General features: G+C 68.2%; 48 protein-coding genes and 1 riboswitch (1 of these 49 running past the window's edge). Of the genes, 27 read left to right on the top strand and 21 right to left on the bottom strand.

Annotation, left to right across the window (positions count from 1 at the left end):
* From AB0M14_RS37635 to AB0M14_RS37610, 6 genes are all read right to left on the bottom strand, one after another.
* Nucleotides 1–712 carry the 5' portion of a DsbA family oxidoreductase gene (locus tag AB0M14_RS37635; RefSeq protein WP_365004991.1) on the bottom strand. Its footprint begins 8 nt before the window's first position, so only the first 712 of its 720 coding nucleotides appear in the window; it begins with the start codon at nt 710–712; the stop codon falls past the left edge of the window.
* A 93-nt stretch (nt 713–805) separates the two neighbouring features.
* The gene (locus AB0M14_RS37630; RefSeq protein ID WP_365004988.1) at nt 806–2,089 is read right to left on the bottom strand and encodes a DUF2786 domain-containing protein; all 1,284 of its coding nucleotides are present in this window, start codon (nt 2,087–2,089) and stop codon (nt 806–808) included.
* Between the two features lie 94 nt (nt 2,090–2,183).
* On the bottom strand, nt 2,184–3,206 hold the full coding sequence (locus AB0M14_RS37625) for an ABC transporter substrate-binding protein (protein ID WP_365004985.1): 1,023 nt from the start codon (nt 3,204–3,206) through the stop codon (nt 2,184–2,186).
* Nucleotides 3,207–3,229: 23 nt separating this feature from the next.
* Nucleotides 3,230–4,042, bottom strand: coding sequence for an ABC transporter ATP-binding protein (locus AB0M14_RS37620; RefSeq protein ID WP_365004982.1), 813 nt, complete (start codon nt 4,040–4,042; stop codon nt 3,230–3,232).
* 128 nt (nt 4,043–4,170) lie between these two features.
* Nucleotides 4,171–4,437, bottom strand: coding sequence for a hypothetical protein (locus AB0M14_RS37615; RefSeq protein WP_365004979.1), 267 nt, complete (start codon nt 4,435–4,437; stop codon nt 4,171–4,173).
* A gap of 31 nt (nt 4,438–4,468) precedes the next feature.
* A complete protein-coding gene (locus AB0M14_RS37610) occupies nt 4,469–5,500 on the bottom strand; it encodes an iron ABC transporter permease (RefSeq protein WP_365004976.1) in 1,032 nt (343 codons plus the stop codon).
* A gap of 156 nt (nt 5,501–5,656) precedes the next feature.
* Nucleotides 5,657–5,724: riboswitch (cobalamin riboswitch) on the bottom strand.
* Between the two features lie 177 nt (nt 5,725–5,901).
* Here AB0M14_RS37610 and AB0M14_RS37605 point away from each other — a divergent pair.
* On the top strand, nt 5,902–7,068 hold the full coding sequence (locus AB0M14_RS37605; RefSeq protein ID WP_365004973.1) for an alpha/beta hydrolase: 1,167 nt from the start codon (nt 5,902–5,904) through the stop codon (nt 7,066–7,068).
* Nucleotides 7,069–7,077: 9 nt separating this feature from the next.
* Here the strand turns inward: AB0M14_RS37605 and AB0M14_RS37600 are convergent, their stop codons facing one another.
* From AB0M14_RS37600 to AB0M14_RS37580, 5 genes are read right to left on the bottom strand one after another with little or no spacing between them, the layout of a single operon-like run.
* Entirely contained in the window at nt 7,078–16,926 is a 9,849-nt protein-coding gene (locus AB0M14_RS37600) for a hypothetical protein (RefSeq protein WP_365004970.1), read from the bottom strand.
* A 6-nt stretch (nt 16,927–16,932) separates the two neighbouring features.
* Nucleotides 16,933–17,487 carry a YbaB/EbfC family nucleoid-associated protein gene (locus AB0M14_RS37595; RefSeq protein ID WP_365004967.1) on the bottom strand — a complete coding sequence of 185 codons (555 nt, stop codon included), beginning with the start codon at nt 17,485–17,487 and terminating at the stop codon, nt 16,933–16,935.
* A gap of 8 nt (nt 17,488–17,495) precedes the next feature.
* The gene (locus tag AB0M14_RS37590; protein WP_365004965.1) at nt 17,496–17,825 is read right to left on the bottom strand and encodes a hypothetical protein; all 330 of its coding nucleotides are present in this window, start codon (nt 17,823–17,825) and stop codon (nt 17,496–17,498) included.
* 22 nt (nt 17,826–17,847) lie between these two features.
* On the bottom strand, nt 17,848–18,642 hold the full coding sequence (locus tag AB0M14_RS37585; protein WP_365004962.1) for an ESX secretion-associated protein EspG: 795 nt from the start codon (nt 18,640–18,642) through the stop codon (nt 17,848–17,850).
* On the bottom strand, nt 18,639–20,555 hold the full coding sequence (locus AB0M14_RS37580) for a hypothetical protein (RefSeq protein ID WP_365004959.1): 1,917 nt from the start codon (nt 20,553–20,555) through the stop codon (nt 18,639–18,641). Before AB0M14_RS37580 ends, AB0M14_RS37585 begins: the two co-directional genes overlap by 4 nt.
* 333 nt (nt 20,556–20,888) lie before the next feature.
* On the opposite strand from AB0M14_RS37580, the gene AB0M14_RS37575 reads away from it, so the two are divergent.
* Together AB0M14_RS37575 and AB0M14_RS37570 are read left to right on the top strand one after the other, a co-directional pair.
* Nucleotides 20,889–21,263: an RDD family protein gene (locus AB0M14_RS37575; RefSeq protein ID WP_365004956.1), complete on the top strand. Its 375-nt coding sequence runs from the start codon at nt 20,889–20,891 to the stop codon at nt 21,261–21,263.
* Entirely contained in the window at nt 21,256–21,873 is a 618-nt protein-coding gene (locus AB0M14_RS37570; protein ID WP_365004953.1) for a suppressor of fused domain protein, read from the top strand. Before AB0M14_RS37575 ends, AB0M14_RS37570 begins: the two co-directional genes overlap by 8 nt.
* Before the next feature lie 52 nt (nt 21,874–21,925).
* Here AB0M14_RS37570 and AB0M14_RS37565 read toward each other — a convergent pair whose 3' ends face one another.
* Together AB0M14_RS37565 and AB0M14_RS37560 are read right to left on the bottom strand one after the other, a co-directional pair.
* Complete coding sequence (locus tag AB0M14_RS37565; protein WP_365004951.1) at nt 21,926–22,582, bottom strand: hypothetical protein; 657 nt, start codon at nt 22,580–22,582, stop codon at nt 21,926–21,928.
* Between the two features lie 129 nt (nt 22,583–22,711).
* Nucleotides 22,712–23,686, bottom strand: coding sequence for a helix-turn-helix domain-containing protein (locus AB0M14_RS37560; RefSeq protein WP_365004948.1), 975 nt, complete (start codon nt 23,684–23,686; stop codon nt 22,712–22,714).
* Between the two features lie 103 nt (nt 23,687–23,789).
* Between AB0M14_RS37560 and AB0M14_RS37555 the strand changes: the two genes are divergently transcribed.
* From AB0M14_RS37555 to AB0M14_RS37545, 3 genes are all read left to right on the top strand, one after another.
* A complete protein-coding gene (locus AB0M14_RS37555; RefSeq protein ID WP_365004945.1) occupies nt 23,790–23,939 on the top strand; it encodes a hypothetical protein in 150 nt (49 codons plus the stop codon).
* A 120-nt stretch (nt 23,940–24,059) separates the two neighbouring features.
* Nucleotides 24,060–24,719 carry a response regulator transcription factor gene (locus AB0M14_RS37550; protein ID WP_365004943.1) on the top strand — a complete coding sequence of 220 codons (660 nt, stop codon included), beginning with the start codon at nt 24,060–24,062 and terminating at the stop codon, nt 24,717–24,719.
* A gap of 14 nt (nt 24,720–24,733) precedes the next feature.
* Nucleotides 24,734–26,149 carry a HAMP domain-containing sensor histidine kinase gene (locus tag AB0M14_RS37545; RefSeq protein WP_365004940.1) on the top strand — a complete coding sequence of 472 codons (1,416 nt, stop codon included), beginning with the start codon at nt 24,734–24,736 and terminating at the stop codon, nt 26,147–26,149.
* Here AB0M14_RS37545 and AB0M14_RS37540 read toward each other — a convergent pair.
* Nucleotides 26,140–27,048, bottom strand: coding sequence for a TAXI family TRAP transporter solute-binding subunit (locus AB0M14_RS37540; protein WP_365004937.1), 909 nt, complete (start codon nt 27,046–27,048; stop codon nt 26,140–26,142). The two genes, AB0M14_RS37545 and AB0M14_RS37540, sit on opposite strands and share 10 nt — an antisense overlap.
* Nucleotides 27,049–27,115: 67 nt before the next feature.
* Nucleotides 27,116–27,700 (bottom strand): TetR/AcrR family transcriptional regulator C-terminal domain-containing protein, encoded by a 585-nt coding sequence (locus AB0M14_RS37535; protein ID WP_365004934.1) that lies wholly within the window; start codon nt 27,698–27,700, stop codon nt 27,116–27,118.
* A 108-nt stretch (nt 27,701–27,808) separates the two neighbouring features.
* Here AB0M14_RS37535 and bioB point away from each other — a divergent pair, with 108 nt between their 5' ends.
* From bioB to AB0M14_RS37495, 8 genes are all read left to right on the top strand, one after another.
* Nucleotides 27,809–28,822: a biotin synthase BioB gene (gene bioB, locus AB0M14_RS37530; protein ID WP_365004931.1), complete on the top strand. Its 1,014-nt coding sequence runs from the start codon at nt 27,809–27,811 to the stop codon at nt 28,820–28,822.
* A gap of 57 nt (nt 28,823–28,879) precedes the next feature.
* A complete protein-coding gene (locus AB0M14_RS37525) occupies nt 28,880–29,089 on the top strand; it encodes a hypothetical protein (RefSeq protein ID WP_194820473.1) in 210 nt (69 codons plus the stop codon).
* Nucleotides 29,089–29,832 (top strand): DUF2567 domain-containing protein, encoded by a 744-nt coding sequence (locus AB0M14_RS37520; protein WP_365004928.1) that lies wholly within the window; start codon nt 29,089–29,091, stop codon nt 29,830–29,832. Before AB0M14_RS37525 ends, AB0M14_RS37520 begins: the two co-directional genes overlap by 1 nt.
* A gap of 93 nt (nt 29,833–29,925) precedes the next feature.
* On the top strand, nt 29,926–30,459 hold the full coding sequence (locus AB0M14_RS37515) for a DUF1353 domain-containing protein (RefSeq protein WP_365004925.1): 534 nt from the start codon (nt 29,926–29,928) through the stop codon (nt 30,457–30,459).
* A gap of 86 nt (nt 30,460–30,545) precedes the next feature.
* The gene (locus AB0M14_RS37510; RefSeq protein WP_365004923.1) at nt 30,546–30,719 is read left to right on the top strand and encodes a hypothetical protein; all 174 of its coding nucleotides are present in this window, start codon (nt 30,546–30,548) and stop codon (nt 30,717–30,719) included.
* A gap of 166 nt (nt 30,720–30,885) precedes the next feature.
* On the top strand, nt 30,886–31,101 hold the full coding sequence (locus tag AB0M14_RS37505; RefSeq protein ID WP_365004921.1) for a hypothetical protein: 216 nt from the start codon (nt 30,886–30,888) through the stop codon (nt 31,099–31,101).
* A gap of 36 nt (nt 31,102–31,137) precedes the next feature.
* Nucleotides 31,138–35,154, top strand: coding sequence for an AAA family ATPase (locus AB0M14_RS37500; protein WP_365004918.1), 4,017 nt, complete (start codon nt 31,138–31,140; stop codon nt 35,152–35,154).
* A 42-nt stretch (nt 35,155–35,196) separates the two neighbouring features.
* Nucleotides 35,197–39,126, top strand: coding sequence for an AAA family ATPase (locus AB0M14_RS37495; protein WP_365004916.1), 3,930 nt, complete (start codon nt 35,197–35,199; stop codon nt 39,124–39,126).
* Between the two features lie 72 nt (nt 39,127–39,198).
* On the opposite strand, the gene AB0M14_RS37490 is transcribed toward AB0M14_RS37495, so the two are convergent.
* Nucleotides 39,199–39,945 (bottom strand): NUDIX domain-containing protein, encoded by a 747-nt coding sequence (locus AB0M14_RS37490; protein ID WP_365004913.1) that lies wholly within the window; start codon nt 39,943–39,945, stop codon nt 39,199–39,201.
* 76 nt (nt 39,946–40,021) lie between these two features.
* On the opposite strand from AB0M14_RS37490, the gene nadA reads away from it, so the two are divergent.
* The 3 genes from nadA (at nt 40,022) to nadC (ending at nt 43,832) form a co-directional block, all read left to right on the top strand.
* Nucleotides 40,022–41,065: a quinolinate synthase NadA gene (nadA, locus tag AB0M14_RS37485; protein ID WP_365004911.1), complete on the top strand. Its 1,044-nt coding sequence runs from the start codon at nt 40,022–40,024 to the stop codon at nt 41,063–41,065.
* 243 nt (nt 41,066–41,308) lie between these two features.
* Nucleotides 41,309–42,949 carry an L-aspartate oxidase gene (locus AB0M14_RS37480; protein ID WP_365004908.1) on the top strand — a complete coding sequence of 547 codons (1,641 nt, stop codon included), beginning with the start codon at nt 41,309–41,311 and terminating at the stop codon, nt 42,947–42,949.
* A gap of 22 nt (nt 42,950–42,971) precedes the next feature.
* Nucleotides 42,972–43,832, top strand: a complete 861-nt coding sequence (gene nadC, locus AB0M14_RS37475; RefSeq protein ID WP_365004905.1) for a carboxylating nicotinate-nucleotide diphosphorylase — start codon at nt 42,972–42,974, stop codon at nt 43,830–43,832.
* A gap of 25 nt (nt 43,833–43,857) precedes the next feature.
* Here nadC and AB0M14_RS37470 read toward each other — a convergent pair whose 3' ends face one another.
* From AB0M14_RS37470 to AB0M14_RS37455, 4 genes are read right to left on the bottom strand one after another with little or no spacing between them, the layout of a single operon-like run.
* The gene (locus tag AB0M14_RS37470) at nt 43,858–44,169 is read right to left on the bottom strand and encodes a hypothetical protein (RefSeq protein ID WP_365004903.1); all 312 of its coding nucleotides are present in this window, start codon (nt 44,167–44,169) and stop codon (nt 43,858–43,860) included.
* Nucleotides 44,166–44,396 (bottom strand): hypothetical protein, encoded by a 231-nt coding sequence (locus AB0M14_RS37465; protein WP_365004901.1) that lies wholly within the window; start codon nt 44,394–44,396, stop codon nt 44,166–44,168. The genes AB0M14_RS37470 and AB0M14_RS37465 overlap by 4 nt, the downstream gene beginning before the upstream one ends.
* 50 nt (nt 44,397–44,446) lie before the next feature.
* Nucleotides 44,447–45,625: a winged helix DNA-binding domain-containing protein gene (locus AB0M14_RS37460; RefSeq protein WP_365004898.1), complete on the bottom strand. Its 1,179-nt coding sequence runs from the start codon at nt 45,623–45,625 to the stop codon at nt 44,447–44,449.
* Between the two features lie 17 nt (nt 45,626–45,642).
* The gene (locus AB0M14_RS37455; protein ID WP_365004896.1) at nt 45,643–46,137 is read right to left on the bottom strand and encodes a tellurite resistance TerB family protein; all 495 of its coding nucleotides are present in this window, start codon (nt 46,135–46,137) and stop codon (nt 45,643–45,645) included.
* A gap of 132 nt (nt 46,138–46,269) precedes the next feature.
* On the opposite strand from AB0M14_RS37455, the gene AB0M14_RS37450 reads away from it, so the two are divergent.
* The 5 genes from AB0M14_RS37450 (at nt 46,270) to AB0M14_RS37430 (ending at nt 52,356) form a co-directional block, all read left to right on the top strand.
* On the top strand, nt 46,270–47,247 hold the full coding sequence (locus AB0M14_RS37450; RefSeq protein ID WP_365004893.1) for a prolyl oligopeptidase family serine peptidase: 978 nt from the start codon (nt 46,270–46,272) through the stop codon (nt 47,245–47,247).
* 75 nt (nt 47,248–47,322) lie between these two features.
* Nucleotides 47,323–48,183 (top strand): arylamine N-acetyltransferase, encoded by an 861-nt coding sequence (locus AB0M14_RS37445; protein ID WP_365004891.1) that lies wholly within the window; start codon nt 47,323–47,325, stop codon nt 48,181–48,183.
* Nucleotides 48,184–48,238: 55 nt separating this feature from the next.
* Complete coding sequence (locus tag AB0M14_RS37440) at nt 48,239–49,984, top strand: penicillin-binding transpeptidase domain-containing protein (protein ID WP_365004889.1); 1,746 nt, start codon at nt 48,239–48,241, stop codon at nt 49,982–49,984.
* Nucleotides 49,985–50,155: 171 nt separating this feature from the next.
* A complete protein-coding gene (locus AB0M14_RS37435) occupies nt 50,156–51,703 on the top strand; it encodes a protein kinase (protein ID WP_365004886.1) in 1,548 nt (515 codons plus the stop codon).
* A gap of 53 nt (nt 51,704–51,756) precedes the next feature.
* Nucleotides 51,757–52,356 (top strand): maleylpyruvate isomerase family mycothiol-dependent enzyme, encoded by a 600-nt coding sequence (locus tag AB0M14_RS37430; protein ID WP_365004883.1) that lies wholly within the window; start codon nt 51,757–51,759, stop codon nt 52,354–52,356.
* Here AB0M14_RS37430 and AB0M14_RS37425 read toward each other — a convergent pair whose 3' ends face one another.
* Nucleotides 52,357–52,938, bottom strand: a complete 582-nt coding sequence (locus AB0M14_RS37425) for a TerD family protein (RefSeq protein ID WP_365004880.1) — start codon at nt 52,936–52,938, stop codon at nt 52,357–52,359. It abuts the gene before it with no gap.
* 115 nt (nt 52,939–53,053) lie between these two features.
* Between AB0M14_RS37425 and AB0M14_RS37420 the strand changes: the two genes are divergently transcribed.
* From AB0M14_RS37420 to hisH, 5 genes are all read left to right on the top strand, one after another.
* Nucleotides 53,054–53,479 (top strand): hypothetical protein, encoded by a 426-nt coding sequence (locus AB0M14_RS37420; RefSeq protein WP_365004877.1) that lies wholly within the window; start codon nt 53,054–53,056, stop codon nt 53,477–53,479.
* A 133-nt stretch (nt 53,480–53,612) separates the two neighbouring features.
* Complete coding sequence (gene hisD, locus AB0M14_RS37415) at nt 53,613–54,950, top strand: histidinol dehydrogenase (RefSeq protein ID WP_365004874.1); 1,338 nt, start codon at nt 53,613–53,615, stop codon at nt 54,948–54,950.
* A complete protein-coding gene (locus tag AB0M14_RS37410) occupies nt 54,947–56,092 on the top strand; it encodes a histidinol-phosphate transaminase (protein ID WP_365004872.1) in 1,146 nt (381 codons plus the stop codon). The genes hisD and AB0M14_RS37410 overlap by 4 nt, the downstream gene beginning before the upstream one ends.
* Nucleotides 56,089–56,721, top strand: a complete 633-nt coding sequence (hisB, locus tag AB0M14_RS37405) for an imidazoleglycerol-phosphate dehydratase HisB (protein WP_365004869.1) — start codon at nt 56,089–56,091, stop codon at nt 56,719–56,721. The genes AB0M14_RS37410 and hisB overlap by 4 nt, the downstream gene beginning before the upstream one ends.
* Nucleotides 56,718–57,353, top strand: a complete 636-nt coding sequence (gene hisH, locus AB0M14_RS37400) for an imidazole glycerol phosphate synthase subunit HisH (protein WP_365004867.1) — start codon at nt 56,718–56,720, stop codon at nt 57,351–57,353. The genes hisB and hisH overlap by 4 nt, the downstream gene beginning before the upstream one ends.
* The last annotated feature ends 318 nt before the right edge of the window (nt 57,354–57,671 follow it).

Raw genomic sequence — 57,671 nt, 5'->3', positions numbered from 1 at the left:
GCGGGACGGCGCACCCTTCGGGTCCGCAGGCGTCGTCGGTGCCGCCGAGCACCTCGATCTCAGGGGCGTGGTCGGTCCACGCTCGCTCGAGCGCCTGGGTGAATACCTCCGGCGGCTGGGCGCCGGAGACCCCGTATTTGCGGTCGATGACGAAGAACGGCACGCCGCGCGCACCCAGCCGGGCGGCCTCGGCTTCGTCGGCGCGCACCGCGTCGGCGTATGCCTCCGGATCGGCCAGCACGGCTCGGACCTGGGCCTCGTCGAATCCGGCGCCGATCGCCACCTGCACCAGACGCTCGGTGTCGCCGAACAGCGGCCGCTCGTCGGCGAAGTTGGCTTCGTACAGCGCGTCCAGCAGCGCTTCCTGCCGGCCCTGGGCGAGGGCGAAGTGCAGCAGCCGATGCATATCGAAGCTGCTACCGAAGTCGCGCCCCTCGATCCGATAGTCCAGCCCCATTGCCTCGGCCTGTACTCCGATGCCGCGTTCGTTGGCTGCGGCCTGCGCCTCGCTGATGCCGTACTTCGCGGCGATGTGCGGGATCACCGCATCGCTGTGTCCGGGATCCAGGGTGGGATCCAATTCGAAGGACCGGTGCAGCACCTCGACGGCGTCCCGGTGCGGGAAACCCGCGAGCGCCTCCTCGAACCGCCGTTTGCCCAGGTAGCAGAAGGGACAGTTGATATCGGTCCAGATCTCGACCTGTACGGCCATGACACCTCGTTCCGTTCCCGCGCGAGCGGGATCTCCGCCGCGAGTACTACCGATTGGAAACAGCGTGACCTGCGCGAATGTTCCCAGAGCTGGTCAGCGTGGCTGGAGCCGGGCGCGATCGGCGGCGGCGCGTCCGGCATCCCAGCCCGCGGCGCTGGCGATGGTCGTGCGTTTCGGCGCGACCGCGGGGAACAAGGTGTCGAAGGCTTTGTCGACTCTGGCCTGCTGGGAGGCCAGCACCGGAAGCAGCCGCTCCGGGTCGGTGGATTCGGCGATCGTGGCCTTGTTCGCCGCGGCGAGCCGCTCGCCGACGCGGGTGGCGTAGGCGAGCAGGAACGACTTGCGGAAGGAACGGCTGCGGGAGTGCGCGTCGCGGACATCCGGGTCGCCGCTGGCGATCATGGCGCGGGTGGCTTGGACGAGCAGCGAGGTGACCAGCATTTCGACCGCGTCCAGGTCGGGTTCGTCGCCGACGACGGTGGTGAAGCCCCAGTCCGAGAAGATGGCGCGGCAGCGATTCGCTTCGGTGACGACTTCCACCAGCAGCGCCTTGGCGTCCAGGTAGGGGGTGTCGAGCCAGATGCGGCGGGCGCCGGGCAGGTCGGCGGCGATGCCTTGGGCCTCGATCAGGACGCGATCTATGGCGTACTTGGTCATCAGCTCCTGGGCTTTCGCCGACAGCGCCTCGGCCTCCTCAGGAAACGAGGTGGACTCGGCTTTGGCCAGCAGGCCGCGCACTCTGGTGAGCGCTTTGCCGTCGGCGCGGTGCACGACGCCCGTAGCGGAACGGGGCACGGTGCCGGGGAGCGGCCGAATGATCTCCAACTTCGGCAGCTGGATCAGCAGGGCCAGGGCGTGGATGACCGTGGTCAGCGCTTCGGCGGGGGTGAGCAGTTGTTTCCCGGCCCACTGGCTCAGATGCGGTCGCTCCGCGGACCACCACACGCGCACTCCGATCGCCTCGATCTGCGCATGCCAGGTGTCGTCGACCGCGGCGGCGGGGTAGGGCTCGAGATAGGTGGCCAGCACGTCGACGAGGAAGCTGACCGCGAATTCGTCGACCCGGCGACGGGCAGCCTGATAGACGTCGGCGGGGAGCCAGCCGTTCGCGAATACCCGGGTGACGACATGCTGGCCGGCCAGGTGCGCACCATGTTCCAGCTCCGGGGTGAGCGGATCTTGCGCAAGCTCCATGGCGAACTGCCCGGCGACGAGCGTGTCGCCCTTGGCGGTCTCCAGAGCGGCGGCCATGAGCGCATTGGCCACCTGCTCCGGGGTCCGCGGACCGGTACCGCCGTGCGTGACCCAGAAATCGGAGCCGCCCATCCGCGCCCGCTGCTTGGCCGCCCGATGCGCACGATTCGGCTTCTTACCCATGGGCGGCCCCCCTTCATCGTCGGTTGGTGCGGTATCTGCACGGTACGGCCCCGCACCGACAGCTCCGGAAGCCGCCTGCCGGGGCCGACAATGATCAGCGGATGGCGTCGTCGGCTCTCGGGGTGACGGTGGAGGCAGGGACCAGGTTCCAGCGCTCCAGTTGCTTGCGGATCTGCTCGGCGGCGTCGATGTTGAGCGGGCCGCTGGTCCACAGGGCGTAGGGCAGGTTCAGGAAGCGGCTTTCGGTGACGGCGCGGAGCTGGTTGATGCCGGGCTTGCCGCGCAGCAGCTCGACCTTCTGGGCGAAGGTCTGCTCGGGGTAGTCGACGAACATGATGGCGTCAGGGTCGGCGGCCGCCAGGCGCTCCCAGGAGACCTTGGTCCAGGTGTCGTCGACGTCGTCGAGGATGTTGCGGCCGCCCGCGGCCTCCAGGATCGCTTGCGGCGCACCGAATTTGCCGCTGGAGAAGATGGTGTCGCTGGCGCTGTCGAAGAGGAAGATGTTGGGCTTGCGCGCGGGTTGCGGCGCGGATTTCAGGGCGGCGAGGCGCTGGTCCAGGTCGGTCGTGAGTTCGGTGGCGCGGTCGGCGCGGCCGGTGATGGCCCCGAGGTTGGTGAGGTCGGTGCGCAGCGCGGTCCACGGTTCGACGATGCCGCGGGTGCCTTCGCCGGGCTGGCGGCAGCTCTCGGTGAGGACATAGGCGGCGACGCCGTCTTTCTGCAGCGAGGCGGGGGTGAGGTTCTTGGCTTCGTCGTAGCCGTAGTTCCAGCCCGCCACCATCACGTCCGGGCGCTGCGCGAGCACGGTCTCCCGCGAGGGGTATTGCGGGGCAACCGATTTCAAGCCGTCGACCGCCGCGCCGTAGTGCCGGCGCAAGGTGTCGGCGTCCCGCTGGACGCTGGAGACGGCGACCACCTGGTCCTGCGCACCGAGGGCGAGCGCCATGGAGACCAGGTTGCCGTCGTTGACGAACATCCGCTCCGCCTTCGCCGGAAACTGCACGTCGGCGTCGCAGTTGCGGATGGTCAGCGTGCCGGCTGCGGGGGCTTGGTTCCCGCAGGCTGCCAGGGTGGTGGCCAGTGCGGCCGCGGCCAGCACTCGGACGATGTTCCTCATCGGTATTGCCTTTCGCGAGCGCGTCATACGGACGCGGTGGGGGTGAATAGAAGATGTGATTCGCCGGTGTCCGGGTGCTGGACCCGGATGGCGTGCACGCCGAAAACGGCTTCGAGGACGTCCGGGCGCAGGGCATTTGCTGGCGCCTCGAGCGGGTGCGTGGTGCCGTTGTGCAACACCAAGATTCGATCGCAGTAGCGGTCGGCCAGCGACAGTTCGTGCAGGGCCATGATGACGGTGCGGTTCAGAGTCCGTGTCAGCGCTAGCAATTCGAGCTGATGGGTGATGTCGAGATGGTTGGTCGGTTCATCGAGCAGTAGGACCGGAGTGTCCTGCACCAGTGCGCGGGCGAGCAGCACCCGCTGCCGCTCACCGCCGGAGAGATGCTGCACCGGCCGATCCGCGAATCCGGCCAGATCGACTGTGGCCAAGGCTTCTTCGATGATTTTCTGCTCGCGCGGCGATCCCGCGCCCCACGGCGGGAGATACGGCGTGCGGCCCAGCGCGACGACTTCTCCGGCCCGCAGGTCCGCAGGCGGGCGCTCGTCCTGAGCGACGAGGGCCACGATCCGGGCCCGGCGGCGCGGTGAAAGATCATGCAGCACAGTGCCGTCCACGATGACCTGTCCGTGCCCGGGGCGCTGTACCCCAGCGAGCACGCGCAACAAGGTGGACTTGCCACTCCCGTTCGGGCCCACGATGCCGACGACCTCGCCCGGTTCGACGTCGAAGGTCGCCTCGGAGATGACGCGTCGTTTGCCCGCAGTGCACGCCAGTCCGTGAGCCGCTACGGCAGCACCGCTCGCCGCGTTCGAGGAATGTTCCGAATCAGTCACGCTCGGCCCGCTCTGGGCGATGCTGGGCAAAGCGACGACACACATTCGCCTGGCCCTGCGCAGGCCGACCCGGGGCCGACAGGAATTCGCCTGGTCGCGCGCAGACCGGGCATGGCAGGGGCCCGGACTTACGTGTTTGCGTGCAGGCAGACCGGGGCGGCGGCACGCATTCGGCTGGTTGTGCGCAGGCCGACCGGGGTGGTGGCACGGATTTGCCTGGTTGCGCGCAGGCCGGGCAGGGCGGCGGCACGCATTCGGCTGGTTGTGCGCAGGCCGACCGGGGTGGTGGCACGGATTTGCCTGGTCGCGCGCAGGCCGGGCAGGGCGGTGGCACGGATTCGCCTGGTCGCGGGCGGAACGGGGCAGCGCGGCGCGGCCGTGCCGGGTGCGAGCACACTGATCCCGGCCGTAAACGGAAGCCGCGGTTCATGATTCTCCGAAGTGGTAGCGGCGGCGGCCCAGCAGGAGCAGGAAGGCCGGTGCGCCGATGAGGCCGGTCAGGACGCCGACGGGGATCTCGGTCGGGCGGCCGAGTGCGCGGGTGGCGGCGTCGGCGACGACCAGGAACAGCGCCCCGCACAGCGCGCTTGCGGGCAGCAGGTTGCGGTGGCGTGGGCCGACGACGAGACGTGCGGCATGCGGAATGACCAGTCCGACGAAGCCGATGCCGCCGGAGACCGCGACGAGCACGCCCACCAGAATCGCGAGCAGTACGAACAGGGCGATTCGCAGTTGCTTGACCGGGACGCCGATGGCGGCGGCGGTGTCGGCGCCGAAGGCGAGCGCGTCGAGCCAGCCACTGACGACATAGAGCGCCAGGGCGGCGAGCGCGACGACGGCCACGGGCAGTCCGAGTTTGGTCCAGTCCGCGCCGGCGAGGCTGCCGAGCAGCCAGAACAGGACCGACTGGGCGGCGGCAGGATCCTTGCTGCGAAAGACCAGGTAGCTGCTGAAGGCGGCGAACGCCGACCCGAGCACCGTTCCGGTCAGCACCAGGCGCAGTGGCGTCAACCCGCCCTGCGCCACCGCGATGACGAAAACCATTGCCGCCGCGGCGAACGCGCCGACCAGCGCACCGGCCGACAGCGCCCAGATACCGGCGCCGGCGAACAACCCGGAGGTGATGACGGCGGCAGCGCCCACGCCCGCTCCGGAGGACACTCCGAGCAGGTAGGGGTCGGCCAGCGGGTTGCGGACCAGGGTCTGCATGGCCGCCCCGGCCAGGGCCAAGCCCGCGCCCACGATCGCGGCGAGGACGGTGCGGGGTACTCGGAGCTGCCAGACGATGGTGTCCAGGCTGAGGTCCTCGGCGGTGCCGCCGAACAACCGGTGCTTCAGGACGTCGATGACGGCTGAAACCGGCAAGGTCTCGGCGCCGAAGCCGGTCGCGAGAACCATCGCGCACAACAGCAGCGCCGCGAGGACCGGCAGCGCGACCGCGGTTCGAACACGAACCATCAGCTATGCGTCCGGTCGTCGGTTCGTGCAACCGGCGCGGGAGCGTGCGTTGTCCGCACACGGACCACGCCGGACCACCGCCCCGCTCGGGATCGCGGCGCAGTACTTATCTCATTAGGCAAGTCGCGGCCTTTCCAGACTTCGCCCGGCGAGGGAGGTCTGACTCTCGCCCAGGTAGGGCGAATCACAGTGGCGCGACCGTTCCGGATTCACACCGGATTCCCGCACCCGCCGGGAATGACGGGGTGAACCATACCGGCCCGTTCGGTTCGCCTGCCGCACCGGCCTCTGCGGCGTTGCGACCAGGCGTGAACCGAGGTCCTTCGCGAAGGTCAGGTTTATCCCGGAGGAGACCGGATAGTCCGATGGCGGACCATCCATTTCCCAGACACAGTGGAGTGATGTCGCTGTTGGACGATCGGCACCCGTCCACCGTCACCGATTACGACGATGCGCGACGCCGGGCCCGTTGGCGGGAAACTCGCCTCGGCCACGAGTGGACGACGTTGCGCCGCGCCAGGGTGACGCTGGTCAGGCTCGCAGTGGTACTGGTGGCGGTACTGGTCGCTTTCGCCCAGTACTGGACCCACGACGTCGCACCGGAGCGGGCCCGGCTCGCCCGCACCGAGCCCGCGATTCTGCCGGTCGCCACCCCCGGCGAACAGCAGAACTGGGACACCGTCGTAGTAGACCTGGTCGGACTCGGCAATCTGAACGCGAGCAACACCGCCGCCGCGCTGCCGTCGCTGAGCCGGCTCGGGGTGGTGTGGGCGATCAAATACGACAACCGCGGTATCGACACGAAGGTCATCGCGGACCTGATCGTCCGCGCCGCGCTCATGTCCGGCCTGAAGAACGTGATGCTGGTGGGCCACAGCATGGGCGGGGTGATCGCGCTCGAGGTCGCCCGCCACATCCACACGGGCAGCGACCGCCGCCTGGTCGGCGTGCTGTTGGACTGCACGCCGATGGATTTGAACGCGGTCCGGGAGGAGAGCCGCGGCCGCGGCGAGGACATGGTGCGCTGGATGGGCTGGCTACCCGGCGCGCGCGAGAGCCGCATCCTCCGGCTGATCGTCGAAATGTACGCCCGCCGCGGCGAATTCGTCGACCGCGGCCTCGACGGAGCCCCCGGCATCCGGACACCGGAACTCCGCGACGTGATCGAACGCGTCCTGCACGACAAGATCTTCTCCGCCGACGCCGCCAGCAACGGCCTGATCGAGGCCCAATTCCTGGCGATCGTCGCCGGCGGCACCACCAACGACCTGCACGCCCTGTCCCGCCCCATCCCCGGCAAACCCCGTCCCGCCATCGTCTTCCTGCGCCCGCGCGACCCCGAACGCGACCGCGTCGTCGACGTCGCCTACTCCCACCAGCTCCTGATCGAACTGGCCGGCGGCGTCGACGGCAGCCTCCTGGTCGCCTACCCGCGAAACACCGGCCACGCCAACCCGATTCAACGCCCGCGCGAATACAACCAGGTGATCACCGACCAGGTGCTGCCATTCGTGCAGCGCTACCAGCAGCAGATGCGCGCGGCCACCGGCTCCGCCGCACCGGGCTGAGCACTCGGCTCAGCGGTGGGGCCTGTAATGCGGATTCGGCCGCCAGAACCGTGGCAGTTCCGTGGCGACAGCATCGAAACCGCGTCCGAACAGTGTGAATCGAAGCCGTTGCCACTGGTCCTCGGACATCTCGAAGCAGCCTGCGATGAATCTCCGATCGATGCCCGCCGGGAACGAGACCAGGAACGGGGCCGCCCCGATATCGACCGGATCGACGAACCCGCCCGGCGCATCGGTGACATAAACGCGCCGCAGGTCCCCGTCCCGCCCATAGTCCGCCGCGACGTCGATCCGCCGCGTGGTCGACACCCATGTCCACGGCGACGGGAATGTCTCGCCTGACGTGCTCGGATGGAACCCGAGATCGAAAACCTCTGCCGGAGAACGGGAATCGCCTCGCAGCAACAAGCCTGCCGAGGTTCGCCAGCCAGCGGCCGCCGAATGCTGCTCGATCCGGTGCAAGTCGGATCGGAGGTAGGCGACCTCGTCCTCCGCGATGTCCCGCCCGCTGCCCGGTGCGGCCGCGACGACCTCGCGGTCATCGGACAACGCATTCGCGACCGGCGCGACTGTCCCGGTATCCGACTGCTCACGCACCAGGCGCTCGGCGATTTCCTGCCCAGTCGGTGCGCTGCCCTCGGCGCCGAGTGTGAACGGCACATCGGGGTTGTGCCCCGACCGCAACTCCAGGAGGTGCTGGACGGCGCGATACCGAATGCTCGCGGCAGCCGGTGACGCACCCTGATCGCGAAGCGCCTCGATGACCTCGCGGTCCTCCGCACCGAGTTCGTCGAGACGACGGTCCAGCTGTTCCGGAGCGTCCGTGCGCAGATTCGTGACGACATCGGCCGTCGAGATCTGCTCCTGGAAGGTGGGATTCGCCGACAGCGCGTCGAGCAATCTCCGCAGTGCGCGCGATTTCTGGACCTTGAAGGCTGAGTATCCGACGCCGAGTTGGGCCGCGCCATCGTCGGTGGAGATGTCTGGATCTGCCAGCACCAGTCGAGCGACCGACCGCTCGCCATTGGTCAGACTGGTCCACTCATAGGCGAATCGGTCCGAATCCGACTCTCGTACGCGCGCGATCGCTGCCCAGAGTTCGGCGATGGGAGTCTCAGCCCGGCCGAGACTGAATGCGTCGGCCAGCGCGACGATTCCACGAATGGCGCCGCGTCGCTCGTTGCCCGCCGGCATGGCGGCCACCGTCGTCTGGATTTCGTCGGGCGGTCCGTGCAGTAGATCGGTCAGGATCTCCCGTTGGGTGGGCGTCAACGCTCTGATGCCCGGTGTGAGCAGTTGCGGGTCGATGCGCGCGACCGCAGCGACCAATTCGAACGCGGCGAGGTTGGTCTTCCCCATACGTGCGGTCTTTCGGGCAGCTCGCGGGGCCTTTCGAGCAGCGGACACCGGTCCCTGGCGGCTTGCGCGGAGTGCGCCCGCGGACCGGGGTGTGTCGGCGATTCTTCCGGAATCTTCCGCGCGTGTCCGGATCACATTGTCGGCGAAATCGGAAATGATCTGCGGGCGTAGCTCATTCACCGCGGCCGTGGTCAATCGCAGTCGCCGGGCGACCTGCGCGACCGACCGCTCCCGCCAGTACAACTCGACCAACGCCAGTTGCCTCAGGCTTCGGAAACTCCCTACCGTCGGCAGCGCGCGCAAGAGTTGATCGTTCGTGGCCGCACGCAAAGCTGCGACGCGGGCGTCGGATTCGGGGACTCGCGCGGTATGAACCAGTTCGTCGATCAGCAATTCCCGAGTGCCGTCGGGCACTTGGTCCGGCAGGCCACCGCCGATTCGATCTGCGTCCTCGGAGGTTCGGCCGATACGCAGGTCGTTGTCGGGTTGCGGCAGGGAAGTGTCGCCGATACCGGTGATGACTCGGCTGCCACGCCATACCGTGGCCCATGTTGCCGCTGTTTCTGCCCGGGTGCCGCCGGTCAGGTCGGCCAGCGATGTCCGGCCGACGTTTTCGGTGCGGAACCATTCTCGGCCCTGGTCGTCGAGTCCGTCGTAGGTGACCGTCCGGCCGTCGACTTCGAATTGCATGCCGCCCAGGTATTTCACGGCGTAGGAGTGTGCGCCGATGCCGTATCTGCCGGTGCTGGTGCGTTGGTCGAGAACCCAGGCGATCGCACCGGGCCCGCCTTTTCGTCTCAGGCGTTCGATCAGGTTGGCGTGACCGTTCTGATCGGGTCCGCCGAACCCTTCGGGCTTTGCACCGCGCAGAGCCTTCCGGACGGTGCGCCACCGGAAGCCGGACGGATTGTGCGGCTGGATCGGCGGAACATCGACGACGGCACCTTGATCGGCGGCGACGCGTCCCAGCGAATCGGGGACACAGGTGTTGAGCGCCGGCAGGATGCGCGCTGGAGCCGGTGTGGCCGCGGGGAATTGGATGCCGTCGGGTGTGCGACCGGTCAGCATCCCGAGAACCGGCCAGGCCGAACCGAATCCGGCGTTCTTCCGCCATACCCGGCTGTGGGGGGACCAGGGTGGCGGGGTGCGGCCCCATTCCCAAGTGTCGCCGCTGGTCAGTTCGGGGCGGTTCGCGTCCCAGTCGAGACCGCGGATCTTCGCGTGCCGGTTGGCGTCCTCCCAGGTGGGGTGGGGGTGTTTGCGGTGCGGCTCGGCGGCGATCAGATTCTCGGCTTCGGTGATGAACTCGGCTTCGGCCAGAAAATCCTCGAGCATGAGGATGTCGGCGCGTAGCGGGACGCCGTTCTCCAGGCGGTTGAGTGCGGTGACGAAATCCGGCGACGGGTCCAGCCGCGCCTTGCGGCCCGGGTCGGCGGCGAATCGGAATTCGTTGCGCATCGCATGGTCGAGGACTTGTCCGACAGCGTTTCGCAGCTCAGCGGCCGGCCGGATAGTGCCTGTGCTGGTGCGCACCCAGGTGCCGCCGTCTGTGTGGCGCGGCAGCTGCGAGCCGTCGGTGTCCAGCACCCAGCGTTTGCCGGCGGCCGACCATATCCAGGTGCGGTGGTCGCCGCCGGAATAGCGGCCGGGATCGTTGATCGCGTGCGCGACGATATTGCCGATGACCCGGTCGCGGTGCTGGTCGATCCAGTCGTATTGTCCGGCCGTCCACTCCAGCAACCGATCCCACGCTTGCCGCTGGAGTCGTTCGTCTTCCTGGAGGGAGGCGATGTCGCCCTCGATGGCCGGTCCCGGTCCCTGCAGCCGGGCCATCCGATTCTCGCGCCGGCGTGCTCCGGCGTCTTCTTCGGATCCGTGGTGCAGCGGCTGATGGTAGTCGACGAAGGCGCCGTCCGGCGTCTGGAACAGATGCGGATCGTCGTGCAGTGGTTGCGGATTCGCTTGTCCCTGACGAAACCACGGATACTGTCCGGCGCTGCGGAAGAAGGGTAGCCAGCGGGTGGCGTCATAGCGGACCTGATGCCGCCGGACCTGGGTATCGAATTCCCGGATGCGGGCGGCCACCGCGGCCGGCCCGATGGTGCCGGCCTGTATCTGCGCCTGCAAGTCCTTGATCGCTGGGGCCAAGCCGGGCGGCAGGTCCGTACCTGGTATCGAGTGCGTCACCCAGCTCGCGAACCGCCCCAGCCAGGGACGGTGCTGCAGCAAGTCCAGCGTCCAAGGGTGCCGCAGGCCGCGTTTCTCGATAATGCTCAAACCGATGATGAAGCTGTGGAACAGGTTTTCACCGAGATTCTGCGTGGTGACCGCGGCATCACCCAGCACGTAGTCTCCGGCGAGAGCGAACGGCGGCGCTTTGCTGAACACCAGCTCAGGGGGCGGCGTACCGGCGGAAAGTCCCTGGAGTAGACCGGCTTCGATGGGATCGACGGTTTGTACGATGCCGTATTTGGTGAAGCCGAGGAACGGTGGATCCGTATACGGTGCAGGGGCTTTCGCCCGATCGGCCACGGTCGTCGGCGCCGGAGCCCACAGCGCGCGTGCGTAACTGGACGCGGCGTTCACACCCAGCGTGGGGTGGTTGAACTCGAGGTCGGCCTGCGGCAGCGGTACGGGTTTCCATTCCCCGCCGCTGTCGCGCCAGAGTGTGAGGTCGATGGCTTCGCCGCGCAGTACCGCTGGACCGTTCGGCGGCCGCAGTGCCGGCCCTGGCAGCTGTTCGAGCCGGTACCGGCCGTCCCCTGCCGGGACGAGTCGTCGGTACTCGACCTTCATCGGCGCCACGCCGTCGCCGTATTGGTGCCGGATCGCCTGTGCCACAGCGCTATCGACTGTCATCGCCTGTTCGAAGGTGGCGTCGAGGTCGGCGGTGGAGTCGGACGGCATGCCGATGACGACGATCCTGGGAACCGGGCCGCGCTGGTACAGCACGGAGTTGTCCACGATGCGGCCGCCCTCGACGGACTGCCGCGCTTCCAGTGCGCGCAACCGGGCGTGGTGGTCGTCGGCGGCCTGGATCTGTTCGGCGTCCCGCGTCCCGGCGAGCCGGCGGTCGAGATCCGAGATCTTGCGTTCCAATTCCCGAAACTGGGCATCCAAGTCGTTGAAATGTTCCGCCGCGGACTGAAATTCGCGCAGCTGGTTGCTGGGCACCGGCGTCCACGGGGCCGTCCGGCCGGACTCCACCGGGGCCCGCATCGGGTCGTCCTGGTCGACAGGTGCGGGTTCGGCCGCCTCGGCGGCCAGCATCGACTCGAGCGTGGAGGTGAGTTCGGCCTGGCTCAACGCTCGATCGAGGCTGTCGAAATCGTCGACCGGGTCCAGCCCCAGGGCGGCCGCCAGGTGCGCGGTCGCGGGTAGCCGGTCCCGCTCGAGCCGGGCCTGGACCCGCTCCGCATGCACCTCCTTCCGCTTTTCGGACAGTTTCCGGCGTTGTTCTACGAGCTCCGCCAGCCGCCTGAGGCGTGCCAGGGTCCTTGCGATCTCGGGTGGGGCGTGCGCCGGTGGCCGGCCCGAATCAGCGTCAGCGGCATCGTTATCGGTGGTTCGACCGATACGCAGGTCGTCTTCCGGTTGTCGCAGCGTGGGATCGCCGATGCCGGTCAGCACCTGGCCGTCGCGCCAGGCGGCTACCCACGTCGCCGCGGTCTCTTCGCGACTGCCGCCGGTCAGTTCTGCCAGCGACTTCCGGTCACCGGCTTCGGTCCGGAACCATTCCTGACCGTGTTCGTCGGTTCCTTCGTAGCTGACCGGTCGGCCGTCGATGTCGAAACTGTTGCCGCCCAGGAATTTCACCGCGTAGGCATGCGCACCCACGCCGAACTGGTCCACCGTCGTGCGCTCATCGAGGACCCACGCCATCGTTCCGGGCCCGCCGCGCGTCATCAACGATCCGATCAGTGTCGCGTGGGACACGCATCCTTGCGGCTGCGCGCCCCGCAACCGTGGTCGCACATCGGCCCAGCGCGTGCCCGCGAGGTTGCCGGGCTGCTGTTCCGGGACGTCGACTACCGGACCCTGATCCGCGGCGACGCGGCCCAATGAGTCAGGCACACAGGTGTTTACGGGGCCCAGATCCGACAGGTCCGGGCCGGACTCGGCGTGCATCGCCGCCAGAATCGACTCCGTCAAATCGACCATGGTGTTGTCGAAGCCGTCCAGTTCCGCGACAGCGAGATAGGACGCGTAATCCAGCTCCGGCGCGGGCAGACCGGCCGCGTCGTAGGCCGCTGTCCACTCGGTGTCGAGCAATTCGTGCAGGACTCGGTCCGACAGATAGTCCACATCCAGGTCATGTCCGGCCCGCAGGATCGAGACGAGATCGTCGAGATCCTGCGGCCGGTCCGCGGCGTCCAGAGCCATGAGCTTGAACAGGATCAGATCCTCGACGGTCATGACACCGTCGACGGCCCGGTTCAGCGCCGCCTGCTCAACCCGGCCTTCGGCCATCATCAAGTCGACGGCGATGCGCGGCCCGCGCAGGTAGATCGTGTGTAGCGTGCCGTTCGCGTCGGCTTGCGGGAGCACCTCGTAGTCCGGGAAGCCGGCCGTGAGTTGTGCGAGCAGGACATTCGGCTCGCCGGTGACGACGAAGTCCAGGTCGGCGGTAGCGCGCGGCTCGCCGCGATACAGGTTCGCGGCGGCGCCCCCGGCCAGGGCTGCTTCGACTCCCGCATTCCGCAATCGCTGCTTGATCTCGAATACTTCGGCGTCAGAACGCGATTCGGTCGCTTCGGCCCCGAGCAAGGACGTCCGGCGATCGTGCCAGAGGTCGTAAAGGCACTGCTGCCCCGGGGTGGGATCGCCCCACAGCACCGCGCCGTAGGCCTCGGCGAAGGCCTCTTCGAGTTTCAGTGTCGCGTCAGGGTTGAAGCAGTACGGGACGAACTGCTCGTGCAGCCAGGCGTCGAAGGTGCGGTCGGCAGTAGCGGCCTGCTGATATTCCGCCCGCAACAGGTCGGGATAGTGGGTGGCGACGGCGTCTTTGACCACCGGTTGGTCTTCGAGTGCGACATGGCCGAATTCGTGCGCGAGGATGCGGAGGAACACGTCTTGTCCGGTCCCGCGCAGGTCTCCCATTGCCGCTTCCATGGCAGCACGACGCCGCTCCAAGTCGGGGTCGGCCAGGACTGCTTCGGCTATTCGGATTGTGAAACCGCCGCCGATCAGCTGGCGTGTGTACGCCGGGCGCAGGAGGTCGCCGAGGCCGATCGCCGCGGGTTTGACCTCCGGGTGGAAGGCGTGTGCCACCGCCACGGTGTGCACGATCTCGCGCAGCACGCCGACACCGACAGCCGGTGAGTCCACCAGCTCGGTCAGCTGAATCCCGTACTGTTCCTCGACCAACCGCGCCATCGCGGCCTTCGCGTTCTCTTCCGCGACCGATAGTTGTGGCAATGCCGGGGTTGCACCGGCGAGCCGGGCTTCGACCTCCCGAATCAGGCCGGTGGCCAGTACCTCCGCGCCCGGAGACGCGGCCCCGACGGCTCGGGCGGCGAACGACTCCGGTTGCGCCACGGACATTTTGATCCAGCGCCGGGCTCCCGCTCCGGGGTCGATCCGGCAGTGCGCACTGAATTGCTCGTCGAGCCAGGACTCGAAGACGCGTCGATCGACAGCGACACTATGGACGTCGCGGCATCGTTCGAAGAGTTCGAGGCGGGCCCGCTGATTCGCCGCTTTGCCCACGGTATCTGCCAGAGCCTGCCCGACCAGGTACGCCGCTGCGAAACGTACCGGTTCATCAGTCGAAATACCGTGTTGTGCAACCAGTGCCGACAGCGCTGCCCGGTCGGTCAGGAGGCGTGCGTTCACCGCGATGGTCAGCGCGAGACCGTTCGGACCGAGATCGGTATCCACGGAACCGAACTCGGTGGGTTCGAACGCGGCTGACCGGACGGTGACGCTCTGCAGCCAGGTGTGCTCGCGGCCGAGATCCGCCATGGCTGTCCGGAATTCGGCAGCCGTCGAGTGATCGACGGTGGCGGGGTTCGAATCGCTGTCAGCCGCGGAATCGGGTCCGCCAGCTGTCGGATCGGCGGGTGGCGGACTGGTCGGTGGCGGGTCGGCGGGTGGCGGACTGGTCGGTGGCGGGTCGGCGAGTGGCGGGTCGGCGGGCGTCGGATGGGTGGATGGGGGACTGGCGGGTGGCGGACTGGCGGGTGGATCCGCTGGAGGCGTGGATCGTTGCGGGTGCGGATCTGGTTGCCGCCCAGGCTGTTTCGGGCTCCTGATGCCGAGTGGATGGCTGGTTGGCAGATCGGCTGGTGGACGAGGTGGTTCGGGGCCGCGGTCGTTGTCCGATGCCGGTGTTGCCGTGGCTGAGAATTCGGGTGCCACTATCGGTTCGGAATGGCGGGTGGGTGCGGGCTCGGCGGCGTAGGTCGCTTGGATACCCGCGAGAACAATGGGGGTTCCAGCGAGGGGGACCGCGCTTGCGAGGACCGTGCCTGCCGGCTGGGGGTGATAACCCTGCGGAGCCTCGGCCATTGGGAATTGTTGCGGGACTGTCAGATCGAAGGTTTCGGCATGGTCGCCGACTTCGATCACCGTGCATCGCAGCGCGGCCGACTCTGCGGGCATGCGGGTCGACTGGATGCGGACCGACCTGGCCGACCGGCGCACGGCCGCCGCCACGCGGGGCGCGAGCTGGGCCGCGATTCGATCCAGTTGGTGGGTGGTCAAGCCGGGAAGCAGGGTCTGGACCGATTCGAGGGCCGCGACCAGATCGCGAGCGATCGTGGCGGGGTGCACACTGACCACTTGCGCTGCGCCGCTGGAGGTTTCGACGGTCTCAGGTTGGGTGAGAGCATCGCCGAGATTCGGCGAACTACCGCTGCTCGCGTGTGCGGGAGTGGTGGCGTGAGTGCCTGCCTGAGCGCCAGCCGCGAAGGGGAGATTGCCCGCGTTCTGCAGGCCGGGCGCACCGCCGCGTTGTGGGCCGGACGCCATGCCGCTTTGCTGGCTGGACCCGCTGCTTTGCGGGCCGGACGCGATGCCGGACTGTGGGCCAGGCGCGATGCCGGACTGTGGGCCGGACGCGACGCCGCTCTGTTGGCCAGACGCGATGCCGGACTGTGGGCTGGACGCCACGCCGCCCTGTTGGCCAGATGCGATGCCGGATTGCACGCCGGGGGCGATGCCAGACTGTGGACCGGGGGCGATGCCGGTTTGTGTGGCGGGTGCGCCAGTCGCGGCGTCGGAAATGTTTCGGTCCGGTGGTGGCGCCGTGGTTCCATCAGGTGCTGCCGCGGCCGGCACCTGCCCGACAGGATGGCCGATATTGAGCTGCTCCAGCATTGCCAGTCGCGCATGCTGATTCACCTGCGGATTGCTGTGATCGTTTGGAGCAGTGGCAGATTCGACTGCGAACTGGTCCGTACGGTCGATCGCGGCGTGGGTGGCGGCACGCGCGGCGGGGGTGAGCTGCTGATTGTCTACCTGCCGGTGCAGGTTCTCCACCAGGGTGTCGGCGCGTGCCTGCGCTTCCATGGCGCTCATCCACGGCTTCTGCGTCTGCATCTGCTGTGCCGCTTGGGCGATGGAGACGCCAGCGTGATCGGAGGTGCCCTTCCAGCCGTAGACGCCGCTGGGCGCCGCGCCGGAAATCACCCCGCCGAGTAGCGCTTTCGGATCCCACTGGCCGGTGACCAGGGCCGCGGTGACACCGCCGGTCAGTCCGGCGATACCGCCGACCGCGAGCCCCTGCGTCAGGCCGCCGAATCGGTTGACCGACAGTCCGGGGATCTGCATGAACTTCCGGTGCGCAATGTGACCGCCGAGGCCGCCGCCCGCACCGGCGAGCGCCGAGACGCCGGCGTTCAGCCCGACCTGGCCCCAATTGATGCCGTCCTGGCGTCCGGAGTTGATCGACACCGTCTGCGCGCCGACATCTTCCAAGGTGCCCTGCGCCGCCTCGGTGATCCCTTCCTCGATCAGCTCGGCCGCGCCGTGCGCGATCATCACTGTGGGTACCTTGTGGACGCCGAGTTTGAGCAGCCCCTGCGCGATTCGCCGCACCAGCCACTGACCCAGCCGTTCGAAGAACTCCCGGGCGACGATGAGCGCGGTGAGGTGGATCACCGGCCCGGCGGGCCCGGACAGCGTCGCCCACGCGATCTCGGCCACCAGCCAGCCCAGCGCGATATATCCCTGCACCTTCGCGCTGAAGATGTTGTCGCTGTACTCGTAGGACGCGGTAGCGGCTCCGGAAAAGCCCTCCTCCAAGGCGATTCCGCCGTCCAGCAGACCCCGCAGCGCGTTCTCGATGGCGCTGCCGCCGTCCCCGCCCGGGTACGCGGCCGCGTTGGATCGGATGGCGGCATAGATGGCATCGGGCACTTCCGCCCCGAGCAGCACCTCGGCGATCTCGGTCAGGCTGTCGCCGAGGGCCTCGATCAGGTCCTCGTCGGCGTGCGGCCAATCCGCGCCGGCGAGCCAGGCGTAGTCGATCGCCCATTCCGGAAACGGCAATCCCACCGGTCGCTAACCCCATCCTCGATCCGACACCTCGGATCCCGCCTCGGTTACGGCGTCCCCGGTGTCGTCGAACTGCCAGTTCGGCAGCGCTCCGTCGGGATCGTCCGCCACCTCGGAGAGCGGGCCGGAGAGTCGTTCGGCACTCTCGGCCTCGTTGTACCCCAAAGGGATTCGCGCCGACGGGACCGGCGGCCTCTCGGCTTCCAGATCCGGGATCCCGGAGATCAGATCGGACAGCTTCGGCTGCCGCGCCCGCTCGTCCGCGAGCGGTGCCAGCAACTCCTGGAGTTGCCGGGCGGCGTCGTCGGCGGCGGCCTGCGCGACCGCGGTGACCGCGGCGCCGAGCTGTTCCGGTGTCAGCGCCCGGAACTCACCGAAGAAGCGGGTGCCGATCACCTGACCGTCGGCATTCACGGTGACCGCGACCGTCTCATCGGCCGTCGTCGCGGTCGCGGTGATCTGCGCGCGCTGCCGCGCGACCGCACCGATCGCCCGCATCCGACTCCGGAAGTCGTCCATCATCCCGGCCAGTTCACCCCGGGCAGCCTGCCTGTCCCGCACCGCTGCTCCTACCGCCGACCGAAGCTCGACGCCGACGATTCGTCGGTGACGTTCAGCAGGTCCAGGGTCATGTCCTGAGCTTCGGTGATATCGGTCCCGGAAGTGGCGCAACTGGCCGCCGCCTCGATGAGGACGTTCATGTACGCACGAAACCCGGGATTGCCGTCACGACCGTTGGCGAAATCGGCGTCGAAGCTGTCACCGCTGTAGGCCGCGTTGAACTGGTCCAGGCACGCTCGGCCCGTATCGGCCGCCTGCTGGAATCCGTCGCGCACCTGCTCGGTGCCGCGGCCGGCCTGCCGCATGGCCTCGAGGTCGACTTCGATTTCGCTGCTCATCGTGTTGTTCCTTTCCGCTCGGTCAGGCGCGGTGCGGTTGTCCCGCGCGCTCGTCCTTGATGGCCCGGACAATCCAGGCGATCTCGCTGTTGATCCGTGCGATCAAGTGCCGGGCATCGACTCCCATGGCGGCGGCTGGATCGCCGGCGAGGACATAGCGCCCGTCCTCGGCCACATCCCGCCAGGCCAGCGCGCGACGAGCGACCCCACGGGGACCGAAACGTGAACTGCCCTGCTCGATCTGGATAATTCCGAACCGGAGCACGGGCGCGCTCCAGAACTCACCGACGGGGTCGGTCCGCGGGCTGTCGTCGGTTTCACGAACCCAGGACTGGCCGTATTCGCAGTCGCTGTTCTCCAGCGTGGCGGGGAAGGTCAGGTGCTGCCGATGGCCACCCGGATATGCCGGCATCCGGGCTACGACCGCGTCGGCCATCTCCAGCGCGTTGTACTCGGCGACCGTGAACCCGCCACTGTGCCAGATTGTTTCGCCGGGCAGCTGAGTGAGGACGAAGCAGCGGGGGCCGCTGCGCGCGGCGTGTACGCGGATCCGGCCGCGTGGATCCTCCGGATCGGCTGCCGCGCAGCCGCTTACAGTGATCCTGAGATCGGGGCGGGCCACCGCTGCCAGCACCCCGTCGAAGGACGAATCCCCTCGCTCGCGCAGCCCTTCCCGGGCCTCTCGTTTCGCCCGCTCCGCCTCATGCAGGTACTCGGTGCGACTGGTGTAGATGAACGGCGCCGGGAGCCGGTGCTCACGCAGTTCCTCCCAGAGGACAACGAATTCCAGATCCGTGAAGCGCCACCCGCGGATCATCGGGCCGGCACCGTCTGGGGTGCGGGGCGTTGCGGGGTGGACACCTGCGGGGCAGGCGCCTCCGGCGCGGGCGTACGGTCCGGCGCGGGCACCACCACCGGAACCGCCGTTCTGGGCGTGGGCGCGGCGGGGGCGGCCGCCGCACCCGCGACCGGACGCGTGGTTTCCAGCGCCTGGCCCATCGCGTCCTCGAGGTGCTCGGTTGACTCCAGATACCGTGGGCGTGTCCGCCGTTCGTCCTCCTTGCCGCGTGCTGCCGCGCCTGGCGACCCCGTCGCGCCAGGTGAACCGGCCGCTGGAGCTTGCGCACCGGCGGCGGTTCCCGCCCGGATCGCGGACGCGAGGTCGTTTCCGCTCGCACTCGCGCGCGGGAACAACTTCGATGAATCGGCCGGCGAGCGGTGACTACCGAGGTCGGCTTTCGGGGTTGCACCACTGCCCGAACCCGAGGGCCGCCAACCGGCTGCCGGATTCGACGCTGGATTCAGGGAAGTCGGAACGCTCGCAACAGGATTCGTGGCGAGTGGTGTCGCGGCGGAGTTCTGCGGCGATTCCTGAAGTGCCTGGGAACCCTGCTGTGCCAGCTGTTCGAGGGTACTCAGGTCCGGCTGGGCCGACTGCTGCTGTCCGGTTGGCTCCGGCGTCTGGGAGCTGTCCGTGGGTGGGGTGTTCACGCCTGCCGGTTGCGTGTCGGGTGCGAGGTCGGACGGCAGCTCGGATGGGGAGTGACTGCCCGGCCAGGCACGGGGTTCGATGGCGCCCAGGTCGTTCCCGCCACCGCCGGGGTTGGTGTCGTCGTCGGCAGTGCCGCTCGGCGGATCGGCGTCGTCCAGCGCCGGATTCGTTGGAATCGGAATCTCCGGCACGGATTTGTCGGTCAGCAGAATATTTTCGACATAGTTGTCGTGGAACGACTTCCGGAAATCGCCCAGCTCGGTCAAGAAGGAGTCGACCGCGTAGGGCCGCATCCATTCGCCCTCGCGCATTACGGCGTTGTCGTCGGCGCTGAGCCCGCGCGAATAATCCTGGAACACCGGCATGGAGGTCTCGGTCGCACCGGCCCATTCCGAGACGAAATGAATGAGATCTCCGGTCAGGCGTACGGCATCGACGGTTTTGCCGGCCTCGGCCATGAAGGTGCCTACCGCTGTGACCGCGGCCGCCGCTCCGTCCCCTTGCCAGGAGTCGGCGGCGATCGCCGCCAATTGTTCCTTGGGTGTCACCAAGGTTTGTTCGACCAGATCGGCCAGCTGCCACCAACGCTCGGCGGTCGCTGCGAACTTCGACACGATGTTGTTGTCGCGGATCGACTGACCGACGTCGAAAAGCTGGTCCCAGCTCATATTGTCCGCGTCGTCGGAAAGCGGGCCGAGACTCGGCGGCAGGACGCTCTCGGGCGCTTGGGACCGGAGGCCATCGGACAATCCTTCCGGCTTATTGCCCCCGGTCCAGGTGAAGGGTGATTCGTTGCTGCTGATGAAGGGCAGGTCCATTGTCATGGCCGGTGCGGTGAGGGTGTCGAAGCCGGCCGCGGAGACTTCCTCGGCCGCCTCGTATGCCTTGCCGGCCGTGACCAGGGTGTTGTAGAGGTCCGACATCACGCCGCGCATACCGTCCAGCGCATCTGTCAGCGCGATCGTCCGCAGGTTCACCTTCTGCATCGCGGTCAGCCAGCTGTTGAGGCCCGCCACCCGGTCGACCGCCACGGACATCCACTGGGCGCCGGTGTCGATCGCCATCAGATACCCGATGGCATCGTTGAAGGCTGTGGCCGCGGAGAAGGCGGCGCCGTTGTCGACCAGTAGCAGCCCTTCTTGCGCGGCCGTCGACAAGTCGCCCCAGCCTACTGGCAACCCGCTCGCCAGCAGCCCGGTCAGATCGGCCACCGCCGGTTCCCCGTCCCCGTTCGCCATCCCGTGACTCCTACCGCCCGCTCGATACCCCGCAGCGCCGGGACGGCGAAAATCGCCCGGCGTCTGGATATCTCGAGTGAAGCAGCTATCCACCTGATGGAAAACCGAATTATGCGGCGGTGGAGGGCTTTTTACAGTTCTTTGAGGAGCCCGTCCGGCGCATCATCAAAGAACTGTAAAATCACCTCAAAGCAATGTAATGAATCACGGTGTGGTGGCAGTGCATTCATCGTTGTGCCAGAATCGGACGCCGTGCATTCTTATGGTTACCCCCCGCCGCCCCAGTCGCCGTTACCGGCGCGGGTGCCGGAGGCGGCAGGGGAGGGGCGGTTGGTGTCGGCCGCATTGATCGATGCGGTGCTGGCGCCGTCGGCCGGGTTCGGGATCGTCTGGGGGCTGCTCGGTCATACGCCGAGCGATCTGATGTTCCTGCTGCTGTTTCCGCCTGCGGTGCTGGCGATTTCGTTCGTGAACCACGTCGCGGGCACGGTCGCGGTAGGAGGCAGTGCCGGGAAGCAGCTGCTGTCGCTGCGGGTGATTCAGGCGAAAGACGCTGGCAGGCCGGGTTTCTGGCGCACCGTGGGGCGCTGGCTGCTCGGGTTCTTCCTGCTCGGGCTGATGGTGCTGGCCGAGGACGCCGGCGGTATCGGGGAAGCGCACGGCCTGCGGGTGGTTCGTCGCCGGGATCTGGCGGTGACGCATGGGTGAGTCGGCCGGTTGGACCGCCATCGATCGCGCGCTGCAACGGTTGTACGGCACTGTTCAGCCATTTCATCTGGGTACGAAGCAGCCGTGGTCGCTGGGTGGGCCGGATCCGCTGGATGGCATCAGCATTTTCGCCAGGACGGAACCGATTCCGCACTGGCACTACATCAGCTATGGGATGTCCGAGCTCTATGCGAAGGAATCCCCGGACCCGGATGTCTCCGGGTGGGGGTTCGAATTCACAGTGCGCGTCGCGACGCGCCGAGGCGAGCCGCAGCCGCCGATGTGGCCGGCGGAACTTCTGCAATCGCTGGCACGGTATGTGTTCAGCACCGAGAAGTGGTTCGAGGCCGGGCACACGATGAAGGCGGCGGGTCCGCTCGGCGGGGCGGAGGACAGCGCGATTCGCGCGATGGCCTTCACCTTGGATCCGGAACTCGGGGAGATCGAAACTTCGCACGGCAGTGTGGAGTTCTTGCAGGTGGTGGGCCTGACGCTGGCGGAGTACGACGCCGCGCGGGGCGGTAACGCCGCGGCCGTGCTGGCGTTTCTGGCGAACCAGTTGCCCTTGCATGTCACCGATATCGACCGTGGCACGCTGATCGGACGCTAGCCCGGATATCCGGCCGCCCGGCATCACCGGATGCCGGGCGGTCGGGAAGTCTTTACTTGAGCAGCGCCTCGGTGAGTCCGCAGACTTTCCAGTCGCCGCTTTCCTGCACCAATTTGTAGGTGAAGCTCTGCGTATTGGTCTTGCCCGCGATCTTCACGCTGATCTCGGTGGTGAAGCTGCCGCTGCTGGCTCCGCTGGGCACGTCGACGCTCTTCAACGTGCTCTTCGCGTCGACCTTGGGCACGTTGGTGGGGACGGTGCCGGTGGTCTTCACGCTATCGATCTTCGCCAGATCCGACTTGCAGACCAGGTTCTTCTTGTCGCCGGTGCCGTTGACCCAGGCCTCGGCCACCTCGCGCGGGCTCTTGGAGGAGCCGCCGATGCCGCCGTCCTCACCGGAGAACAGGAAGAAGGCACCCACGATGATCACGATGACCAGCACGGCTCCGCCGCCGAGCAGCAGCGGCAGGGTTTTGTTGCCGCCGTTGCGGGGCGGCTGCGGGAACTGCTGGCCATAGGGCTGCTGGCCGGGCGCGCCGTACTGCGGAGGCTGTTGGCCCGCTGGTCCGTACGGTTGCTGCGGCGCGCCGTAGGGCTGTTGCTGGCCGTAGGGCTGCTGGCCGCCGTAGGGCTGCTGCGCGCCATAAGGTTGCTGGGGCTGCCACCCGCCGGGCTGGTTGTAGGGATTGGGTGGTTGTGGTGCGCTCATGCGAGTCCTGCGAATCCTATCCGTGCTGACAACAGACGACGGCCCCCCGGGGCCTCCGCGATTCAACCATGCATAGCAGAAAACAGTTACTGCGCGGCAACAGGTTTTACAGTCGGTTGATATGACCGTTCACCCGAGCGTTCGTGAGCTACGCAACTCGGCGATGCTCATACCACGCCGGCGGCGCACCAGATTACGCAACGAAACTGCGTCGGTGTAGCCGACTTTCGCGGCGACGGCCTCGACGGTCAACGCGGTGGTGCGGAGCAGGTGCGCGGCGCGTTCGAGCCGGATATCGCCGGCGAAATCGCGCGGGGAGATGCCGAGTTCGGCTTTGGTGGCGCGTTGCAGACTACGCGCGGTGGTGCCGAGGTCACCCGCGGCGGCCGACAACCGGAACGGCTCGGACAGGTGCGCCCGCACCCAGCGTTCGAAGGCGGTCACCAGGGCGTCGCCGCGGGCCACGACCTCGGGAATCGCGAACTCGGCCTGGGTTTTCCGATTGCCGATCGCGAGGTAGCGCCCGGCCAGCTCGGCCAGTGCCGGACTGGACTCGTGCACGAGCGACAGCGCCAGGTCCATGTGCGAGAGCGAAGCGCCGGCGGTGATGACCCGGTCGCCGCGGCACAGGATGCGGTTCTCGTCGAGTGCGACGCGCGGATATCTGCGGCGGAAACCCGGCCCGAGCCACCAGCTCGTGGTGGCCGGTTCGCCGTCGAGCACACCGGCTTCGGCGAGGAAGAACGTCCCGGTGCAGGCCGCGGCCAGGCGGACCCGGTCGTGATGGGCGCGGCGAATACGGTCCAGCACGGGCCGGCTCCGCGGAGCCGACACCAGTTCGATGAGTGGTTCGGTCCCGAGGACGTGCACCGCGGGAATGACGAGCAGGCTGAACTCGTCGGCCAAGTCGGTCAGCGGGATGGCCGCCAGGGTATGGCCGTTGGCGGTGCGCACGTCGCCGGTGAGCGAGACGGTCCGGATCTGCCACGGCGCGGGCGGCGCGGGCACCTCCGCGCGCACGGCGTTGGCCATGTTGAAGCCCTCGATCAGTGCGGCATATCCGAAGTCGGCAACGCCATCGCCAACGAAGACCGCAACTTCCATGTCGCGCATGCTACTGATCGCGTCGCATCCAGCACTGCTGCCGGAGCAAAGGTAGTCCTAACCTTAAGGCGGGGAAGGACTGCCGCGGGCTTCGGGAGGTTGGATGACCACGATTCAGTGGACGGCACTGCTGGTGATCGTGGTCGAAGTGGCACTGGTGCTCACCGCCCTGTGCTGGCCGCGGCGGCGGACTCGGCGCCGGGCTCCCGCCCGCGCCCGGATCTCGGACCGGCCGAATATCAAAGCATCGTAAGACGTTTCGCCGAGGCTTGTGAGCGCGCCCGTGCACGCCTATGCATAGCGAGTGGGCAACGACAACAGGGCCGGTGTTATCGACATTGCAACCGATCGGCGATCAGGACAGGATCGGCACGTGCGGGTGGTGGTAGTCGAGGACGACGACGATGTGGGCGAAGCCCTGGTCGAGGTGTTGACCGAGCAGGGTTTCGAGGTGGACCGCAAATCCCGGGGCGCGGACCTGCTGCTCGCGCACCGCGATTACGACGCCGTGATCCTCGATCTGGGCTTGCCCGACGCCGACGGCCTGCACGTGCTGCGGCAACTGCGTGAGGTGAGCGCGATCCCGGTGCTCATCCTCACCGCCCGTGACGACGAACGCACCATCGTGCGGGGCCTGCGCGGCGGCGCCGACGACTATCTCGTGAAGCCGCCGCGGATCGGGGAATTGGTGGCGCGCCTGGAACTGGCGACCCGCCGCGCCGTCGCGGCCGCCGGACCCGAGCTCACCGAGGTGGTCACCGGCGACGTGCGGGTGGATCTGGTCGCGCGCCAGGTCGAGGCCGGTGGTGCCATCGTCGTGCTGACACAGAAGGAATTCGACCTGGTCGAGGCACTGGTGGCCCGCCCGGGGGCCGCGATGAGCCGGGAGTATCTGATGGACCGGGTGTGGGGTGACGCCTTCGCGGCGGTTTCGCGGTCGCTGGATGTGCACATTTCCACCCTGCGCGCCAAGATCGGCAGGCCGGGTCTGATCACGACGGTCCGGGGGTACGGCTATCGCTGGGGATTGTGAAAGAGAGTGCGGCTGTGCGTCGGCGCCTGTTGTTGATTCTGTTGCTGTTCGCCGCGGTGGCCTCGCTGGGCTTCTCCTGGCCGCTGGGCGCGTCGACGCTGACCGCGCGCACCCAGCAACTGTGGTTCGACCGCTACGTAGACGCCGAATGGTTCGGTGATCTGGCGCAAGAGGCGATCGTGACCGGAAACCGCGCGACCCTGCTCGACGAAGCGCAGCGCTATCGCGAGCTGTACTCCGACAAAGTCCTCGTCGTCGACGCGGGCGGCGCCGAAATCACCAACACTGGTGTGGATGCGGAACATTCGGCGGTGACAACGCTGCTGACGGCGGCTCGCGGCAACCGGCATGCGGTGCAACCGCCGCCGCGGCTGCGGCCCTGGGATCCGGACACGATGCTGATCGCCCGGCCGGTCGGAACCGGCATGCGAATTTCCGGCGCGGTACTGCTCGAAGTCTCGACGGTGCGCGCCAAGCGCGATATCACCGACCGGATCGCGCTCATCACGGCCGGATCCTGGACGGCGCTGGCGCTTTTCGCCGGCCTGGCCCTGTTGCTGAGCCGCTGGGTGCTCAATCCTCTGGCGCGGCTGTCGAATTCGGTGGCCGGGCTCACCGCGACGCTGCCGGAACCGCGGGCGCTCGACGATGTTCCGCCACGGTACGGGGGGCCGCCCGAAGTGCGGGAGCTGGCGCATTCGGTCGAGGTGATGGTGCGGGCGGTGGGCGACGCGGCCGACGCGCAGCGCCGGCTCGTCGCCGACACCGCCCACGCGATTCGTAATCCGCTGACCGCCTTGGCTGTCCGGTTGGAATCGCTGGGCCGGGTGATCCCCGAGCAAGGGCAGCAGTCCTTCGCCCGGGCCGGCGCGCAGGTCGAACGGCTGAAGGCGATCCTGGACGGGCTGCTCAAGCTCGCTGTCGCCGAGGCCCCGGTCGGTTTCGGCGCCGGACAGCTGGATGCGGAGTGGCCGAATCACTGTGCGGCGGCGCGGGTCGTGCTGGACCGGGTCGATACCTGGCGCCCTGCCTTTACGGACGCGGAAATGACTGTGGCAGTGGATGTTCCGGTGAATGTGGCCGATGAGATCGCCGCGGAGGAAGGGGTGCTGGTGCAGATCCTCGATGTGCTGCTGAGCAACGCGTCACGCTATGCGGGCGCTGGTGCGCACACCGAGGTGCGGCTGAGCGTCGACCAGCGGTGGGCGACGATCTCGGTGTACGACAACGGTATCGGCGTCGAGCCGGCCGAGCTCGGGAAGCTGACGACCCGTTTCTTCCGGGGCGCGACGGCGGCCGCGGGCGGCACCGGACTGGGCTTGCCGATCGCGGCCGCGCTGACCCAGCAGCATCTGGGCGAATTCATCGTGTCGGCGGCCTATCCGCACGGACTGCACGTGACGGTGCGGTTGCCGGTCCTTCAGCCGTGATTGTCGCGGTAGTAGTCGGCGGCGGCGGGATGCAGCGGGACGCCGCCGGTTCCGACCAGCCAGCGCCGATCCAGGAAATGGAAGCCCAGGGTCTGTTCCGAGATCAGCGCGTCGGCCTGCTCCAGTAGTAGTGCGGTGATGGCCGTCACGGCTGAATCCGCCAACTGCGGCGCCGCGAGCAGCAGATTGGGCACGCCGACGGTCCAGACGGCCGGTGCCTGGGGATACGCGCCGGCCGGAATGATCACCCGGTCGTAGTCGTAGCCGAAGCGTTCCTGCATTGGCAGTGCCCAGTCGCCGATGTCGATCAGCCGGGCCCGGGCCGGAATGTCGACGCCCGGTGTCGGAATGCCGCCACCCCAGAAGATGGCATCCACCGCGTCGGCGTGCAGCGCGACCGCGCCATCCGACAGTTGCCGGTTGCTCGGGACGATGTCGGTGGCGGGATCCAATCCCGCCACCCGCAGCAGGCGTTCGGCCGTCATCGCCGCGCCGGACCCGGTGACGCCCAAATCGACACGCCGGCCCCGCAGCTCGGTGAGGTGGCGAATCGGACTGTCCGCGCGCACGGCGAGTTGAATGTAGGTCTCGTAGAGCCGTCCGATGGCGACGGCGCCGGTCTGCGCCGACGCCAGCGAATCCGCCAGCGCCAGACCGGCATCGAGGCCGCCGCTGGCGATCAGGGCCAGATTCTGTTGCGACCCGGCGGTACTGATCGGCTCGATGCGAACGGCTCCGGTCGCGGTGGCGGCTTTCGCCAGCAGCTCGGCGAATTCGTGGAAGAAGCCGCCGGCCCGCCCGGAACCCAGCCGGACGACCGGTACATCCTGCGGCGCCCGGCATCCGGCGGCGAGCAGCAACGCGGTGCTGCCCGCGAGAAACCGGCGGCGATCCAGCACACGGTCTCCTGACTATTCGGCCTCGATCGCCGTCATTCCAGTCAGCGGACGGGCAGGTGTCAACTGCTCAGCGCACCTCGGTACCGAGCAGGTGCCGCACACCGGCCACGAACAGTTGCAGGCCGAAATCGAAACGTGCCGTGGGATCGGTGTTCTCGTCGATGGGGGAGGCGCCCTCGGGCAGCGCGCCGACCGAATCCATCTGCATGCGCGACTGTTCGTCGACGGTGTGGCCGAGCACGTAGTACAGCACCGTGAAAGCGGTGAGTTCGGCTTCGTCGCGGGGCATGCCCGCGCGAATCGCGGCGCTGACGAAGCGTTCCCGGCCCTTGCTGGTGGTCAGGCGGGAGGCGTAGGTGGCCGAGACCAGCTCCGCGCCGTCGCGGTAGGCGAGCAGGCAGTCGCGCAGGCGGTGCGCCAGTTCGGTGATCTGCCCGGACCATTCGGTCGCGGTGATCGGATCCTCCATCGGCGCGAGGATCTTGTCGGCGACCGCGCCCAGCAGCGCCTGCTTGTTGGGAAAGTGCCAGTACAGCGCGCCGGGCTGGACCTGGAGCGAGCCCGCCAGCCGCCGCATGGTGAGGTCGGCGAGACCGTACTGGTCCAGGATGGCGATCGCCCCGTCGACCACGTCCGCCCGATGCAGTTGCACGCCAATTCCCTCCGTACGTGTTTTGACTCACTCCCGAACCTACCCTAGCCTGAACACCGTTCAAGTTGCACGGAGACCTCGTGCACAGCCGGACGAAGGGACTTCGCAGTGACCCAGGCACCCGTTGATACGTCGATTCTGTCGATCGCCCGCGAGCAGGTGCTCGAGCGGGGCGTCGGCCTGACCCAGGAGCAGACCCTCGAGGTGCTCCGCCTCGGCGACGACCAGCTCGAAGACCTGCTCGCCCTCGCGCACGAGGTGCGGATGAAGTGGTGTGGTCCCGAGGTCGAGGTCGAGGGCATCATCTCGCTCAAGACCGGCGGCTGCCCCGAGGACTGCCACTTCTGCTCGCAGTCCGGCCTGTTCCAGTCGCCGGTGCGCGCCGCCTGGCTCGACATCCCGAGCCTGGTCGAAGCCGCCAAGCAGACCGCCAAGTCCGGCGCCACCGAGTTCTGCATCGTCGCCGCGGTGCGCGGTCCCGACGAGCGGCTGATGGCCCAGGTCGCCGCCGGCGTCGAAGCCATCCGCAACGAGGTCGACATCCAGGTCGCCTGCTCGCTGGGCATGCTCACCCAGGAGCAGGTCGACCAGCTCGCCGCCATGGGCGTGCACCGCTACAACCACAACCTCGAGACCGCCAAGTCGCACTTCCCGAAGGTGGTGACCACGCACTCCTACGAGGAGCGCTGGGACACCCTGCGGATGGTGCGCGAAGCCGGCATGGAGGTGTGCTCGGGCGGCATCCTCGGCATGGGCGAAAGCCTGGAGCAGCGCGCCGAATTCGCCGCGCAGCTGGCCGAACTGGAACCCGACGAGGTGCCGCTGAACTTCCTCAACCCGCGCCCCGGCACCCCCTTCGGCGACCTCGAGGTGCTGCCCGCCGCCGACGCGCTGCGCGCCGTCGCCGCGTTCCGGCTGGCGCTGCCCCGCACCATGCTGCGCTTCGCCGGCGGTCGCGAGATCACCCTCGGTGACCTCGGCGCCAAGCAGGGCATCCTCGGTGGCATCAACGCCGTCATCGTCGGCAACTACCTGACCACCCTGGGCCGCCCCGCCGAGGCCGACCTGGATCTGCTCGGCGAGCTGAAGATGCCGATCAAGGCGCTCAACGAAACTCTGTGAGCCAGCGTCCGCCCGCACAACATGATGGGTAATGTCATGCCTGTGGTTCCTCAAAACATGGACGAGCGCTACAACCCGTTCACCGGGAAGCGGATCGTGCCCGGGCTCGACGACGCGGTTCCGGCCGCCGCCGCGCTCGGGCTGGAGCCGCCGCGTTTTTGTGAGCACTGCGGGCGTCGCATGATCGTTCAGGTCAGCCCGGACGGCTGGTGGGCCAAGTGCTCCCGGCACGGCGTGCTCGACTCGACGAGTCTGGAACGGCGCTAGTGCCGGCCGCGGGCAGCGGAGTGGTGTACGGGCCGGTCGCATTCGGCGTCCGGCGTGAGGTGCGCGCGGCGCTGCTGATCGGCGCCGCGGTCGTGGTGCTGAGCATCCTCGGCGGTGTCGCGTGGGGTCTCCTCGCGCCCGCCGAGCATCTGCTGGTCACCCAGCCGGGCCGCGGCGCGCCGCTGACCGGCGAGAGTACCCATCAGTTCGACGGGCTCGCGATCTTGACCTGCCTCGGTTTCGTGGCGGGTGTGCTGTCCGCGGTCGCCGCGTGGCGGTGGCGCGCGGTGCGCGGCCCGATCATGCAGGGCGGGTTGCTGATCGGCGCGCTGATCGGCGCGTACGCGATGAAGTGGTTCGGCGAGATCGTCGCGGAGGTGCGGTTTCCGCGGCCCGAGGATCCCGCGGTCGGCACGATCATCGCGCTGGCGCCCGAGGTCGGTAGTTCGCTCGCGCTGGTGGTGCAGCCGCTGGTCGCCTCGCTGCTGCTGATGTTCATGGCCGCGTTCAGCGCCTCGGAGGATCTGGGCACCGGTTTCGCGGGCCCGTTCGGCACGCAGCGGCCGCTGGCGCAGTTCCCGCCCGGCGGGGATTGGCCGCCGACGCACTACCCTGACGAGCCCGTCGCGCACGGCCCGGACGGCTCGGTGACCTACGCCGACGGGACCGTCGAATACCCCAACGGCACCACCACCTACCGCGGCGGCACGGATGCGGTGCCCGAGTCACGGCCCGCACGCTGACTGTTGGCCGAACCGTTGCTCCGGCGGCGGCACTGGCGTACCAGAACGCCCTAGAATTGGGTTACACGCTGTGCGTTCAAGGAGGAACGAGTCGTGGCGTTCATCGGTAGCGGTCCGGTCGTCGAGGAACTCGACGCCAAATTCTGGAAGCTCACCGAACCGGTGGTCTACCAGGGCGAGAGCCAGGACTTCACGGTGCCCGCGGGCTTCCGCACCGACTTCGCTTCCGTGCCACGCGCATTGGTATGGCTGATTCCGCGCTACGGGGCCTACACCCGCGCCGCCATCCTGCACGACTATCTGGTGCACTCCCGCGAGGTGAGCACGGCCGATGCCGACGGGATCTTCCGGCGGGCCCTGCGTGAGCTCGGCGTCTCCATGCCGCGGCGCTGGATGATGTGGGCCGCAGTGCGTTTGGCGAACCGGCTGCAGGGCGCGACACCCGGCGACCTCGGCCGGTTCTTCGTGGTCGCGGCGCCATCGGTGCTGTTCCTCACTGTTCCCGTGGTCGTGGTGACCGTATTCCTGTGGATCTTCTGGCTGGTGGAGTTGGTGTTCTGGGCCGTCGCGCGGCTGAGCCGTCGCACCGCGGCCCCGCCACCAACGCCGCAGATGAAGACGGCCTGAGGTCTGTCCGCCGGAAATTCGGTGGAGGACGGCACATCTGCCCGGCTACCGTGGCCTTTCCGGCACGTGTGAAGGGAGGTCCGGACATGAAGCGAATGACCAGCGCGACCGACGCAGGCACGGCACAGCAGGCCGAGCGCCCGGACCTGACCGCGTGGAAGCTGCGGCACGAGGTGCGGCGTTCCAATGCCGCCCAGCCGATTCCGAGTAATCGGCAGTACCGCCGCACTCGCAAGCACCGCGACCGCCGCGACGACTGACGCGTTCGCGTCGCCCGGACGTCCGGTCCGGAATTCCTGTCTGCGGCACTGACCTGCGCATACCCGATCGAACCTGACGCCGCGGCGCGCGATGAACCCCGTGTGGTTCGTAGCGTCGGAGTCGTTCGATCGCCTCGAATTCCGTCGATTCACAGGGGGTTTCACCATGTTCGGAAAGCTCACTCTCGCCGCCCTGGCGCTGGCCGGGGGCGGCTTCCTCGCCGCCACGACCGCCGCCGAAGACCCGGGCCCGGTACTGGTGCATCAGGTCACCGGCACTCAGGAACCCGTCCTGCCGTTCTGCTTCCCGAAGCCGGTCGAGCTCGAGGAGCCCGGCCAGACCGAACCGCTGCGCCCGGCCGACGTGCCGTGCACGCCATAATGCTGACTGGGGAGTTCGAGAAGTAGGGGAGGGCAAGTGGATTCGAGTTCCATCGGCGGGCGGCTGCGTCCGTCACCGCGCACCGTGTTCGCGCGGCGGTTCGCCGAATTGTTCGACGCGGCAGGCAATCCGACTTTGCGCCGGGTTGCCGCCGCGGCGGACGCCCGTCTGCGATCTGCCCGCGCGGCGGGGCAGAAGGGTGGGGTGTCGATCCAGCGGATCAGTGACTGGAAAGCTGGGCGCAATCTGCCCGCGAAGTTCGAAACGTTTCTGCCCGTTGTACTTACGCTGGTCGACGAGGCGCGTAAGTCCAGTGCGCAGGTGTCGCCCGCGCTGTTGTCGGTGCAGGAGTGGCAGCGGTTGTGGACGGCCGCCATCGAATGGGATCCGGCCTCGGCGGCGACCGAATGCCCCTATCTCGGGCTGACCGCTTATCGTCGTCAGGACACGGAGCTGTTCTTCGGCAGAACCAGGCCGACCGAAGAGTTCGTCGAATTGGTGCGTGGGACAGTCGGTCCGGGTGGTCAGGGTGGGATCGTCATGCTGGTGGGGGCATCGGGCGCGGGTAAGTCCTCCCTGCTCGAAGCGGGGGTGGTCCCGGAACTGGCGCAGCCCGAACGGGATTGGGCCATCGCGACGATGACCCCAGGACCGGACCCGGTAGGCGCGCTCCTCGCGGCCGTGTCCGCCCGCGCCGCGGATACCTCGACAGAGCTTGCGGAGCCCGACTCGACCGGCGAGGTCGAAACAACAAGTGCTGCGACGCCTCTCGCCGATGAAGCGCCAACGGCTGAGACCATCACCCGAACCCTCGCCGACTGGGGCACCGGCCTGCGACGCCTACTGATCATCGACCAGTTCGAGGAACTGTTCACGCTCTGCCCTGACGACGACCAGCGCGAGGTGTTCCTCTCGGCCCTGGAACATCTCGCCATCCGCGGTGAACGTGAGCCGACAGCGGTGATCCTCGCCGTCCGCGCCGACTTCTACGCTCGCTGCGTAGACATCCCGGTCCTCGAGGACGCCCTCAAGCACCGGAGCTACCTGCTGGGTCCGATGCGCCTGGATGAACTGGCCGAAGCCATCACGCGCCCAGCCGAATTGGCGGGCTACAAGCTCGAGTCAGGCCTCGAAGAGCTTGTCATCAGCGAACTCTGCGGGCTCGGCAGCCGTGGTGAGCGCCGCGCCTACGACCCCGGCGCGTTGCCTCTGGTCTCCCATGTGATGGAGGCAGTCTGGCAACGTCGCGACGGCATGCGTCTCACGATCGACGGCTACGAACAAGCGGGAGGCGTCCTCGGCTCGGTCGCCGCCACTGCCGAAAAGGCGTGGAGCGAGCTCTCCGAATTCCAACGGGCGGTGGGCAAACGGGTCCTGCTCGGGCTCGTCGCGGTGGGCGACGACTCCCGCGACACCCGCCGCAAAGTCGCCCGCGCCGAACTCGTCCGGCAAACCGTCGAAGCCGCCGAAACCGCCTTGGAGGTCCTGGCCCGGACCCGGCTGATCACCCTCGACTCCGAATCGGCGTACCTGACACACGAAATCGTCCTGGACGCCTGGCCGCGCCTGCGCTCCTGGATCGACGAGGATCGCGTCGGATACCTGGAAAGGCAACGGCTGCAAGCGGATGCCTCGGACTGGATCGCCGGCGGGCGCGATCCTTCGCTGCTGTATCGCGGAGCTCGCCTGACCACGATGGAGCTCCATATCGGGCAAGGCCAGCTCGGACCGGCCGGAGAGGAGTTCCTCGCGGCCGCGCGACTGGACCGGCAACGGGCTGAACGCCGTTCCACGGCAAGGAAATCCGTGCTGGCACTGCTGGGTGTCATCGCCCTGGTGCTGGCCGGTGTCGCGTTCGTGCAGAACGACACCGCCCGGCAGCAGCGGGACCGGGCGATCTTCACCGCGGTACTGGCCGAGGCGGATCGAGTGCGGGACTCGGACCCGGCCCAGTCGGCTCAGCTCGCTCTCGTGGCGGACAAGATTCGTCCGGGTGATCCGGCCGTCCGAGCACGACTGCTCGATACCCAGAGCTTGCCGTTGGACGCGCGGATCAGCGGCCACACCGGATCTATCTGGGATGTCGACTTTCGGCGCGACGGGCAGATATTCGCCTCAGCGGGGACCGACCGCACCATCCGTTTGTGGGATGCCACCGGTGCCGTGCCGACCCGGCGAAGTGAGTTGTCCGGGCATACCGACGATGTGCTGTCGGTGGTTTTCAGCCCCGACGGAACGCTGCTTGCCTCAGCGAGCCGCGATGCCACCGTGCGGCTGTGGGATGTGCGAAACCCCGACGCGCCCGCACCTGTCGGGAAGCCTTTGCCGGGCGGCGCGCTGGGCCGAATCCGCTTCGATCAGGACGGAAAAATACTGGTCACCTCCGCTGCCAGCCAGGACACGCGGGCATTCTGGGATATCACGAATCCGGCCGAGCCCACGCTGATCGAGGCCCGGTTGCCGCTGGCTCTCGAACGGTACCGCGCCGGAACCCTCAGTTCTGATCTGCGCCGGCTGGCCACCCCGGACGACCAGGGTATCCAGCTCTGGGATACGACGGACCTGCGTGCGGCGCGCCCACTCGGGCGGATCCCCGGTGGGTCGTCCCTCTCCGAATTCAGTCCGGACGGACGAATATTGGTGGTCGGCCTGACCGATGTGCAAACCGTGCAGCTCTGGGACGTGTCGGACGCGATGGCGCCCCGGAAACTCGGCACACCGCTACCGGTCAGTGGATCGTTGTTTCCGATGCCCGTGGCTTTCAGCTCCGACGGCAAACGCATGGCGACGCACCTGACCCAGGATCGCGTCCAGGTATGGGCGTTGGATGATCCGGCTCATCCGGTCCTGCTCAGTACCCTGCCCAACGGATCGAGCGGGTTTGTCACCGCGTTCGCCTTCGGATCGGACGGCCGGATCGTCACCAGCACCCAGGAGGGCATACTCCGCCATTGGTCACTGCCGCGATGGGGATCGGACAATCTCGGGTATGTGCCGCGGAGCACCAAAATCGAGCTGGACGACTCCGGTTCGCTAATGGCCTTGGCAACAAGCTCGGTCGTCGAGAAGACAGACGTCGCCGAAGTCGAACTCTTTCGCGTCGAGAACCCGGGGGAGCCGCGCCGGGTGGGTCGCCTGACTATGGACGAGCCGTTCGGTCGCACGACACTGAGCCCGGACGGGCGAATGCTGTTCACCGCTGGATTGATGGCGGGCGGCAAGCTTTTCGATATTTCTGACCCGGCTGCCATCCGGCTGCTGGCGGAGGTACCCGCCGCGGACCCCAGCGCCGGATTTCAGAGCGCGGTCTTCAGCCCCGACTCGCGACGGCTGATCACGACGTATTCGACCTGGCCGGACCCACAGCTGCGGGTATGGGACCTGACCGACCGCACCAAGCCGGTAGCGCTCGGCCAGACGCCGATCCTTTCCGGCGAATACGATGTCGCGGTCAGTCCCGACGGCCGCCTTCTCGCCAGCTTCGGCACCACCGAAGGAGTGCGGCTATGGGACATGACGCAGGGCGGGAGTCCGAGATTCGTCAGTCGAATCGCGCTGGGACCCAACGAACAGCCGGCCCGCCTGGCCTTCGCGCCGGACAGCCGCGCACTGGCGGTGTCGGCCGAGGACAAGACCATTCGTCTCTGGGACATTACGGAGCCGCCAACTCCAGTCGCGCTCGCAGACCCCCTGAAGGGCCATTCCGCGTTCGTGTCCGCCCTCGCGTTCAGTCCGGACGGCCGCACCTTGGCTTCCACCGGCTTCAATTCCGAGATTCGATTGTGGGACATCAGTTCTCGGGAACGCCCGGTTGCCGTCGGGTACCCCCTGGCCACTGGAACCCTGGACGACGGCTACCGAGTGGTCTTCCACCCGGCGGGCGGCTACCTGGTATCGGGTAGCGCGCCGGGGGGTGTCCGATGGTGGGATCTCGACATCGGACGATCGATCGACCGGATCTGCCGAGTCACCCCCTCGGCTCTCGACGCGTCCGCCTGGTCCGAGCGATTCCCGGACATCGCCCTGGATCCACCATGCGCCGGAACACCGTGACGTAACCGCCGTACCCGGAATCCGAAAAGTAGGGGAGTACAGATGGATTCGAGCTCCAACGGGGGTCGACTACGACCGTCGCCGCGCACAGTCTTCGCCCAGCAGTTCGCGGAATTATTCGACGCGGCAGGCAATCCGACCCTGCGGCGGGTCGCCGCAGCCGCCGAGGCGCGCATGCGGGCCAGCCGGGCGGTCGGCCAGAAGGGCGGCGTGTCGATCCAGCGGATCAGTGACTGGAAGTCCGGAAGGAACACGCCCGCGAAGTTCGAAACCTTTCTGCCGGTGGTGCTTACGCTGATCGACGAGGCGCGCAAGTCCAGCGGACAGGTGTCACCCGCGTTGTTGTCGGTGCAGGAGTGGCAGCGGCTGTGGACGGCGTCGAACGAGTGGGATCCGGATGCCGATGACGGCGGTGCGGTGTGTCCGTATCTCGGGTTGGCTTCGTACCAACCCGCTGATGCCGAAGTGTTCTTCGGGCGCGGCAGGGTTACCGCCGAGCTGGCTGAAATGGTCGGGGCCACAGTCGGTTCCGGTGGCGCAGGCGGCATGATCATGCTGGTCGGCGCTTCGGGAGCAGGCAAGTCTTCGTTGCTCGCGGCGGGATTGATTCCGGCCCTGGCTGATCCGGTGGACGAGTGGGCGGTCGCGACCCTGACCCCGGGGATCGATCCGGTGCGTTCGCTATTGGTTGCGGCACAGCCGGAGTCGGATGGGGCGGAGCTGTCGCTCACCGATGCACTCGCGGCATGGGGTGCGGGTCGTCGCCGGTTGCTGATCGTCGATCAGTTCGAGGAACTGTTCACGCTGTGCAAGGACGAACGTCGCCGCAAGGAGTTCCTCGCCGCGCTGGAGCATCTGGCCATTCGTGGCGAAAACGAGCCGACGGCAGTGGTTCTCGCGGTCCGTGCGGACTTCTACGCCCGCTGCCTGGACATCCCGGTCCTGGAGGACGCCCTCAAGCACCGCAGCTATCTGCTCGGCCCGATGCGCCTGGACGAGTTGGCCGAAGCCATCACCCGCCCTGCCGAATTGGCCGGCTACAAGCTGGAATCCGGTCTCGAAGAGCTCATCATCACCGAGCTGTGCGGTCTGGACGGTGGTGGGGAGCGCCAAGGCTACGACCCGGGAGCCCTGCCGCTCGTCTCCCACGTCATGGAGGCCGTCTGGCAGCGCCGCGAAGGCGCCCGGCTGACGATCGACGGGTACCGGGCCGCCGGCGGGGTGGTGGGATCGGTGGCGGCCACCGCGGAGAAGGCGTGGAACGAGCTCACCGAGTTCCAGCAGGCGGTGGGCAAGCAGGTCCTGCTCGGGCTGGTCACCGTCGGCGAGGATGCCCGCGACACCCGCCGCAAGCTGACCCGTGCCGAATTATTTAGTCGCACAGTCGAAGCCGCTGACGTCGCACTCGATGCCCTAGCCCGGACGCGGTTGGTCACCCTCGATTCCGATGCCGCTTACCTGACCCACGAAATTGTGCTGGACGCCTGGCCGCGGTTGCGGGCCTGGATCGACGAAGACCGCGTCGGCTATCTGGAACGCCAGCGGTTGCACACCGACGCGGCGGATTGGATTACGGCCGAACGTGATCCGTCACTGCTCTACAGGGGCACCCGGCTCAGTGCGGCCGAGGAGCATGTCGGCGACACCTTGGTCGGCGCCCTCGCCACGGAATTCCTCACGGCAGCGCGGGCGGAGCGGCGCAAGGCCGAGCGGCGCGCCACGACGACGAGGGGCGCGCTCGCCTTGCTCGCGGCCGTCGCCATGGTGCTGGCCGGTGTCGCGTTCGTACAGAGCGGTACCGCGAAAGCGCAGCGCGACAACGCCGTATTCGCTGCCATCGTGGCGCAGGCCGACCAGGTGCGGGAGCAGGACCCGGGGCTTTCGGCGCAGTTGGCCCTGACCGCGCACCGTTTGCGGCCGGACGACCCGGAGGTGCGGGCACGCATCCTGGACGCGCAGTCGCTGCCGTTGGCGAGGTCTTATCCGGGGCACGCCGGGGCGGTGAACGCGATCGCGTTCCGGCCCGATCGGCGCATGCTCGCCACCGCGGGACGCGACCGGGTCATCCAGCTCTGGGACACGGCCGATCCGCTCCGGCCGCTGGCCCTCGGACAGATCACGAGCGGCATCACCGACGACATCAGGTCGCTGGCCCTGAGTCCGGATGGCCGGTTTCTGGCCGCGGGCCGATGGTTCGGCAGCGCGCGATTGTGGGATGTCAGTGACCCCGCTCGTCCGGCCCAGCTCGGCGAGCCGATCGCCGAGGGCAGCACGGTCGGATTCAGCTCCGACAGCCGGACCTTGGTCACGTCGAGCTTCCGCAGAGCCGTGCGGTTGTGGGCGTTGGACGATCCGGCCCGCTCGGCATCCCGCGAGATCGTCATCTCCGGTGACGACGATCCGAACGGGACATTCGCGGTGGCGGCGAACCGCATGCTCGCGGCTACCGTCGACCGGGACGGGCTGGCCGAACTCTGGGATCTGTCGGGACTGGGAGCGGCCCGACACCTGGGAAGATTGCAGGAGGTTTCCGGGCAGGCCGCCTTCAGTCCCGACGGCCGGCTCCTCGCGGTCGCGAGTCGCAACGGTCTGGCGATTCAGCTGTGGGACATTACCGATCCGGCAGTTCCGCGCCGGATCGGCGACCCGATCCCCACCGGTTCAACCGAGGTCGTCGTCCAAGCGTCTGTTGCGATCGCCTTCAGCCCCGACGGCGCTCTACTGGCCGTCGGCTCCGGGTCCGGCCGCACCGCCATGGTGTCGCTGGTGTCGATCGAGGAGCCGAAACGGCCGGTGCTGGTTTCGGCTTGGACCGCTGCCGAATTCACCGACTCGCTCGAATTCGGTCCCGGCGGCCGCCTGTACACCGGGGGAAACGATGGCCTGATCCGGGTCTGGCAGCTCCCGGACGGAATGGCGGATCAAAAGTGGACGCGCGGCTTCCAATTCGCTGTCTCGGGCGATCGGATGATCCTGGATTCACAGGGTGTGACGGAGATTTGGAGCGCGTCCGCCCCGCCACACGCCCGCAAGCTGGGACAGCTTCGGGTCGTGAACTCCTACGGCGAACCCGTGCTCAGTCCCGACGGTCGCACCGTGCTCGTCCTCGAACGGGACGTCGGCGCAAGGCTGTTCGATATCGCCGATCCGGCGGCGCCGGTGCATCTTGCCGACCTGCCCGGCGACTACCGCGATTTCCAGAGCGCTGTCTTCAGCGCCGATTCACGGCAGTTGACGGTGCTGGGGAACATTCGCCAAGGCTCGAATCTGACCCCACGGCTGCGGGTGTGGGATCTCTCGGATCCCGCACGCCCCCGTGCGGCCGGTGATCCTGTCGATGTCCCCCAGGCCTCGGGTATGACGATGTTCCCGGTGAGTCATGTCGTTTCGGTACCGGGCCGCAAGTTGATCCTCGTTCCCGGCGCTGACGGATATGTGTCGCTGTGGACCCTCACGGATCCTTCCCGGCCGCAACAGGTCAGCAGATTCAACGTCGGCCACGCGAGCTCCCGGACCCGTCTGGCCGTGAACGCGGCGGGCACTACGCTCGTGAGTGCCGCCGACAGCCAGACGATCCGGGTCTGGGACATCTCCGACGAGCACGCTCCGGTCGAAACCGGGCCCCCCTTGCCCGGCCACGCGGCAGAAGTGCTTTCGCTCGCCTTCAACCCCGACGGAAACCTGCTCGCCTCGACCGGGAAGGACTCCGAACTGCGCCTCTGGGACTTCACCGACCCGCAGCACCCCCAGCCGATCACCTACCCCCTGGCCACCTCGGTTTCGAAAGACGAGTGGGAGTTGGCATTTCACCCGAACGGCAACTTCCTCCTGACCGGCCTCCAAGGCATCCGCTGGTGGAACCTGAACACCCACCAGGTCGCCGACCGCATCTGCGCCGCCACCACACCCATCACTGAGCAGCAGTGGCGCGAACGTGTCCCGGAACTGCCCTACCGCCCGCCGTGCCAGTAGCTCCGTAGTCATATTGCTGCGCTGATGGGCGTTTCAACAGCGATATGACTACGGCGTCGCGCAGGGCTGACCTCAGCTGGGTGGGCGCAGGGCGGCGAACTCGTCGGTGACGCGGATTTCGGAGTCGGTGTAGCGGTACAGCGCGGCGGGGCGGCCGCCTGCGCGGCCGGGGGCGGCGGTCGCGCCGGTGGGGGTGATTACCTTGCGGCGGGACAGGACTCGTTGGAGGTTGGTGGTGTCTACGTCGTAACCGAGTGCGGCACAGTAGATTTCGCGCAGGGTCGACATGGTGAACCGTTCCGGGGCCAAGGCGAAGGCGATGTTCGTGTAGGACAGTTTTCTGGCCAGCCGGGTGCGGGCGTGTTCGACGACGGTGCCGTGGTCGAACGACATGGCGGGCAGTGCCGAGACCGGGTGCCAGGCGGTGTCGGGTGGCAGTTGCGGGTCGGCGGTCAGGGGGACCAGGCCGAGGTAGGCGGAGGCGATGCGGCGGGCGCCGGGTACGCGATGCGGGTCGCTGAAGACCCAGACCTGCTCCAGGTGGGCCAGTTCGCGCACATCGACCTTTTCGGCCAGCTGCCGGGCCGCTGAGGCGTCGAGGTCTTCGTCGTCGCGCAGGCGTCCGCCGGGGAGTGACCAGGTGCCTTTCTGGGGGTCCAGGGCGCGCTCCCACAGTAGGACCGAAAGTTCGGACTTTTGGTCGGGTGCACACCGTCGTGCGGCGGCGTCGACGCCTGGACCTGCGGGAATGCCCGGGGCGACCGGGCGAACCTGGAACACCGCGGTGAGCGTTTCGTGGATGGTGCTACTATGGGCCACGTTTTCGATTGTAAGTCGAAAACTGGTTTGGTGCGAAATCGGCGAGGAGGCCGACCGCGCAAGGAAGGGAGCCATCATGGCGAGCATGGGTGCGTTTACGGCGCCTCCGCTGATGGGGCAGGTGTTCGACGGACCGTCGGGGTACACCGGCGTCGAGGGGACGCCGGAGTGGGCGCAGGAGGTGAAGCGCCTCGCACGCGAGCGCAACGCCACGATCCTGGCGCACAACTATCAGCTGCCCGAGATCCAGGACGTCGCCGACCACGTGGGCGACTCGCTGGCGCTGTCCCGCATCGCGGCCGAGGCGCCCGAAGACACCATCGTGTTCTGCGGCGTGCACTTCATGGCCGAGACGGCGAAGATCCTCAGCCCCGCCAAGACCGTGCTGATTCCGGACCAGCGCGCGGGCTGCTCGCTCGCCGACTCGATCACCGCCGCGGATCTGCGGGCCTGGAAGGCCGAGTTCCCGAACGCGGTGGTGGTGTCCTACGTGAACACCACGGCCGAGGTGAAGGCGCTCACCGACATCTGCTGCACCTCGTCCAACGCCGTCGACGTCGTCGCCTCCATCGATCCCGACCGGGAGGTGCTGTTCCTGCCGGACCAGTTCCTGGGCGCGCACGTCAAGCGCGTCACCGGCCGCGAGAACATGCAGATCTGGGCCGGTGAATGCCACGTGCACGCGGGCATCAACGGCGAGGAACTCACCGAGCAGGCGCGCACCCACCCCGACGCCGAACTGTTCGTGCACCCCGAATGTGGTTGCGCTACTTCGGCTTTGTACCTGGCGGGCGAGGGTTCCTTCCCGGCCGACCGGGTGCACATCCTGTCCACCGGCGGCATGATCGACGCGGCCAAGCAGGCCAAGTCGTCCCAGGTGCTGGTCGCGACCGAGATCGGCATGCTGCACCAGTTGCGAAAAGCCGCACCCGGCATCGACTTCCAGGCGGTGAACGACCGCGCCTCCTGCCCCTACATGAAGATGATCACCCCGGCGGCGCTGCTGCGCTGCCTGGTCGAGGGCGCCGACGAGGTGCACGTCGATCCGGAAATGGCCGCACTGGGCCGCAATTCGGTGCAGCGCATGATCGAGATCGGCAACCCCGGCGGGGGCGAGTAATGCTCGGCAGGCGTGCCGGAGGCCAGGTGCCTCTGGACGCCGCGCCGATGCGCCGCCTTTCGTCCGCGGGTGGTGTCGTCCTGCGCGCGAGCGCGTGACCACCGATGCGTCACCTGTCGGCGGGAATGCCGGCCCTGTGGTCGGCGCTGGATCGATGGTGATGCGCGTGCGCTGTACCGCTGCGCACCATGGGGATTCGCCGACCCCTGTTACGTCGGCGCGTGCACGAGAAGGTGCGGAAATATGACTTCGGTATCGATCGGCTGGGAAGCCGAAGCCGACCTGGTGGTGATCGGTGGCGGCGTCGCCGGCCTCACCGCGGCGCGCACGGCGTCGCTGCGCGGCCTGCGGGTGCTCATCCTCAGCAAGGGTGGGCCCACCGACACCGCTACCCAGTACGCGCAGGGCGGCATCGCCGTGGTTGCGCCGCAAGAGGATTCGGTGGACTCGCACGTGCGGGACACGGTCGAGGCCGGCGCCGGCCTGGTCGACGTGGAGGCCACGCGTTCCATCGTCGAAGGCGGCCAGGACGCTGTCGCCGCGCTGACCGACCTCGGCGCGGTCTTCGATCTGGGCCGGGACGGCCAGATCTCGCGCACCCGTGAGGGCGGCCACAGCACTCGGCGCATCATCCACGCGGGCGGCGACGCCACTGGCGCGGAGGTGCAGCGGGCGTTGAACGCGGCCGGATTGCCGGTGATCTTCGGTGCCGCGGCCTGCGAGGTCGTGACCGGGCCGACCGGCGTGCGCGGGGTAGTCGCGGTGTCGGAGCGGGGATTCGGCGTCGTGCACGCCCCGGCGGTGTTGCTCGCCACCGGCGGTCTCGGGCAGCTGTACGCGCTCAGCACCAACCCGCCGGGCGCCACCGCCGACGGCATCGCGCTCGCGTTGCGGGCCGGCGCCTCGGTCGCCGACCTGGAGTTCGTGCAGTTCCATCCGACCGTGTTGTTCACGCCGGGCGGGCTGGGGCGACGGCCGCTGATCAGCGAGGCGGTGCGCGGCGAGGGCGCGACTCTGGTCGATTCCGAAGGCGACTCGGTTATGGACGGACTGCATCCGCGTGGCGATCTAGCCCCACGCGATGTGGTGTCGCGCGCCATTTCGGCTCGGATGCGTACCCTGGGCACCGATCATGTCTTCCTCGACGGCCGTGCCATCGCGGGTTTCGCTCAACGTTTTCCGACGATCACCGCGTCCTGTCTGGCCGCGGGCATCGATCCAAGCACTCAGCTGATCCCGGTGGCCCCTGCCGCGCACTACCAGTGCGGCGGCGTCGTCACCGACACCCACGGCCGCACCGGCGTCCCCGGGCTCTACGCCGCCGGTGAGGTAGCGCGCACCGGCCTGCACGGTGCGAACCGGCTGGCATCGAACAGTCTGCTGGAGGGCCTGGTGGTCGGCGAGCGGGTCGGATTCGCCGCCACCGAGCGGCTCGAGGCGAAACGTGGTGTCGCGGATATTCATTCGTACCGGATGCCGCGGGTCGATCGGCTCGCCCTGCAACAGGTGATGACCGCCCAGGCCGCCGTCGTGCGCGACCACGACGGGTTGGCCGACGCCACCAAAAGTTTGGAGCGCGCGGTGCTGCGCAATATGTCGAGCCGGGTGACCAACGGGGACAAGCCCGCCGCGAGCAGCGCACCGAAAGATCTTGCCGCCCAGCGCATCAGCGAACTCGAAGACGGTGCGCTCACCCTCACCGCGCGGGTGCTGCTGCTCGCCGCCGCGGCCCGCACCGAAAGCCGCGGCTGCCACACCAGATCCGACTATCCCGAACCGGTCGAAGCGCTGCGTCACAGCATTTCGATCAGCCTGGACTCCGACGGGCATCCGAATCTGGAGGCCCCGATCATCCCCGCCGACTTGGCTCTGACCATCCCGTGACCGCCGAGAAGGAGTGATCCAGATGACGCTCGATCCCGCCCTGAACCGCGACGAAGTCCTCGCGCTGATCCGCACCGCGCTCGACGAAGACCTGCGCTACGGCCCCGACGTGACCACCATGGCCACCGTCCCCGCCGACGCCGTCGTCAAAGCGTCCGTGGTGACCCGCGAGCCGGGCACTCTCGCCGGCCTCGACATCGGCCTGCTCGTCCTGGACGAGGTGATCGGCGCGGGCGCCTACGAGATCACCGACCGCGTCCCCGATGGCGCCCGGATCCAGCCCGGCCAGTCCGTCCTAGGTCTGATCGCCCCCACCCGTGGCCTGCTCACCGCCGAACGCACCATGCTCAACCTGGTCTGCCACCTCTCCGGCATCGCCACCGCCACCTCGGCCTGGGTCGACGCGGTCGCGGGCACGGACTGCAAGATCCGCGACAGCCGCAAAACCCTCCCCGGCCTGCGCGCACTGCAGAAGTACGCGGTCCGCGTCGGCGGCGGCGTCAACCACCGCATGGGCCTCGGCGACGAAGCCCTGATCAAGGACAACCACGTCGTCGCCGCGGGTTCCGTCACCGCCGCCCTGCGCGCGGTCCGGGCCCTGGCGCCCGACATCGCCTGCGAAGTCGAGGTGGACAGCCTCGAACAGCTCGACGCCGTCCTCGCGGAGAATGTCGAGCTCGTCCTGCTCGACAACTTCCCGCTCTGGCAGACCCAGGCCGCCGTCCAGCGCCGCAACGCGCAATCGCCGTCGACGAAACTCGAATCCTCCGGTGGCCTCACCCTCGACGCGGCCACCGACTATGCCCGCACCGGCGTGGACTACCTCGCAGTCGGCGCGCTCACCCACTCCGTCCGCGTCCTGGACCTCGGCCTCGACATGTGAGCCGCTGTCGCACACGCGACCGGATCTAGATGTCGAACCTGGCCCGGAGGGCGATCTTGACTTGGTCCAGCGCGGCGGTGGGGATTTCACCGGTGTTCTCGGTCAAGGTGTTCTTCGGGACCACCGCCAGGTCGTAGACCGCGACGGCGTCGCCGTTCGGAAGTTCGGCGGTCAGGAGTTGCAGGGCGCGCGGTACTTCGCGGGCCGGGCGAATCGGTGCGACCGCCACGCGCGAGCGGGCGTCGGCGATGAGATCGCTGTCCACGATGACGACTTGACCGACCACTCCGGTCAGGCGGCTTTCGGTCTTCCAGATCTGGCCCTGACCGTGGCTCACTCGGCGGGCCGTCCGAAGAGAATCTCCTCGGCGGCCGCATCGCTGGTCTGCTCCCACCCCTGATCCGACGGGTTGGACCGCTCCCACTCCGCCAGTTTCCGAAGATCATCCGCCAGCATCTGACGGGTCACCGCCCGCTCGATGTACTCGCTGGGTTTGTTGCCGGACGCGGCGCGCAGCTTCTCGGCCACCACATCGGTGAGTGTGATGTTGAGGCGGGTGGTCATACAGCAGATCGTACAGTCGGCTGTGCGCATGGGGCTAGAGCTAACAGGCCTCAGGCGGTGAGTTCGCGCTCCAAGGGTGTGCGGAAGCGCGGAATGGCGCGGACCTCGCCGAACCAGGCGGCGGAGCGAGCGGCTTCGGCCTCGATCATGGCGAGCGCGTCGGCGCCGACGTCTTCCAGTAGGCGCCAGGCGATTTCGCCGTCCTTGCGTTGCGCCCAGCCGCCGACGATGCGGCCGTCGAACCAGATCGTGGGGCCGATATTGCCGTTGCGGTCGAACAGCGCGGGCGCGTGCGGGCCGAGAAACCAGTCGCGGGACTGCCAGCCCATGGGGGTCGGGTCCAGGGCAGGGAGGAAGGAGGCCCAGGGTTCGGGGGCGGGGACCGGGTCGAGATCGTCGGCCAGCAGGACGCCGGTGACGCCGTCGAGATCGACCTCGACCAGGTCCAACTGGGCCAAGGTTTTCCGGACGTCGCCGAGGTTCCAGCCGGTCCACCACTTGATGTCGGCGACCGGGGCGGGGCCGAAGGCGTACAACCACTTCCGGACCAGTTCGGCACGGGCCTGCTCGAGGGGGACGTCCGGAACGCCCTCGGGAAGCCAGGATTCGATCGGCGCCCAGGTGTATTGACTGCTGGTCCAGCCGCCGTTGGGCCGCCCGCGCACGATCCGCCCCTCCGCGCCGAGGGTGACCAGCACCCAGGTGGTGATGTTGGTGGGCTTGGCGTACGACTTCTCCGGAGTCGGATTCACCTGGGTGCGCAGGCGCGGCACGGCTTTGCTGAGTTGCGCGCCGGTGGCGGCGCCGAGAGCTAGCAGCGCCTGATGGGTCTCCGATTCGACGTCGGCGAGCCAGGCGGCGACATCGCCGTCGATGACGTCCGCCTGCTCGATGTACCGGCCGTAGGTGCGGCGCTGCTTCGTCGCGAGCGCGGCGGCGCACGAGGACTGGAGCGCTGGAACCAGTTCCGTCGGTGCGATGAACATGGTGCGGCGCATGGCGAGCATGCGCAGCAGCGTGCGGTCGTCGTAGAGCGCCTTCTCGACATCCGCGGGCACCAGGTCCAGCCCGCGCGCGCCGACCGACAGGTACACCGTCGCCGGATCGGTGGCGTGCAGCACGACCATGGATCGGGCGATCTCGGTGGCCGCCGCGGCCCGGTGCTCGTAGGCCAGCCGGTGCCGCACGCCGAGCCGGGCCCGCCGCTGCGCGGTATCAATCGAACGCATAGGCGAAAGAGTAGCGGTTACAACCCGAACTGCGCAGGGTCGAGCCGCAGTGTCCCGCAGGCCTCCCGGACCGCCGCGATCTCGGCCGGATCGAAGTTCCCGTCCGCGTTGCCGATCATGATGCCGATCTGCACGACGGCCTGCGCCTCGGTCGGCTTGCCGGCGGCCTTGGCGATCTGCTGCAACACGTGCGCGCGGCCGAAAGCCGGGTCGGCGGTGAGCCTTTGGCAGTTGTCGTCGAAGAGGGCGCGCAGTTCGTCGGCGGGGAAGTTCTGGAGCACCGGATCGGTGCCGAGCAGCCCGGCGACGCGCATGCGCTCGTTCGGATCGATGCTGCCGTCGGCGGCGGCGACCAGCGCGCACATGCCCATGGCGGCGTCGCGGAAGGTCCCGCCGCGCAGGTCGTTCTTCTTGGCCAGGAGTTGTTTGCGCCACTGCGGCGCCTTGTCCACCACGTCCATCAGCCGGCTGAAGGTGTGCGCGTTGGAAATGATCTTGTTCAAGAAGGCCATGGACGAACTCCCCGGTAGTCGACGTCCGCACGCTAGCAGACCATTCGCGAGTCCCGCGCGCCCGCAATCGAATTGGGACCGGCTGGCTTTCGCTGCCCGGATCGGAGCCGTTGAACTGGCATTATTCGTGGGATGCGACGTGGAATCGGTGTGCTCCTGCTGTGCACCGCGCTGCTCGGTCCGGCGCCGGGCGCGGCGGCCGAACCCGGCTGCCCGGTGCGGGTTTCGATCCGGCCGGTGTCGCTGCCGGTCGACGGTGAGCAGGCGACCGGCCGAGTCTACGAGCCCTATCGCTGCACAGCGGGCGATCTGAAGCCGGCGAACCTGGTGGTCGCCGTGCACGGTCACGGTGGATCCGCCGGCGACTTCGCCGATTATCTCGGCTCCATCGCGCGGCGCACGGCGACCCCGTTCCTGGTCATGGACCTGCGCAACGCGACGAGCAAATGGAAGACCGGCGACTGGAACCTCTGGGCCGGCTGGCATGACGTGGTCGCGGCGACGCAGTGGTACAAGAATGAGCACCCCGTCGGCCGCACCGTGCTGTGGGGCTGGAGCCAGGGCGGCATCACCAGCGGTCTGGCCCTCGCCCACGGCCCGCGCGACCTGTTCGACTACTGGGTCGACAATTACGGTCCCGCCGACGATTTCACGATGTGGCTGGACGCGCCGAGGATCTCGCCGAGCCTGCGCCGCCAGATCGAACGGGACGCGGGCGGGTGCACGCCGATCGTCTGCCCGCAGTCCTATTACGAGCGTTCACCGGCGCTACTGGCCGGGCAGATGGATGTCGAGCGGGCGTTTCTGGTGCACGGGACCAGTGACGCGGTGATCCCGTTCGGCGCCAGCACCGAAATGCGGGCCGCGCTCGCGGCGGCGGGCACGCCGTTGTCCATGTATACCGTCGTTTCCGGCCGCGACCTCGAGGGCCGGGTCGTGCCCGGCGACCACAGCATCGGACCGGCCTTCTTCGAAGGCGGCTGTGTAGTGGAGCGGCTCGTGACCGGCACCGAACCGGTGACCGGCCCGGACCGCGACTACATCATCGATATCGCGCAGGGCATCCTGACCGCGCCGGCGGCCCCGGCCGACGCCAAATGTGCTGCGTGACACTTCAGGAACAAGTTCCGGGCGCACCGTAGTTGTCATCGACGACGACCGACCGACGAAGCGAGGTAGCTGACCATGACCGAGCCGACCGACCCGTCCTACCACTGGAACGGCGCGGAGCTGGACCTGGACGCCTACCTGACGCGCATCGGATTCGACGGGGAACGCAAACCCACGGTGGAAACCCTGCAGCAGCTGGTCCTCCAGCACACCACCTCGATCCCGTTCGAGAATCTGGAGATCATCCTCGGCCGCGGTATCGACCTGGACCTGGAAACCTTGCAGGACAAGCTGGTCCGGCGGCGGCGCGGCGGCTACTGCTACGAGAACGTGCAGTTGTTCGCGGCGGCCCTGGAGCGGCTCGGCTTCGGCGTGACCGGGCTCGGCGGCCGGGTCACCCTGGGCGCGGAGAGTCTGCGCCCAAGCACGCACGCCCTGCTCCGGGTCACCACGGCCGACGACGACCGGGCCTGGCTGGTCGATGTCGGCTTCGGCGCGGGCCCGCTGCGGGCCCTCGAATTGACGCACAGCCCAGTGGAATTCACCGCCGGCGAGTGGCGGTTCCGGCTCGAGCGCGGCAGCGGTGAACTCGGCATCGAGCAATGGACGCTGTACCAGTTCGGCCGCGACGGCTGGGTCGACCGCTACACCTTCACGATGAACCCGCAATACCGGATCGACTTCCGGGTGGGCAACCACTTCGTCTCCACCTCACCGCACTCGCCGTTCACGATGCGCCCGTTCGTGCAGCGCTTCCACCCCGGCGTGCACTACGTCCTCGACGACCTCACCCTCATCACCGAACACCCGGACGGCAGCGCCGACACGCGGGAGCTGGAACCCGCCGAGTTGCCGAAGGTGCTGTCGGAGGTCTTCGACATCGATCTCGACGCGGCCGACGCGGCGCGGCTGACCGAGGTTCCCTGGCGTAACTGAACTCTCGCGTCGCGGTTGACCAGCATCGACGGTCCCGGCCGATACAGTCGCGAGGGTGCGTACCCACTACCAGCCCAGTGTCTTGTTCGCCGCCGCTGCGCTCGTGCTGGCCGGGTGCAGTTCCGGGCCGGACCAGCCGGATAGGGTGGCGGGGCAGTTCGCGGCGGCCTTGAATCGCGACGACGTCGCCGCGGCCGCCGCGCTCACCGACGACCCGGCCAAGGCCGCCGCCGCCCTGACGCAGCTGTACGAGGGTCTCGGCACCGAGGTGACCTTCGACGTGAAATCGGCCGACGAGAACACTTTCAGTCTCGGCGCGACCTGGAAGTTCGGCAAGGACGGCAAGGACGAGTGGACCTACACCACCACCGGTTCCGCCGCCGACTCCGACGGCTGGAAGATCAAATGGGACCCGGCGACCGTCGCGCCCGGTCTCGCCTCGGGTCCGCTGACCTACTCTCCCGTCTACCCGAAAGCCGCGCGCGTCCTCGACTCCACGGGCGGTGAGCTGATGACCCAGCACATCGTCACCGTGGTCACCGTCGCGCCGGACGCGAACACCGAAGCGGTCGCCGCGGCCCTGGCCCCGACCGACGCGGGTGTCACCGCGCAGTCGCTGACCTCGGAACTGGCCGCCGCCCAGGGCAAATCGATCACCGCGATCACCCTGCGCGCGGCCGACGCCGACCCGATCCGCGACGCGCTGGCCGCGGTCCCCGGCGTCAGCCTGTCCGCGCAAACCCGGTTGCTGACCGTGGACAAGGCGCAGGCCTCGCCGACGCTGTCCGGGCTGACCGAACTGTGGCAGCAGAACGCCGACGCCGCCGCGGGCTGGGCGGTGCGTGCGCAGACCGCGTCCGGTACCGAACGCGTCGCGGGCCCGGACCCGAAACCGGCCCCGGATCTCGCGACCACCCTCGACATCGATCTGCAGAACGCCGCCGAAGACGCGCTGACCTCGCTCCGCACCCCGGCCGCCATCGTCGCGCTGCAACCGTCGACCGGCAATGTGCTCGCCATGGCCCAGAATTCCGCCGCCGACGGTCAGGGCCCGATCGCGCTCACCGGCCTCTACCCGCCGGGCTCCACCTTCAAGACCGTCACCGTCTCCGCCGCGCTGCAAGCGGGGGAGACCACACCCGACGCGGTGCTGCCCTGCCCGGGCTCGGCAAACATCGAGGGCCGCCGGATACCCAACGACGAGAACTTCGACCTCGGCCAGGTCCCGCTGCACACCGCGTTCGCCCGTTCCTGCAACACCACCATGGGCATGCTCGGGGTGCGACTGCCGCCGGCGGGCCTGACGAACGCCGCCGCGCAGCTCGGCCTCGGTGTGGATTACGTCACACCTGGGCTGACCACGGTAACCGGCAAGGTGCCGGCCGCGGCGACCCCGGCCCAGCGCGTGGAAGCCAGCATCGGCCAAGGTCAGGTGACCGCGTCACCGTTCGGCATGGCCCTGGTCGCGGCCTCGATCGCGCGCGGCTCGGTCCCGAATCCCGTTCTGGTGCAGGGCAAGCCGGGCGTCCCCGATCAGACCCCGCCGGCGCTGCCCGCGCCGATCCCGGACCAGATCAAGTCGATGATGCGCGAGACCGTCACCGGCGGCACCGCCACCCAGTTGCGCGACATCCCCGGCCTGCTCGGCAAGACCGGAACCGCCGAATACGGCGACAACACGCACGCGCACGGCTGGTTCGTCGGCATCGACGGTGATCTCGCCTTCGCGGTCTTCGTCAGCGACGCGGGAAGTTCGGGCCCCGCGGTAGACGCGGCGGGGCGGATGCTGCGTAGGGGATAGCCCACCTGCGGTGACGCGAATAGGCCCGATCTGGGCGGAATTTATCTGCATCCTGAGGCGGAGCAATCATCCGGCTCCCGCTACACTCGTCGGCGGAACGCATGAGTGGTCAATATGCGGCATGTCACGATTTCGAGAAGGTTCGGAGTAGGCGCCATCGATACCGGTCAGTTGATCGCGGAGCATTACCGCCTGGTCGAGCGGATTGGTAGCGGCGGCACAGGCGTGGTCTGGCGTGCCGTCGACGAACGCTTGCAGCGCTCGGTGGCGGTCAAGCAGATCCACATCAAGCCCAGCCTCCCCGAGGCCGAGCGCGATGTGGTGCGGCAGCGCGCCTTCCGCGAAGCCCGCAACGCCGCCAGGTTCCAGCACCCCAATGCCATCGTCGTGTTCGACATCACCGAGCACAACGGCGACCCGTGCCTGGTGATGGAATATATGAAGTCCAACAGCCTGGCCGCGGTCATCTCCGCCCAGGGCCCGCTGCCGCTGCAGCAGGTGGCGCGCATCGGTGAACAGGTCGCCTCGGCGCTGATCGCCGCGCATCAGGCCGGCATCGTGCACCGTGACGTGAAGCCGGGCAATGTGCTGCTCGACGACCTCGGCACCGTCAAGATCACCGACTTCGGCATCTCCCGGGCCGCCGGTGACGCGACGCTCACCGAAACCGGCCTGATCTGCGGTACCGCCGCCTACCTCGCGCCGGAGATGGCGCGCGGCGCCGACCCGACGCCGGCCTCCGACGTTTTCGCCTTGGGCGCCACGCTGTTCCACGCGCTGGAAGCCGAACCGCCCTACGGCGCCAACGCCAATCCGCTGGCCGTGCTCTATGCCGCGGCCAACGGCCAGGTCAGCGAGCCGCGCAACGCGGGCCCCGCGACCGATCTGCTGCTCGACCTGCTCAGCCCGGATCCGCGCGACCGGCCGACCATGCGCGAGGCCTTCGACGAGCTGTCGGCGCTGGCCGACAACGGATCGAACGCGGTGCACGCCGGCTTCGTTCCGGCCAGCGAGGCCTATGCCCGGCGCCAGGTCGGCGCACCCGCACCGGAGTCCGCCACCCGTTCGCTGCGACCGGTCGCGGCGCCCGCCCAGCATCGGACCGAGCGGCAGTCGCGCCCGCTTCCGCCGCCGCCGCGCAACAGCCATCCCGATACCGCGGCGCATCCGCGCACCGCGGCTCACCAGCGACCGGCGCCGCGCAAGTCCGGCGGCAAGCGGCGCGCGATCCTGATCGGCGCCACCATCGGTGCGATCGTCGCGGTGATCGGCCTATCCATCGGCGCGTTCAACGCGTCGGATGGGAATACGCCTTCGGCCCAAGCGAATTCGCCCGCGACCAGCACCCGGAGCGGCACCACCTCGGCGGCGGTGCCGGAGGTCGGCAAGACGCCGAGCTCGGGCAAGGTCGACATCGGCGAAGCCGGGCAGCTGCTCGAGGAATTCTACGAAAACCCGGGCGGATCCTGGTCGTTGCTCACACCGGCGGCCCAGAAGACCTACGGCAGCGAATCGGCCTTCCGGCAGTATTGGAGCACGCGCGTCGTGGAGTCCTTCGCCGATATCAAGGGCGACGGCCGCACCAGTTACCCCGACGGCTCGGTGGACATGCGGATCGCCCGGGTCACCGTGGCGGGACAGACGCAACCGGTCACCGTGCACGTCGTGGTCAGCGGCGGCCGGATGCTGATCGACGGGGACACCCGCGTCGACGCCTGACTCTCCTACCGCAGGCGGATTCCCGAACCCCTTGGCAGGGTTATGGTTCCGGCATGGGTATCCGAGAGTTGCTGGCATCCGAGCGCCTCGAATTGGTTACATTGCTGCGCACGCTGACCGCCGAGGAGTGGGAAACGCCGTCGCTGTGCGCGGGGTGGACGGTGCGAGATGTGGTCGGGCACTTGCTCTCCGATGACATCAGCCCGCTGGCCTACGGCGCGATCGTCGTTCGCAATCGCTTCTCCGTCGGCAGGTCCAACGAGTATCTGGTGCGCAAGGCGCGCGCGTTGCCGACCGCGCAGCTGGTGGACAAGCTGGAAGCGGCCGGAACGCTGTCGAGGTACAGCCCGACGCTTGTCCTCGCCGATACCCTGGTGCACCAGCAGGATATCCGCCGGCCGTTGGGTCGCCCGCGCACGATCTCGGCGGACCGCCTGAGGATGGTGCTCGACCATCCGGACCCGTTCGCGTTCCCCTGGAAGCGCACCAGAGGTCTGCGCTTCGTGGCCACCGACCTGGATTGGGCCGACGGCAGCGGGCCTGAAGTTCGTGGACCGGGCGAGGCGCTGGCGCTCGCGGTCGGCGGCCGCCCGGTTGTGCTCGACGAACTGGAGGGCGACGGCGTCGCGGAACTCCGCCGTCGCTGCGCCTGATTACTGCAGGGCGAAGCGCAGCAGGGCCTGCTTGTCGCCCTGCTTGATCTTGCCCTTGCGATCGAGAACCTCGAGCTGCCAGACATTGCCGTTGCGGAAGGCACGGGCGATCGCGTTGGCGTTGTCCGAGCCGAGCAGCGAGGGCCAGATGTCGGCGACCTGCTGGGTGTTGCCGCCGGAGGCGTCGTAGATCTTGAACGACACGTTGTTGGCCTTCTCGAACGAGGTGCCCTTCTTGAAGGCGGCGGCCACGAAGATGATGCCGTCGATGGCGCCCGGCACGTCGGCGAAGGTGACGTGGACGGTCTCGTCGTCGCCCGCGGCGGCGCCGGTCTGCTCGTCACCGGAGTGCAGCACCGAACCGTTGCCCAGCGGGTCCAGCGAGTCCAGTCCGGCGAACCGCACCGGCTCGCTGCCCTGCATCAGGATGGCGATCAGATCGAGGTCGACGCCCTTCTTACGCTTCGCGATGCCGAGGATGCCGCCGCTGGCACCGGCGGACGGATCCCAGCTCACCCCGACACTCAGCTTGGTGATGCCGGCGAGATCCGCGGCGCCGTCTTCTTTCTTGAGTGTGATCATGCGTTCAGACTAGCGGCGATTTCCTGTCCACATCGGGGTAAGTTTTCCGCGACACCTTGCCGCCGCGGGGCCGATGTCCGCGTGTCGCAAGCGTTTCCGGTCGACAATGGGGCGCATGGCACCGAATGCTGCGCTCGCACCACTGAACATCCTGGTCGGCGAGTGGGAAGTGGACAGCCCGCAGTTCCCCGGCCCGAAGGGACACACTCGCATCGAATGGCTGGAGGACGGCGGCTATCTGCTGCTGCGCGACGAGGTGCCGGATCCCGGGCCGAGCGGCACCTGGATCATCGGCGTCGATGATGACGATCTCGTCCTCACGGTCCTGCATCACGATGTGCGCGGCGTCTCACGCGTCTATCAGATGACGTTCGACGCCGCCGGTTCCTGGCGGGTCTGGCGCGAAGCTCCGGGATTCCATCAGCGGTTCCACGCCGTCGTGCAGCCGGACGGGAAGCTGATCCAGGGCACCTGGGAGAAGTCCGAGGACGGCGTCGAGTGGGAGCACGACTTCGATCTGATCTATACCCGGCTGACCTGACCGGTTGAGACCCAGGTCACAGCCGTGGCACAGCTTGTGGTGCCACGGCTGACCGGTGCGGATATCCGGTGGTGCGGCCCATTAGGCTGGTGGTCGGAAAAAGTACCGCCACCAGACAGGACCGCACACCGATATGACACCCCGCATCGAGCTCGCCCGCGTTGATCTGCGCGGTCGCACTCCTTCCACGGCCGAGCTGCGCACCGCGCTGCCGCGCGGAGGAGTCGACGTCGACTCGGTGCTGCATCATGTGCGCCCGGTGGTGGAGGCGATCCGCGACCGGGGTGTCGAGGCGGCACTGGAATTCAGCGAGAAGTTCGACGGCGTCAAGCCGGCGGTCGTCCGCGTGCCGGCCGGAGAGCTGGCGAAAGCCCTCGCCGAACTCGACCCGGCCGTGCGCACTGCGCTGGAAGTGGCGATCGAACGCACCCGCAAGGTGCACGCCGATCAGCGCCGCACCGACAAGACCACGCAGGTGGTGCCCGGCGGCACCGTCACCGAGCGCTGGGTGCCGGTCGAGCGGGTCGGCCTGTACGTGCCGGGCGGCAATGCCGTCTACCCGTCCAGCGTCGTTATGAATGTGGTGCCCGCGCAGGCCGCCGGGGTGGAATCCCTCGTTGTCGCCTCGCCGCCGCAGGCCCAGTTCGGCGGGCTGCCGCACCCCACCATCCTGGCCGCCGCGCAACTGCTCGGCGTCGCCGAGGTCTGGGCGGTCGGCGGTGCGCAGGCCGTGGCGCTGCTGTCCTACGGCGGCGTCGACACCGACGAAGCGCAACTGGAACCGGTCGACCTGATCACCGGCCCCGGCAATATCTATGTCACCGCCGCCAAGCGGCTGTGCCGCGGGCTGGTCGGCATCGATGCCGAAGCCGGCCCGACCGAGATCGCGATCCTCGCCGACGCCACCGCCGACCCGGTGCACGTCGCCGCCGATCTGATCAGCCAGGCCGAACACGATGTGCTCGCCGCCAGCGTGCTGGTCACCGACAGCGCGGAATTGGCCGACGCGGTCGATGCCGCGCTGACCGCGCAGATGGTGGTGGTCAAGCACGCCGACCGGGTGCGGGAAGCGCTGTCCGGCAAGCAGTCCGGCACCGTTCTCGTCGACGACATCGACCAGGGCCTGCGCGTGGTCGACGCCTACGCGGCCGAGCACTTGGAGATCCAGACCGCCGACGCCGCGGCCGTCGCGGCCCGAGTCCGCAGCGCGGGCGCGATTTTCGTCGGCGCCTACGCGCCGGTCAGCCTCGGCGACTACTGCGCCGGCTCCAACCACGTCCTCCCGACCGCCGGTTGCGCCCGGCACTCCTCGGGGCTGAGCGTGCAGACCTTCCTGCGCGGCATCCACGTCGTGGAGTACACCGAGGCGGCGCTCAAAGACGTTGCCGGACACGTGGTCGCGCTGGCCAACGCCGAAGATCTGCCCGCGCACGGCCAGGCCGTCACCGCGCGTTTCGAGGCGCTGTCATGACCGGGGCGGGCGAATCGCAGCTGGTGGTCCCGGGCTCGCGCGCGACCTTGGACGACCTGCCGCTGCGCGATAACCTGCGCGGTAAGAAGCCTTACGGCGCACCGCAATTGACCGTTCCGGTGCAGCTCAACACCAACGAGAACCCGCACCCGCCGAGCAAGGCGCTGGTCGACGACGTCGCCGAAGCCGTGCGCGCGGCCGCCGCCGATCTGCATCGCTATCCGGATCGCGACGCCGTCGGGCTGCGCGCCGACCTGGCCGCGTATTTGACCCGGCAGACCGGCACGGCCCTCGATGTCGCGAACCTGTGGGCGGCCAACGGCTCCAACGAGATCTTGCAACAGCTGTTGCAGGCCTTCGGCGGGCCCGGTCGCACCGCACTGGGTTTCGTGCCGTCCTACTCGATGCATCCGATCATCTCCGAGGGCATCGACACCGAGTGGATCGCAGCCAAGCGCAGCGGCGACTTCTCCCTCGACATCGACTACGCGCTGGCCTGCATCACCGAGCGCCGGCCCGACGTCGTCTTCGTGACCAGCCCGAACAACCCCACCGGGCACAGCATTCCGCTCGCCGACCTGGAGCGGATTCTCCAGGCGGCGCCCGGCATCGTGGTGGTGGACGAGGCTTACGGCGAGTTCTCCGCCGAGCCGAGCGCGATCACGTTGATCGATCGCTACCCGGCGAAGGTCGTGGTCACCCGAACCATGTCGAAGGCGTTCGCGTTCGCGGGCGGGCGGCTCGGTTACCTGGCCGCCGCACCCGCGGTGATCGACGCGCTGCTGCTGGTCCGGTTGCCGTACCACTTGTCGGTCGTCACCCAGGCCGCCGCTCGCGCGGCCCTGCGGCACGCCGACGAGACCCTCGGCAGCGTCGCCGAACTGGCGGCGCAGCGCGATCGGGTCGCGGCCGCGTTGCGTGAGCTGGGCTTCGAGGTGTTGCCCAGCGATGCCAATTTCGTTCTCTTCGGCCGCTTCACCGACGCGGCCCGCGCCTGGCAGCGGTACCTGGACGACGGCGTGCTCATCCGCGACGTCGGCATCCCCGGATACCTGCGCACCACCATCGGACTGGCCGCGGAGAACGATGAGTTCCTCCGGGTCAGCGCCGAACTGGTGCACGAGGAGCTGAACTCCCTATGACACAGGAAGCGAGAATGGACCGAATCGCGCGGGTGGAACGCACCACCCGGGAATCCAGCATCGTCGTCGAGCTCAACCTCGACGGCAGCGGCAAGACCGACATCTCCACCGGGGTGCCGTTCTACGACCACATGCTCACCGCGTTCGGTCAGCACGGCAGCTTCGACCTCACCGTGCAGGCCAAGGGCGATATCGAGATCGAAGCCCACCATACGGTGGAGGACACCGCGATTGTCATCGGCCAAGCGCTCGCGCAGGCCCTCGGCGACAAGAAGGGCATCCGCCGCTTCGGTGACTCCTACATTCCGATGGACGAAACCCTCGCCCAGGCGGTGGTCGACGTCTCCGGTCGCCCGTACTGCGTGCACACCGGCGAGCCGGAGCACATGCTGCACGCGATCATCCCGAGTCTCGGTGCGGGAGCGTCGTACTCGACGGTCATCAACCGTCACGTCTTCGAGTCGATCGCGTTGAACGCGCGGATCGCGCTGCATGTCCGCGTGCTCTACGGCCGCGACCAGCACCACATCACCGAAGCCGAGTTCAAGGCAGTGGCGCGGGCGCTGCGTGCGGCCGTCGAATACGACCCGCGGGTGAGCGGCGTTCCGTCGACGAAGGGGACGCTGTGAGTGTGAAGTCCGTCGCGCTGCTGGATTACGGTTCCGGCAACCTGCATTCGGCGGAGCGGGCGCTGGTCCGCGCCGGCGCCAAGGTCGAGGTCACCGCCGATCCCGAAATCGCTTTGGCGGCGGACGGTTTGGTGGTGCCCGGGGTCGGGGCGTTCGAGGCCTGCATGAAGGGGCTGCGCGCGGTGCGCGGCGAGCGCATCATCGGGCAGCGGCTGGCCGGTGGCCGCCCGGTGCTGGGGATCTGCGTCGGAATGCAGATCCTGTTCGAGCGCGGTGTGGAGTTCGGCGTCGAGACCGAGGGCTGTGCGGAATGGCCCGGTGTGGTGGAGCGTCTTTCGGCTCCGGTGTTGCCGCACATGGGCTGGAACACCGTGTCCGCCCCCGCCGACAGCGTGCTGTTCGCGGGGATGGATGCCGGCACCCGGTTCTACTTCGTGCACTCCTACGCCGCGCAGACCTGGGACCTCCCGGCCAGCGAGCACTTCGCCGCACCGAAACTCACCTGGGCCGAACACGGTGTTCCGTTTCTCGCCGCGGTGGAGAACGGTGCGCTGTCGGCGACCCAGTTCCATCCGGAGAAATCCGGCGATGCGGGCGCGCAGTTGCTGAGCAACTGGATCAATTCGCTGTAAAACCGCCCTGGCCAGCCGATTTGACTTTGTTCGCTCGGCTACGTAACTTTATTCGAGTCAGAGCGACACGGACACCGACCCGGAGCCTAACGGCCTGGGAAACGAGGTAGGACGAGGAGCGCCTGACCATCCGGTTGGTTCGGAAAGTCCGATTTTGTTATCGCGGCTGGATCAGCTAAGCTTTGAACCCTGCCTCACAGAAGCCCTCGAGTTAATCGCGGTTGGATGTGTGTGCGTGTGTTCTTTGAGAACTCAATAGTGTGTCGATGAATGTCAGTGCCAATTATTTATTGGTGCCAGCCATTTCATACCCCCCGG

This window comes from Nocardia sp. NPDC051832 (genome assembly GCF_040681285.1).
Taxonomy (GTDB): Bacteria; Actinomycetota; Actinomycetes; order Mycobacteriales; family Mycobacteriaceae; genus Nocardia.
Note: the sequence above shows the minus strand (reverse complement) of the source record. Positions and strands in the feature narration are given on the sequence as shown.

What these genes read in the sequence shown, in the direction of transcription:
- AB0M14_RS37630 (WP_365004988.1), bottom strand. Translation starts at nt 2,089, where the DNA reads ATGGGTAAGAAGCCGAATCGTGCGCATCGGGCGGCCAAGCAGCGGGCG.
- AB0M14_RS37625 (WP_365004985.1), bottom strand. Translation starts at nt 3,206, where the DNA reads ATGAGGAACATCGTCCGAGTGCTGGCCGCGGCCGCACTGGCCACCACC.
- AB0M14_RS37610 (WP_365004976.1), bottom strand. Translation starts at nt 5,500, where the DNA reads ATGGTTCGTGTTCGAACCGCGGTCGCGCTGCCGGTCCTCGCGGCGCTG.
- AB0M14_RS37605 (WP_365004973.1), top strand. Translation starts at nt 5,902, where the DNA reads ATGTCGCTGTTGGACGATCGGCACCCGTCCACCGTCACCGATTACGAC.
- AB0M14_RS37590 (WP_365004965.1), bottom strand. Translation starts at nt 17,825, where the DNA reads ATGAGCAGCGAAATCGAAGTCGACCTCGAGGCCATGCGGCAGGCCGGC.
- AB0M14_RS37585 (WP_365004962.1), bottom strand. Translation starts at nt 18,642, where the DNA reads ATGATCCGCGGGTGGCGCTTCACGGATCTGGAATTCGTTGTCCTCTGG.
- AB0M14_RS37580 (WP_365004959.1), bottom strand. Translation starts at nt 20,555, where the DNA reads ATGGCGAACGGGGACGGGGAACCGGCGGTGGCCGATCTGACCGGGCTG.
- AB0M14_RS37570 (WP_365004953.1), top strand. Translation starts at nt 21,256, where the DNA reads ATGGGTGAGTCGGCCGGTTGGACCGCCATCGATCGCGCGCTGCAACGG.
- AB0M14_RS37565 (WP_365004951.1), bottom strand. Translation starts at nt 22,582, where the DNA reads ATGAGCGCACCACAACCACCCAATCCCTACAACCAGCCCGGCGGGTGG.
- AB0M14_RS37560 (WP_365004948.1), bottom strand. Translation starts at nt 23,686, where the DNA reads ATGGAAGTTGCGGTCTTCGTTGGCGATGGCGTTGCCGACTTCGGATAT.
- AB0M14_RS37555 (WP_365004945.1), top strand. Translation starts at nt 23,790, where the DNA reads ATGACCACGATTCAGTGGACGGCACTGCTGGTGATCGTGGTCGAAGTG.
- AB0M14_RS37525 (WP_194820473.1), top strand. Translation starts at nt 28,880, where the DNA reads ATGGACGAGCGCTACAACCCGTTCACCGGGAAGCGGATCGTGCCCGGG.
- AB0M14_RS37510 (WP_365004923.1), top strand. Translation starts at nt 30,546, where the DNA reads ATGAAGCGAATGACCAGCGCGACCGACGCAGGCACGGCACAGCAGGCC.
- AB0M14_RS37505 (WP_365004921.1), top strand. Translation starts at nt 30,886, where the DNA reads ATGTTCGGAAAGCTCACTCTCGCCGCCCTGGCGCTGGCCGGGGGCGGC.
- AB0M14_RS37495 (WP_365004916.1), top strand. Translation starts at nt 35,197, where the DNA reads ATGGATTCGAGCTCCAACGGGGGTCGACTACGACCGTCGCCGCGCACA.
- nadA (WP_365004911.1), top strand. Translation starts at nt 40,022, where the DNA reads ATGGCGAGCATGGGTGCGTTTACGGCGCCTCCGCTGATGGGGCAGGTG.
- AB0M14_RS37480 (WP_365004908.1), top strand. Translation starts at nt 41,309, where the DNA reads ATGACTTCGGTATCGATCGGCTGGGAAGCCGAAGCCGACCTGGTGGTG.
- nadC (WP_365004905.1), top strand. Translation starts at nt 42,972, where the DNA reads ATGACGCTCGATCCCGCCCTGAACCGCGACGAAGTCCTCGCGCTGATC.
- AB0M14_RS37465 (WP_365004901.1), bottom strand. Translation starts at nt 44,396, where the DNA reads ATGACCACCCGCCTCAACATCACACTCACCGATGTGGTGGCCGAGAAG.
- AB0M14_RS37460 (WP_365004898.1), bottom strand. Translation starts at nt 45,625, where the DNA reads ATGCGTTCGATTGATACCGCGCAGCGGCGGGCCCGGCTCGGCGTGCGG.
- AB0M14_RS37455 (WP_365004896.1), bottom strand. Translation starts at nt 46,137, where the DNA reads ATGGCCTTCTTGAACAAGATCATTTCCAACGCGCACACCTTCAGCCGG.
- AB0M14_RS37450 (WP_365004893.1), top strand. Translation starts at nt 46,270, where the DNA reads ATGCGACGTGGAATCGGTGTGCTCCTGCTGTGCACCGCGCTGCTCGGT.
- AB0M14_RS37445 (WP_365004891.1), top strand. Translation starts at nt 47,323, where the DNA reads ATGACCGAGCCGACCGACCCGTCCTACCACTGGAACGGCGCGGAGCTG.
- AB0M14_RS37430 (WP_365004883.1), top strand. Translation starts at nt 51,757, where the DNA reads ATGGGTATCCGAGAGTTGCTGGCATCCGAGCGCCTCGAATTGGTTACA.
- AB0M14_RS37425 (WP_365004880.1), bottom strand. Translation starts at nt 52,938, where the DNA reads ATGATCACACTCAAGAAAGAAGACGGCGCCGCGGATCTCGCCGGCATC.
- AB0M14_RS37420 (WP_365004877.1), top strand. Translation starts at nt 53,054, where the DNA reads ATGGCACCGAATGCTGCGCTCGCACCACTGAACATCCTGGTCGGCGAG.
- hisD (WP_365004874.1), top strand. Translation starts at nt 53,613, where the DNA reads ATGACACCCCGCATCGAGCTCGCCCGCGTTGATCTGCGCGGTCGCACT.
- AB0M14_RS37410 (WP_365004872.1), top strand. Translation starts at nt 54,947, where the DNA reads ATGACCGGGGCGGGCGAATCGCAGCTGGTGGTCCCGGGCTCGCGCGCG.
- hisB (WP_365004869.1), top strand. Translation starts at nt 56,089, where the DNA reads ATGACACAGGAAGCGAGAATGGACCGAATCGCGCGGGTGGAACGCACC.